The 56,116-nt window shown below is 71.0% G+C and carries 52 protein-coding genes and 2 pseudogenes (1 of these 54 cut by a window edge); 28 read left to right on the forward strand and 26 right to left on the reverse strand.

All coding sequences use genetic code 11. From position 1 onward, the window contains the following. Positions 1 to 335: 335 nt before the first annotated feature. From AC07FN_RS17325 to eccCa, 3 genes are all read right to left on the reverse strand, one after another. On the reverse strand, positions 336 to 1,496 hold the full coding sequence (locus AC07FN_RS17325; protein ID WP_478396516.1) for a hypothetical protein: 1,161 nt from the start codon (positions 1,494 to 1,496) through the stop codon (positions 336 to 338). 11 nt (positions 1,497 to 1,507) lie between these two features. Then, positions 1,508 to 1,921, reverse strand: coding sequence for a hypothetical protein (locus AC07FN_RS17330; protein ID WP_478396517.1), 414 nt, complete (start codon positions 1,919 to 1,921; stop codon positions 1,508 to 1,510). Between the two features lie 163 nt (positions 1,922 to 2,084). Then, positions 2,085 to 6,047 carry a type VII secretion protein EccCa gene (gene eccCa, locus AC07FN_RS17335; protein WP_478396518.1) on the reverse strand — a complete coding sequence of 1,321 codons (3,963 nt, stop codon included), beginning with the start codon at positions 6,045 to 6,047 and terminating at the stop codon, positions 2,085 to 2,087. Positions 6,048 to 6,175: 128 nt separating this feature from the next. Here eccCa and AC07FN_RS17340 point away from each other — a divergent pair, with 128 nt between their 5' ends. From AC07FN_RS17340 to AC07FN_RS17350, 3 genes are all read left to right on the forward strand, one after another. Further along, the gene (locus tag AC07FN_RS17340) at positions 6,176 to 6,511 is read left to right on the forward strand and encodes a hypothetical protein (RefSeq protein ID WP_478392294.1); all 336 of its coding nucleotides are present in this window, start codon (positions 6,176 to 6,178) and stop codon (positions 6,509 to 6,511) included. Between the two features lie 12 nt (positions 6,512 to 6,523). Continuing rightward, positions 6,524 to 6,820, forward strand: a complete 297-nt coding sequence (locus tag AC07FN_RS17345; protein WP_478396519.1) for a hypothetical protein — start codon at positions 6,524 to 6,526, stop codon at positions 6,818 to 6,820. 219 nt (positions 6,821 to 7,039) lie between these two features. Then, positions 7,040 to 7,681, forward strand: a complete 642-nt coding sequence (locus AC07FN_RS17350) for a DUF4360 domain-containing protein (RefSeq protein WP_478396520.1) — start codon at positions 7,040 to 7,042, stop codon at positions 7,679 to 7,681. 217 nt (positions 7,682 to 7,898) lie between these two features. Here the strand turns inward: AC07FN_RS17350 and mycP are convergent, their stop codons facing one another. The 7 genes from mycP to AC07FN_RS17385 all read right to left on the reverse strand — a co-directional run bounded on the left by mycP (position 7,899) and on the right by AC07FN_RS17385 (position 13,843). Next, a complete protein-coding gene (mycP, locus tag AC07FN_RS17355; RefSeq protein ID WP_478396521.1) occupies positions 7,899 to 9,179 on the reverse strand; it encodes a type VII secretion-associated serine protease mycosin in 1,281 nt (426 codons plus the stop codon). Positions 9,180 to 9,241: 62 nt separating this feature from the next. Next, positions 9,242 to 9,628, reverse strand: a complete 387-nt coding sequence (locus AC07FN_RS17360) for a YbaB/EbfC family nucleoid-associated protein (RefSeq protein ID WP_478396522.1) — start codon at positions 9,626 to 9,628, stop codon at positions 9,242 to 9,244. Continuing rightward, a complete protein-coding gene (locus AC07FN_RS17365; protein ID WP_478396523.1) occupies positions 9,609 to 10,133 on the reverse strand; it encodes a hypothetical protein in 525 nt (174 codons plus the stop codon). The genes AC07FN_RS17360 and AC07FN_RS17365 overlap by 20 nt, the downstream gene beginning before the upstream one ends. Further along, on the reverse strand, positions 10,130 to 11,188 hold the full coding sequence (locus AC07FN_RS17370; protein WP_478396524.1) for a WXG100-like domain-containing protein: 1,059 nt from the start codon (positions 11,186 to 11,188) through the stop codon (positions 10,130 to 10,132). The genes AC07FN_RS17365 and AC07FN_RS17370 overlap by 4 nt, the downstream gene beginning before the upstream one ends. 30 nt (positions 11,189 to 11,218) lie before the next feature. Then, on the reverse strand, positions 11,219 to 11,545 hold the full coding sequence (locus tag AC07FN_RS17375; RefSeq protein ID WP_478396525.1) for a hypothetical protein: 327 nt from the start codon (positions 11,543 to 11,545) through the stop codon (positions 11,219 to 11,221). A 385-nt stretch (positions 11,546 to 11,930) separates the two neighbouring features. Next, complete coding sequence (locus AC07FN_RS17380) at positions 11,931 to 13,181, reverse strand: sensor histidine kinase (protein WP_478396526.1); 1,251 nt, start codon at positions 13,179 to 13,181, stop codon at positions 11,931 to 11,933. Further along, complete coding sequence (locus AC07FN_RS17385) at positions 13,178 to 13,843, reverse strand: response regulator transcription factor (protein WP_478396527.1); 666 nt, start codon at positions 13,841 to 13,843, stop codon at positions 13,178 to 13,180. The genes AC07FN_RS17380 and AC07FN_RS17385 overlap by 4 nt, the downstream gene beginning before the upstream one ends. 287 nt (positions 13,844 to 14,130) lie before the next feature. Here AC07FN_RS17385 and AC07FN_RS17390 point away from each other — a divergent pair, with 287 nt between their 5' ends. Next, positions 14,131 to 14,808: a helix-turn-helix transcriptional regulator gene (locus AC07FN_RS17390; protein WP_478396528.1), complete on the forward strand. Its 678-nt coding sequence runs from the start codon at positions 14,131 to 14,133 to the stop codon at positions 14,806 to 14,808. Between the two features lie 59 nt (positions 14,809 to 14,867). Beyond that, positions 14,868 to 15,524 (forward strand): winged helix-turn-helix domain-containing protein, encoded by a 657-nt coding sequence (locus AC07FN_RS17395; RefSeq protein WP_478396529.1) that lies wholly within the window; start codon positions 14,868 to 14,870, stop codon positions 15,522 to 15,524. A gap of 111 nt (positions 15,525 to 15,635) precedes the next feature. Here the strand turns inward: AC07FN_RS17395 and AC07FN_RS17400 are convergent, their stop codons facing one another. Next, positions 15,636 to 16,535: a DMT family transporter gene (locus AC07FN_RS17400; RefSeq protein ID WP_478396530.1), complete on the reverse strand. Its 900-nt coding sequence runs from the start codon at positions 16,533 to 16,535 to the stop codon at positions 15,636 to 15,638. Between the two features lie 37 nt (positions 16,536 to 16,572). Here AC07FN_RS17400 and AC07FN_RS17405 point away from each other — a divergent pair, with 37 nt between their 5' ends. Then, positions 16,573 to 17,985 carry an aminotransferase-like domain-containing protein gene (locus AC07FN_RS17405; protein ID WP_478396531.1) on the forward strand — a complete coding sequence of 471 codons (1,413 nt, stop codon included), beginning with the start codon at positions 16,573 to 16,575 and terminating at the stop codon, positions 17,983 to 17,985. A gap of 46 nt (positions 17,986 to 18,031) precedes the next feature. Here the strand turns inward: AC07FN_RS17405 and AC07FN_RS17410 are convergent, their stop codons facing one another. After that, positions 18,032 to 19,180: an MFS transporter gene (locus AC07FN_RS17410; RefSeq protein WP_478396532.1), complete on the reverse strand. Its 1,149-nt coding sequence runs from the start codon at positions 19,178 to 19,180 to the stop codon at positions 18,032 to 18,034. 159 nt (positions 19,181 to 19,339) lie between these two features. On the opposite strand from AC07FN_RS17410, the gene AC07FN_RS17415 reads away from it, so the two are divergent. Next, on the forward strand, positions 19,340 to 19,987 hold the full coding sequence (locus tag AC07FN_RS17415; protein WP_478396533.1) for a helix-turn-helix domain-containing protein: 648 nt from the start codon (positions 19,340 to 19,342) through the stop codon (positions 19,985 to 19,987). Here the strand turns inward: AC07FN_RS17415 and AC07FN_RS17420 are convergent. From AC07FN_RS17420 to AC07FN_RS17430, 3 genes and pseudogenes are all read right to left on the reverse strand, one after another. After that, positions 19,935 to 20,093 carry a hypothetical protein gene (locus AC07FN_RS17420; RefSeq protein WP_478396534.1) on the reverse strand — a complete coding sequence of 53 codons (159 nt, stop codon included), beginning with the start codon at positions 20,091 to 20,093 and terminating at the stop codon, positions 19,935 to 19,937. The two genes, AC07FN_RS17415 and AC07FN_RS17420, sit on opposite strands and share 53 nt — an antisense overlap. A gap of 403 nt (positions 20,094 to 20,496) precedes the next feature. Continuing rightward, a pseudogene (locus tag AC07FN_RS17425) lies at positions 20,497 to 20,709 on the reverse strand (DUF4241 domain-containing protein); the annotation flags it as partial. A 90-nt stretch (positions 20,710 to 20,799) separates the two neighbouring features. Next, positions 20,800 to 21,663, reverse strand: a complete 864-nt coding sequence (locus AC07FN_RS17430; RefSeq protein ID WP_478396629.1) for an RNA polymerase sigma-70 factor — start codon at positions 21,661 to 21,663, stop codon at positions 20,800 to 20,802. A 260-nt stretch (positions 21,664 to 21,923) separates the two neighbouring features. On the opposite strand from AC07FN_RS17430, the gene AC07FN_RS17435 reads away from it, so the two are divergent. The 7 genes from AC07FN_RS17435 (at position 21,924) to AC07FN_RS17465 (ending at position 29,148) form a co-directional block, all read left to right on the forward strand. Then, on the forward strand, positions 21,924 to 22,409 hold the full coding sequence (locus AC07FN_RS17435; RefSeq protein ID WP_478396535.1) for a carboxymuconolactone decarboxylase family protein: 486 nt from the start codon (positions 21,924 to 21,926) through the stop codon (positions 22,407 to 22,409). Positions 22,410 to 22,609: 200 nt separating this feature from the next. Beyond that, positions 22,610 to 23,056, forward strand: a complete 447-nt coding sequence (locus AC07FN_RS17440) for an Rrf2 family transcriptional regulator (RefSeq protein WP_478396536.1) — start codon at positions 22,610 to 22,612, stop codon at positions 23,054 to 23,056. A 93-nt stretch (positions 23,057 to 23,149) separates the two neighbouring features. Then, the gene (locus AC07FN_RS17445; RefSeq protein WP_478396537.1) at positions 23,150 to 24,571 is read left to right on the forward strand and encodes an MFS transporter; all 1,422 of its coding nucleotides are present in this window, start codon (positions 23,150 to 23,152) and stop codon (positions 24,569 to 24,571) included. Between the two features lie 379 nt (positions 24,572 to 24,950). Further along, complete coding sequence (locus AC07FN_RS17450; protein ID WP_478396538.1) at positions 24,951 to 25,943, forward strand: LysR family transcriptional regulator; 993 nt, start codon at positions 24,951 to 24,953, stop codon at positions 25,941 to 25,943. A gap of 105 nt (positions 25,944 to 26,048) precedes the next feature. After that, on the forward strand, positions 26,049 to 27,308 hold the full coding sequence (locus AC07FN_RS17455; protein ID WP_478396539.1) for a hypothetical protein: 1,260 nt from the start codon (positions 26,049 to 26,051) through the stop codon (positions 27,306 to 27,308). Between the two features lie 260 nt (positions 27,309 to 27,568). Then, positions 27,569 to 28,966: an MFS transporter gene (locus tag AC07FN_RS17460; RefSeq protein WP_478396540.1), complete on the forward strand. Its 1,398-nt coding sequence runs from the start codon at positions 27,569 to 27,571 to the stop codon at positions 28,964 to 28,966. 23 nt (positions 28,967 to 28,989) lie between these two features. Beyond that, positions 28,990 to 29,148 (forward strand): hypothetical protein, encoded by a 159-nt coding sequence (locus AC07FN_RS17465; protein ID WP_358566475.1) that lies wholly within the window; start codon positions 28,990 to 28,992, stop codon positions 29,146 to 29,148. Between the two features lie 392 nt (positions 29,149 to 29,540). On the opposite strand, the gene AC07FN_RS17470 is transcribed toward AC07FN_RS17465, so the two are convergent. Continuing rightward, complete coding sequence (locus AC07FN_RS17470) at positions 29,541 to 29,900, reverse strand: hypothetical protein (protein ID WP_478396541.1); 360 nt, start codon at positions 29,898 to 29,900, stop codon at positions 29,541 to 29,543. 381 nt (positions 29,901 to 30,281) lie between these two features. On the opposite strand from AC07FN_RS17470, the gene AC07FN_RS17475 reads away from it, so the two are divergent. Genes AC07FN_RS17475 through AC07FN_RS17485 form a run of 3 tightly spaced genes read left to right on the forward strand, consistent with a single transcriptional unit; the run spans position 30,282 to position 31,546 of the window. Beyond that, positions 30,282 to 30,584, forward strand: coding sequence for a hypothetical protein (locus AC07FN_RS17475; RefSeq protein WP_478396630.1), 303 nt, complete (start codon positions 30,282 to 30,284; stop codon positions 30,582 to 30,584). Then, on the forward strand, positions 30,581 to 30,976 hold the full coding sequence (locus AC07FN_RS17480) for a hypothetical protein (protein WP_478396542.1): 396 nt from the start codon (positions 30,581 to 30,583) through the stop codon (positions 30,974 to 30,976). The genes AC07FN_RS17475 and AC07FN_RS17480 overlap by 4 nt, the downstream gene beginning before the upstream one ends. A 12-nt stretch (positions 30,977 to 30,988) precedes the next feature. Next, complete coding sequence (locus AC07FN_RS17485) at positions 30,989 to 31,546, forward strand: class IV adenylate cyclase (protein ID WP_478396543.1); 558 nt, start codon at positions 30,989 to 30,991, stop codon at positions 31,544 to 31,546. A 120-nt stretch (positions 31,547 to 31,666) separates the two neighbouring features. On the opposite strand, the gene AC07FN_RS17490 is transcribed toward AC07FN_RS17485, so the two are convergent. The 3 genes from AC07FN_RS17490 to AC07FN_RS17500 form a co-directional block, all read right to left on the reverse strand. Then, positions 31,667 to 32,479 (reverse strand): family 1 encapsulin nanocompartment shell protein, encoded by an 813-nt coding sequence (locus AC07FN_RS17490; protein ID WP_478396544.1) that lies wholly within the window; start codon positions 32,477 to 32,479, stop codon positions 31,667 to 31,669. Then, a complete protein-coding gene (locus AC07FN_RS17495; RefSeq protein WP_478396545.1) occupies positions 32,476 to 33,492 on the reverse strand; it encodes a Dyp-type peroxidase in 1,017 nt (338 codons plus the stop codon). Before AC07FN_RS17495 ends, AC07FN_RS17490 begins: the two co-directional genes overlap by 4 nt. A gap of 79 nt (positions 33,493 to 33,571) precedes the next feature. Next, positions 33,572 to 34,846, reverse strand: coding sequence for an ATP-binding protein (locus tag AC07FN_RS17500; protein WP_452617755.1), 1,275 nt, complete (start codon positions 34,844 to 34,846; stop codon positions 33,572 to 33,574). Between the two features lie 298 nt (positions 34,847 to 35,144). On the opposite strand from AC07FN_RS17500, the gene AC07FN_RS17505 reads away from it, so the two are divergent. Continuing rightward, positions 35,145 to 36,047, forward strand: a complete 903-nt coding sequence (locus AC07FN_RS17505; protein ID WP_478396546.1) for a LysR family transcriptional regulator — start codon at positions 35,145 to 35,147, stop codon at positions 36,045 to 36,047. 3 nt (positions 36,048 to 36,050) lie between these two features. Here the strand turns inward: AC07FN_RS17505 and fdhD are convergent, their stop codons facing one another. From fdhD to AC07FN_RS17525, 4 genes and pseudogenes are all read right to left on the reverse strand, one after another. After that, the gene (fdhD, locus tag AC07FN_RS17510) at positions 36,051 to 36,884 is read right to left on the reverse strand and encodes a formate dehydrogenase accessory sulfurtransferase FdhD (RefSeq protein WP_478396547.1); all 834 of its coding nucleotides are present in this window, start codon (positions 36,882 to 36,884) and stop codon (positions 36,051 to 36,053) included. Next, positions 36,872 to 37,114, reverse strand: coding sequence for a hypothetical protein (locus AC07FN_RS17515; protein ID WP_478396631.1), 243 nt, complete (start codon positions 37,112 to 37,114; stop codon positions 36,872 to 36,874). Before AC07FN_RS17515 ends, fdhD begins: the two co-directional genes overlap by 13 nt. A 73-nt stretch (positions 37,115 to 37,187) precedes the next feature. After that, positions 37,188 to 37,478: pseudogene (locus AC07FN_RS17520) on the reverse strand (MFS transporter); the annotation flags it as partial. A gap of 144 nt (positions 37,479 to 37,622) precedes the next feature. Further along, on the reverse strand, positions 37,623 to 39,908 hold the full coding sequence (locus AC07FN_RS17525; RefSeq protein WP_478396548.1) for an FdhF/YdeP family oxidoreductase: 2,286 nt from the start codon (positions 39,906 to 39,908) through the stop codon (positions 37,623 to 37,625). A gap of 281 nt (positions 39,909 to 40,189) precedes the next feature. Here AC07FN_RS17525 and AC07FN_RS17530 point away from each other — a divergent pair, with 281 nt between their 5' ends. From AC07FN_RS17530 to AC07FN_RS17540, 3 genes are all read left to right on the forward strand, one after another. Next, positions 40,190 to 41,407, forward strand: a complete 1,218-nt coding sequence (locus tag AC07FN_RS17530; RefSeq protein ID WP_478396549.1) for a molybdopterin molybdotransferase MoeA — start codon at positions 40,190 to 40,192, stop codon at positions 41,405 to 41,407. A 113-nt stretch (positions 41,408 to 41,520) separates the two neighbouring features. Beyond that, positions 41,521 to 42,540, forward strand: coding sequence for a phosphotransferase enzyme family protein (locus tag AC07FN_RS17535; RefSeq protein WP_478396550.1), 1,020 nt, complete (start codon positions 41,521 to 41,523; stop codon positions 42,538 to 42,540). 81 nt (positions 42,541 to 42,621) lie between these two features. Beyond that, positions 42,622 to 43,557: an alpha/beta hydrolase gene (locus tag AC07FN_RS17540; RefSeq protein WP_478396551.1), complete on the forward strand. Its 936-nt coding sequence runs from the start codon at positions 42,622 to 42,624 to the stop codon at positions 43,555 to 43,557. Between the two features lie 9 nt (positions 43,558 to 43,566). On the opposite strand, the gene AC07FN_RS17545 is transcribed toward AC07FN_RS17540, so the two are convergent. Beyond that, positions 43,567 to 44,295 carry a TioE family transcriptional regulator gene (locus tag AC07FN_RS17545; protein WP_478396552.1) on the reverse strand — a complete coding sequence of 243 codons (729 nt, stop codon included), beginning with the start codon at positions 44,293 to 44,295 and terminating at the stop codon, positions 43,567 to 43,569. A gap of 81 nt (positions 44,296 to 44,376) precedes the next feature. On the opposite strand from AC07FN_RS17545, the gene AC07FN_RS17550 reads away from it, so the two are divergent. Both AC07FN_RS17550 and AC07FN_RS17555 read left to right on the forward strand, forming a co-directional pair. Further along, positions 44,377 to 45,519, forward strand: coding sequence for an erythromycin esterase family protein (locus tag AC07FN_RS17550; protein WP_478396553.1), 1,143 nt, complete (start codon positions 44,377 to 44,379; stop codon positions 45,517 to 45,519). 137 nt (positions 45,520 to 45,656) lie between these two features. Next, on the forward strand, positions 45,657 to 46,940 hold the full coding sequence (locus AC07FN_RS17555; RefSeq protein WP_478396554.1) for an MFS transporter: 1,284 nt from the start codon (positions 45,657 to 45,659) through the stop codon (positions 46,938 to 46,940). Between the two features lie 94 nt (positions 46,941 to 47,034). On the opposite strand, the gene AC07FN_RS17560 is transcribed toward AC07FN_RS17555, so the two are convergent. Beyond that, positions 47,035 to 47,805, reverse strand: a complete 771-nt coding sequence (locus AC07FN_RS17560; RefSeq protein WP_478396555.1) for an MBL fold metallo-hydrolase — start codon at positions 47,803 to 47,805, stop codon at positions 47,035 to 47,037. 227 nt (positions 47,806 to 48,032) lie between these two features. Here AC07FN_RS17560 and AC07FN_RS17565 point away from each other — a divergent pair, with 227 nt between their 5' ends. From AC07FN_RS17565 to AC07FN_RS17580, 4 genes are all read left to right on the forward strand, one after another. Continuing rightward, positions 48,033 to 48,944 carry an aminoglycoside phosphotransferase family protein gene (locus tag AC07FN_RS17565; protein ID WP_478396556.1) on the forward strand — a complete coding sequence of 304 codons (912 nt, stop codon included), beginning with the start codon at positions 48,033 to 48,035 and terminating at the stop codon, positions 48,942 to 48,944. A 162-nt stretch (positions 48,945 to 49,106) separates the two neighbouring features. Further along, complete coding sequence (locus AC07FN_RS17570; RefSeq protein ID WP_478396557.1) at positions 49,107 to 49,532, forward strand: DUF4913 domain-containing protein; 426 nt, start codon at positions 49,107 to 49,109, stop codon at positions 49,530 to 49,532. After that, positions 49,529 to 51,427 (forward strand): tetratricopeptide repeat protein, encoded by a 1,899-nt coding sequence (locus AC07FN_RS17575; RefSeq protein WP_478396558.1) that lies wholly within the window; start codon positions 49,529 to 49,531, stop codon positions 51,425 to 51,427. Before AC07FN_RS17570 ends, AC07FN_RS17575 begins: the two co-directional genes overlap by 4 nt. 18 nt (positions 51,428 to 51,445) lie before the next feature. After that, positions 51,446 to 54,142 (forward strand): AfsR/SARP family transcriptional regulator, encoded by a 2,697-nt coding sequence (locus AC07FN_RS17580; RefSeq protein WP_478396559.1) that lies wholly within the window; start codon positions 51,446 to 51,448, stop codon positions 54,140 to 54,142. A 384-nt stretch (positions 54,143 to 54,526) separates the two neighbouring features. On the opposite strand, the gene AC07FN_RS17585 is transcribed toward AC07FN_RS17580, so the two are convergent. Continuing rightward, a complete protein-coding gene (locus AC07FN_RS17585; protein ID WP_478396560.1) occupies positions 54,527 to 55,462 on the reverse strand; it encodes an NAD-dependent epimerase/dehydratase family protein in 936 nt (311 codons plus the stop codon). 221 nt (positions 55,463 to 55,683) lie between these two features. On the opposite strand from AC07FN_RS17585, the gene AC07FN_RS17590 reads away from it, so the two are divergent. Then, positions 55,684 to 56,116 carry the start of a sigma-70 family RNA polymerase sigma factor gene (locus AC07FN_RS17590; protein ID WP_478396561.1) on the forward strand. Its footprint extends 851 nt past the window's final position, so 433 of the gene's 1,284 nt are visible here — the first part of the coding sequence; it begins with the start codon at positions 55,684 to 55,686; its stop codon lies off the right edge, out of view.

Genomic DNA, 56,116 nt, shown 5'->3' on the forward strand with positions numbered 1-56,116 from the left:
AAACTGGCACGCCCTCGACCGCGTCCGCTGCTGCCCACACCGCGTCGGCACCCTCGCCCGAGCCATCCTCACCCTCGAACACGAAGGATGAAAAACGCTCATTGAAATTGCGGTAGTTGTCCACAGGCGTCGGCGTGTCGTGGTGTGACACGCCGATGATCCGCAAGTTCCATTGAAATCGGACATCCGATTTCAATGGAACTTGCGGCAGGTGCCATGTTCAGTGTGGTGGGTGGGGGTGCGCGGGTGCCTGCGATCTGGCCGCAAGCGCCCGTGCGTCGGCGGGCGGTGCCAGTCCCGCACGACAGATGCCGGAATTCCTTGCTACGAACCGGTCATCGACGTGTTGGGGTTGGATTCGCCTGCCACAGCTCGTCGTCGGGCAGCCGGGTCGGGCCTGCTTCGCGGGTGCGTTGGCCGCTCGTCCGGTGGAAGGCGGCGTCGCCGCCGGAGCGGCCGCGCAGGCTCTCCGGCACACCGTCGGTTCCGGCCGGCCTGCGCTTGGTCTCGGTCCGGCCGGTGGACTGCTCGGCGCTGCCCGGGCGCAGCGTGCCCGTCGCGCCCTGGCCGGCGGACGGCGGGATCATCGGCGGCGGCATCGCGCCCGCGACCGGTTTCGTCCCGGCCGCGGCGGCTGTTCCCGGCTTCACCTCGGCGGCCAGGCTGGGCGCCCGCTTACCCGCTACCGGCTTCGCCAGCGGCATCATGCCCGCTCCCCCCGCCGCACCCGCCCAGCCCAGCCCACCCGACGGCACCGGCGGGCCGGACGCCGACGGCAGCCCGGCGCCGAGGTGCGCGTTCGGGACCGGGCCGGTCACGGGCGTCGCCCCGGCCAGCGACGGCCCGGTCGCGCCGGAGAGGTCCGGTGCGGTGGCGCCGTCGGTCATCGACGACGCCAGGTTCTGCAGTTCCGACAGGACGTCCATCCCGGCGTTCGCCGCCTTGAGGAACTCGCCCGGGGAGCCTTCGACAACGGGGAGGCCGCCCTCCGGCGCGGGCAGCACGTCGCCCGGCGACTGGAGCCCGGAGGCCGCGACCACCTTGAGCATCGACATGTCGAACTGCGCGCCCAGGGCCGACATCCGCGCGCCGGCCGCCTGCTGGAACGCCGGGGCCATCCCCATGGTGAGCGGGTTGGACATGGCGAGCATGTAGGACTCGTAGAGGCCGGTCACGGTCCCGAGCGCCTCCGGGATCGCGCCGGCCAGCGTGGTCAGCGTCTCGACCGGCTGGGCCGCGTCGATGCGGTCGGCCCACATGGTCAGCTCGGCCAGCGACCGCTGGACCTTCTCCTCGTGCGCCCGCCCGGCGTCGTCCTTCCACTGTGGAGCGAGCTCGCCCGCGCGGGTGTGCAGCTCCACCCTGGCCTCTTCGATCCAGGCGCGGACCTCGGTCCACATCCGCGCCGCGTCGGTGAGGACGGCGACGTTCGCCTGCTCGGCGGTGATCATCGCCATGTGCGCCTCGATGGGCAGCAGGTTGTAGGGGATTGCCATGGATGCCCTCCTCAGGCGGCGCTGGTCGGGGAGGCGGTTCCGGGCTCGTCACCCGGCTTCGCGGCGGGTTGCTGGCCGAGCGTCCCGCCCGCCTGCTTCAGCAGGCCGAGCCCCTTGTTCGCGAGCTTCAGGGCCGAGGCGGTCAGCGTGAGCGCGCTGGTCACGTCGGCGGCGCTGTAGGTCGCCGCGGCCGCCTTGACCTTCGCGGAGTCGGTCACCAGGTCCTCGGTCACCTTCGTCAGGTACGTGGCCATGGCCGCCGTGGCGGCCTTGTCCAGCACGGACATCGCGATCCCCTCGAACAGGCCGGACAGGTTCGGCGGCGTCCCCAGCCGCGTGAGCGACGGCGGCATCGGCGGAGCGGTGAGCCGGCTGGAGAACGCGCTCATCGCCTCGGTGTTGCCGTTGACCTCTGCTGCGGGCATACGCCCCTCCTCGATGTCCGGCGCGGTGTCGCGCGGTTGCGGTCCGGGTCGGCCCGGCAGTTCCGCTGGATTGCCACGGGTTTTCGCGCATCGCCTGCCCCCTGCTCAGCGAAGCACGGCGGCCGGTCGCGGTGGGGGCCGCGACAGCAACCGGCCATTTCGGCTACGAGCCCGGCGGGAGCCAGGCGATCTGCACCTGGTCCTTCTGCCCGCGGCGGTCGACCAGCCAGCCGCGGCCCGGCGGCAGCACCTGGGCGCGAATGCCGCCCAGCAGCGGGCCCTCGTCCCGGTCGCCGGACATCATCAGGCCGGGCGCGCCGACTTCCCGCAGCCGGGCCAGGAACGGCTCGAACAGCCCGCGCCCGGCCCCGCCGGTGCGGCGGGCCAGCACGACGTGCAGGCCGATGTCGGCGCCCTGCGCCGCCAGCGGCAGCAGCGACATCAGCGGGTGTTCCTGGTGCGTGGCCACCATGTCGTAGTCGTCGACGAGCACGAAGATCTCCGGTCCCTGCCACCAGTTCCGGGCCCGCAGCTGCTCCGGCGTGATGTCCTGCCCCGGCAGCCGCTTGGTCAGCTCGGTGGCCACCTCGGCCAGCAGGCCGCGGCTGTGCGCGTCGTTGGTGCCGGTGCCGAGCAGGTGCTCGTCGCCGATCTCGCCGAGCAGGCCGCGGCGGTGGTCGACGAGCACGATCCGCGCCTCGCTCGGCGAGTACGCCTGGCAGATCCGCCGGGCCAGCACCCGCAGGAACGTGGTCTTGCCGGATTCGGTGTCGGCCAGCAGGAAGAAGTGCGGGTCGGCGTTGAAGTCCAGCCGCATCGGGGAGAGGTCGCGCTCGTGGATGCCGACCGCGAGTCCCGCCTCGGCCCCGGTGAGCTCGTCGGTGGCGGGCAGCTCGGCGTAGGGCAGCACGCCCGGCAGCAGCCGCACCGGCGGCGCGGGCTCGCCCGGCCACGCCGCGCCGACCGCCTCGACCAGCGCGCCGATGCCGCCGGCCAGATCGCCTGCGCTGCTCACCCCATTGATCCTGGGCAGCGCCACCAGCATCTGGTGCCCGCTCATCGCGAGGCCCCGCCCGGGCGAGTCGGCGGGCACGCTCATCGCGGCGCGCCGGTCCACGATCGAGTCGATCGGGTCGCCGATCTTCAGCTCCAGCCTGCTGGCGAACAGGTCCCGGACGTTCATCCGCAGCTCGAAGGAGCGGGCGCAGGACGCCACCACGTGCACGCCGTAGGACAGGCCGCGGGCGGCGATGTCGCCGACGACCTCCTCCAGGTCGTTGAAGTCGTTGCGCAGCGTCTGCCAGCCGTCGATCACCAGGAAGACGTCGCCGTGCGGGTGGTCGGCGAACCGGCCCTCGGCGCGCAGCCGGCGGTAGGTGGCGATGCCGTCGATCTTGTGCTCGGCGAACATCCGCTCGCGCTGGGCGAGCAGCGTCGCCACCTCGGCGACGGTGCGCCGGACCGCGCCGGTGTCCAGGCGTCCCGACACGCCCGCGACGTGCGGCAGGCCGGCGAGCGAGCCGAGCGTGCCGCCGCCGAAGTCCAGGCAGTAGAACTGGGTTTCGCGCGGGGTGTGGGTGAGGGCGAGGCTGGCGATCAGAGTGCGCAGCGCGGTGCTCTTGCCGGTCTGCGGGGCACCGAGCACCAGCACGTGCCCGGCGGCGCCGGACAGGTCGAGCTCCAGCGGGTCGCGCCGCTGCTCCAGCGGCCGGTCCACGATGCCCAGCACCGGGCGGAGCGTGCCCGCCGGGGCGGCGGTCAACCCGCGCACCGGATCGGCGGTCAGCGGCGGCAGCACGGCGTCCAGCGACGGCGATTCGGACAGCGGCGGCAGCCAGACCTGGTGCGCCGGCGTGCCCCGGCCCTGCAGCCGGTCCACCATGACGTCCAGCAGCGTTTCGCCGACGGCGGCCTCCTCGTTGGCCTCCGGCTCCTCCGGCACGTCGCCGAGAGTGGGCTCCGGGGCGAGGTACGTGGTCGTGTACTCGTGCAGCGCCAGCCGTTCGCCGAAGGCCGCGGCCACGCCGGTTCCGGTGGCGCTCTGGTAGACGCCGGAGACGTAGGCGGAGCGGAACCGGTCCATCGGCTCGGTGCCGACCTTGAGGAATCCGTGCCCGGGAGCCCTCGGCAGCCGGAAGGCGTCGGGCACGCCGAGCACGGCCCGGCTCTCCATCTCGGAGAAGGTGCGCAGCCCGATCCGGTAGGACAGGTGAGTTTCCAGGCCGCGCAGCCGGCCCTCGTCCAGCCGCTGCGAGGCGAGCAGGAGGTGCACGCCGAGCGAGCGGCCGACCCGTCCTATTTGGACGAACAGGTCGATGAACTCCGGTTTGGCGGACAGCAGTTCGGAGAACTCGTCGCAGATGACCAGCAGCGTCGGCACCTCGGGCAGCGGGGCGCCGGCGGCGCGGGCCTTCTCGTAGTCGCGCAGGGAGGCGAAGTCGCCCGCGGCGCGCAGCAGCTCCTGGCGGCGGATCAGCTCGCCGTTGATGGCGTCGGTCATCCGGTCGACCAGGTGCAGTTCCTCGGCGAGGTTGGTGATCACCGCGCTGGTGTGCGGCAATGCGTCCAGCCGGGCGAAGGTGGCGCCGCCCTTGAAGTCCACCAGCGCGAAGTTCAGCGAGTTCGGCGGGTGGGTGACGGCCAGCGCCAGCACGAGGGTGCGCAGCAGCTCCGACTTGCCGGAACCGGTGGCGCCGACCAGCAGGCCGTGCGGGCCCATGCCGTCCTGGGCCGACTCCTTCAGGTCGATCTCGATCGGAACGCCGTCGGCCCGGATGCCGAACTTCACCCGCAGCCGGTCCCGGTTCGGCCGCGGCGCCCAGGTCTCGGCCGGGTCGAGCTCGTACGGGTCGCCCAGCTCCAGCAGGTCGGCGAGGCCCAGCTCGTTGGTCATCGGCGCATCGCCGCGCACGCCGGCGGTCAGCCGCAGCGGCGCCAGCTGCCGGGCCAGGCCCTCGGCGGCCGCCGCGCCGAGCGAGTCCGCCCGGCCGACCTGAGCGGCGCCGTCCATCGTCTCGCTGCCCAGTTCACCGTCGGCGGCCACGTCCAGCACGACCGCGCTCCGGTCCAGCGCCCGCGGCGGCGCGGTGGTCAGGTCCACCACGGTCACGCCTTCCACGCCGCCGCCGGTCATCAGATGATCGGAACCGGCGACCGAGCCGCCGTCGAGCACCACCACCAGGTGCGGGCCCGGGATGCCCGCCCCGGCCTCCGGGTCGAAGCGCGGCCGCTTGGCGAGCTCCTCCTCCAGCATCGATTCCAGAGCCGGAATATCCTGCGCCACCAGGCGAACCGGCCCGACCGCGTCGGTGCGCTCCGGGTGCAGCGCGTGCGGCAGCCACTTGACCCACTCCCAGTCCGGGCGGCGCTCCTCGCCCGCGCACACCGCGATCCGCAGGTCGTCCGGGGAGTGCGAGGTGGCCAGCTGCGCGAGCATCGCGCGCAGCATGCCCAGCGCCGCAGCGCGGTCGCCGCGCAGGTAGATCCGGCTGAACCCGTTGACCGCGATCGCGACCGGCAAGCGGTCCACTGTGGAATACGTGGTGATGAACCTGCGCAGCGCCAGCGCGGACAGCGGTTCGAGTTCCTCCAGCGGCTTTGTGTCGGGGGCGACCAGCGTGACCGTCGGGCGCTGCGCGCCGCGGCCGATCCGGGCGACACCGAAATCCGGGTCGTCCTTGCGCCGCTCCCACAACCGGTAGCTCGCCGCCACCGACCACAGCGAGGCGGGATCCGGGTGCAGGTACTCCATCGCCGCGCGCTGCCCGCGCACCGACCGCCGGAACCGCAGCCGGTGCTGGGCGAGGTGCCGCAGGTACTTGCGCCGGGCGTGGCCCATCTCGCGCTTGCTCGGGCCGCCGCTCTGCAGGAAGCCCATGACGACCATGCCGAGCATCGCCACGCCCATCAGCCCGTACATGACCAAGCGGATGGAACCGCCCAGCGAACCGGAGAACATCAGCATCATGCCTGCCGTCATCGCCACCATGGGCAGGACCATGAACACCTGCGTCCACTGCCGGGCGGGCGGCGGCGGGATCTCCGGCGGGGCCTGCAGCACCAGCTCGCCGGCGGGCATCTCCGGCGCCGGTCTGCGGGCCGGCCTCTTCACCACGACTGTCGCCATGACCGTGATGGTTCGCGATCGGCGGCGGTGGGCGCGGGCGATGGCAGGAACGTGCCGCGCCGGGGCCGGGACCGGTTCCGCGCTCTAGCTTCGGCATCGGAACCGCACGCCGAGCAGAGGAGGGGTGGATGGTTTCCAACCAGGCCCACATCGATTACGGGGCGATGCAGCACCTGGTCTCCCTGACGGAGAACAGCCAGCGCGACCAGAACGGCGCGAGCGTGGCCCACAGCCAGCGCAACAGCGAGACGGTCCAGGGTGGACTGCTGGGGTCGCCGCAGGCCGCGGCCTTCTCGGTCGGCCAGAACCGCGACGACCAGTGGCGGAAGGTCGCGGACCACAACCAGCTCCTGGTCGACAACAACAACCAGTTGCTGTCCGTGTACCAGGGCGGCCAGGACACCGCCCAGAGCGTGCTCGCCGCGCCGGACTACGGCACCTCGAGCGTCATCAACCCGACCTGAAGGGAGTAGCGAATGTCGACCGGCGGGGAATTCAAGATCGTCTTCGACATGATGGACACGGCGATGTCCGATGCCCAGAAGACAGCGGCCCAGATCGGAGACTACTTCGACGGGCAGGTCCAGCAAGCGATGAACATCAACCACTTCGACGAGGCCCACCAGCAGATGTCGCACTCCTACCAGCTGCGCCAGAAGGAAACCGGGTACTGGCAGGAAGGGCTGAACGCGGAGGGCAACGCCTACGGCAACGTCGGCGACATCGGCAACCAGACCCTGCGGCAAGGCATCAACATCGTCACCAACATCTAGACATTTCGTCATCACCGGATGCCCGGCGCCACACCGCGCCGGGCATCCGGTGTTTGCGAGCGAAAGCACCGCGTCACAATTTCCCCGCGCATTAACAGTTTTCGGGACTCGGCGGTTTTAGCCCGTTCAGAGGCGTGCCGCGATCGGTCCCGCCGCTACTCTCATCGCATTCACAGCAGTGAAGTTTTGTCTGTTCGCTTTCCATGAAGGGCGTTCGCCATGTTCGCTGCTCTTTCTGCTGCCGCTTTGACGGCTTTGACCATGTTCTCCCCGGCGGGCTACCACGACGACGTTCCGCCGCCCACCGGCGAGATCACCATCGATGTCGCGACGGTGAACGGATCGGGGTGCCCGGCGGGAACCGCCGCGGTCGCGGTGTCCCCGGACAACACCTCGTTCACCGTGAGCTACAGCGACTACCTGGCCAAGGTGGGCCCGGGCGTGGACCCGACCGCTTTCCGCAAGAACTGCCAGCTCAACCTGATCGTCAACATTCCGCAGGGATTCACCTACGGCATCGCCAGCGCCGACTACCGCGGTTTCGCCCACCTCGAACCGGGGGCGACCGGACTGGAGAAGGCGAGCTACTACTTCCAGGGAATGTCGGAGACGGGCCGTTTCCAGACGCCGTTCTCCGGACCGCTGAGTGACAACTGGCAGGTGACCGACTCCACCGAGATCGGCGCGATCGTCTACAAGCCGTGCGGCGAACAGCGCAACTTCAACATCAACACCGAATTGCGGGTGGACGCCGGCACCTCGGACCCGTCGAAGACGAGCTTCATGTCGATGGACTCCACCGACGGCAACATCGACACCACCTACCACTTCGAGTGGAAGGAATGCGCGAAGGAGTGGTAACAGAATGGCTTGCGTGGCGGTGCGGGTGGCGGAACCTCAGCGTCCGCCTGGACTGCGGGAGCCGTGACTTATGTATGACCAATACACGGCGTCACGACTGTCCTCGCCAGACGAACGCTGAGAACCCGCGGCGGTGCAAGCTGAGTCCCACACCGCATGCGGCTGACGCCGCATCCTGAAACAACCTCTAAGCCGTAGCGGGCTCGGGCGCCGATCCTCAGCGATCGGCGATGAGGAAGATCTGCTCCGGTGGTTCGACGGCGGCGGGTTCGGCGGGCAGCGAGCGCGCCCGGCCCGCCCGCCAGCGGCGCCGTCGCCCGCGCGGCAGGACCACCGCCATCGCCGCGGCCAGCACGACCACCCCGGCCGCGGCGATGGTCAGCCACTTCGCCGCGTTCGCCGTGTCCTGCTCCCATGCGATCCGGTCGAGCCGCGCCTGATCCGGGGGCTGCGGGACGTGCGCGGGCAGCGCCGCCGGGTCGTCGAGGTCGAGCCCGTCCGTCACGGCCCGGTACGGATCGACCAGGCCGGCCCCGTAGCCGTCGCCGGTCGCGCCGCCGCGCGCCGGGGTGGCGGTGGCCATCAGCCGCTGGGCGACCTCGGGCGCGGTGAGCCGGGGCCAGGCGGCGCGCACCAGCGCAGCGGTCCCGGCCACGAACGGCGTGGCGAAACTGGTCCCGTCGACGTAGTTGTGACCGTCCACCCTGGACGTGGCGAGCACCTTCTCGCCCGGCGCGACGAGGTCTACGTACCGGCCGATCTGCGAGCCGGGCATCCGGGCGCCGTCGATGTCCACGGCGCCGACGCCGAGCACGCCGTCGTAGGCGGCCGGGTAGGACGGCAGTTCGGCGCTCGCGTCCCGCTGCGCGTTGCCGGCCGCGGCCACCACCAGCACGTCCTTGGCCACCGCGTACGCGACCGCGCCCCGGATGGCGGGGTAGTCGTCCAGCCCCGCCAGGGACAGGTTGATCACCTTCGCGCCCTGGTCCGCGGCGTAGCGGATGCCGTTCGCCACCACCTGCGGATCGATCCGCAGCGACTCGCCGCGATCGCCGACGTCCCGGTCGCTGATCCGCACCGGCAGGATCGCCGCGTCCGGCGCGACCCCGTGGAAGCCGACGCCGGACACCTGGTCGGCGGCGATGACCCCGGCCACCCCGGTGCCGTGGGAGACGCAGTCGAACGCGCCCGGCAGCGCGCCCGTCAGGTAGAAGTCGCGGCCCGGCAACACCTTTCCCAGCCGGCGCAGCTGCGGGTGATCGGCGTCGACGCCGGAGTCGACGACCGCGACCAGCACCCCGGAGCCCCGGCTGTGCGGCCAGGCGCGCTCCGGGTCGAGGACCTGCTGGGCCCACGGCTGCTGCCGCACCTGCGGGCGCGCGGGCTCCGGGTCGTGGCAGGCGCCGGGCGGGGGAGCGGCGTCCGCGACGGCGCCGCCGGTGAGCTGAAGCGCCGTCGCGGCAAGCACCGCGGCGAGCAGCACTCGATGTCGTCTCATCTCCACCATGGTCTTCCCGGTGCGGGCCGCGTCGCTGCTCGTGGCCGCAACAGGCCATGAACTCAGCGAGTGCGGCCCAGCGCGCGGTCCAGCTGGTGCAGCGCGGGGTCGAAATCGACGTCGGTGCGGTCGATTTCGGCGTCCGGGGGCAGGAACGGCTTGGCGAGCTCGAACACGTCCTCGCGCGCGCAACCGGCCGCGAACCGGATGGTCCCCATGATCTGCTCGGCCAGCCGCCGCGAATCGGGGGCGCGGAAGACCCGCGGATCGATGTGCAGCTCGACGAGTTCGCCGCGGCCGCTCACCGTCGCCGAGACGAGGCCGTCGGCGGAGTCGGCGGTGACCCGCATGGCGGTCAGCTCGTCCCGGAACTTCCGGATCCCGTCGGCGAGGCGCTCGTAGGTCTCCCGCATCTCGCCGAGATCGTGGTCATCGGTCCCGTTCTGCACGCGTTCCCCGTCCCTTTTCGACACTGCCGGCGAGGCGGGTGGCCTCGGCGATGACCGCGGGCCAGCCGTCCTGCCCGGCACCCGCGACCGACACGACGACCAACCGGTTCCCGTCCGGCACTTGCACTTCCGCCCTGATCCGCGGCAGGAGCAGCGCCTCCCGCGCCCCGGCGACCTTCGGCGGCAGGCGGTACTCCCCGGCGTGCAGGGCCACCAGCGCCGGCCCGTTGGCCAGCATCGCGACGCCGACCTGGGCCGCCGGGTGCTGCCGCCGGTAGGGCGCGACGAGGCTGCTCGCGATCGCCACTGCGGGCAGCGGCATCGCGTGCAGCGGGGCGACGCCGACGGCCAGCGCCAGCGAGACCGGCGGATCGCCGGCGGTGAACCTGCCGAGGGTGCTCGCGCCCTGCTCGGCGGCGCCCGGTGGCAGCGGCATCGATTCGAAGCCCTCGGGCAATTCGATCCGGACGGAATCCGATGTCCGGGGTTGAACGGCCGGAGTCATCGCGCCCCCACCCGGTCCCGCGCCCTGGTTTCGTCGCGCGCGCCCTGGCTCTCGTTGTCCGCCGCGATCCCGTCCCCGGCCGCGTTGGCGAACGGGACGAGGATGCTCAGCGGTGTTCCGCTGAGCGCGCCCTGCAAAGGACTTTCCGGCACCCAGTACGACTGCAGGTCGTTGAAGTACGTCGGCGGGCCCTCGTCGGGAGTGGCCAACTCCGCCCCGATCTGCTCGCCGACGACGAAGGTGGTGCCGTTCGGCACGCCGGACGCGCCGAAGATGACCGCCTGCCGGTCCCAGTTCAGCGTCTCCTCGGCGACATCGGCGCCGGCCTTGTCCGCCAGCGTGTGGCCGCCCAGCGCCACGACTCCAGTGCCCAGCGACGCGTTCCCCAACGCCTCGCTGAGCCCCTCCGCGATGGGATGCGGGACGACCCCGGCCACGTCGGAGGCCAGGCCGAGCGTGGTGCTGATGTCACCCACCACATCGGACACCTTGTTGATGAGTTCGGCGTTGTCCGTCAGCAGGTCCTGGCCCCGCTCCAGCAGGGTGCGGCCCTCGCCGAGCTCCGCGACGATCGCGGCGTGGTCCACGTCCCGGCGGTTGGCGATCCCGTCCAGCAGGCCGTTGAGGTGGTTGTTGATCCACGACGCGACCTGCTTCACGATCCGCTCCTGGGCGTCGTCGCCGATGAACGGGACGGCCCCGGCGGCCTCGTACGGGACGGTGTTGAGCGCGATGATGTTCTGGATGTACTGCTTCGCGTTCTTGACGTCGGCGGCGAACGCGCCGGCCAGCCCGCCGAGCTGCACCATTTGACCGGCGGCACCGACGCCCAGGTTGATCTCCCAGGTCAGCACGCTGACGAACTGGCCGCCCGCCGGGTCCTGCCAGGCCTCCCAGACCGCCTCGAGACCCGCCTCGTTGAGCCCCGCGAACGCCGCGGCGGAATCCAGCAGCGCGAAGTAGATCGCGCCCACCATGTCCTCGTTGGTGTCCGGCCACTCGGTGAGCGGCTTGACCTTGGACCACAGTTCCCCGGAGGGTTCCGAAACAGGCACAGCACTTCCCAGTGTCGCGTGTGGACGGATTCAGCGGATGCCGGGAATCCCGCCCTCGATGGTCTGGCTCGCGGCGATCTCGGCCTCCCGGTACGCCTGAACGGCGACGCGGCCCGCGTGGGTGGTCATCTCCAGCTTGTCGAGCACGCCGTCGGCGAGGGTGCGGACCTGCTCGGCCGCCGGGACGTAGGTCGGCCGGAACGCCTGCGCCAGCCTGCCCTGCCCGATGCCTTCCTCGTTGTTGACGGTCACCGGCCGCAGCCGGCGCCAGGTGCTGCTGGTATCGCTCAGGAGCGACTGGATCTGCACCACCTCGGTGTCGGTCGCTTCGAGCCGCATGTTGAGTTCCCAGGTCACGCCCCACCTCGAAGTCTCGTTCCAGCCCGGATCCGGACCAACGGTAGGCGCGGAGGTGGGAAGCGAGGCCCGGATGACACCTTGCTGCCACCACCGTCGTGCGTGCACCGGGCCACACGACATCACGACCCGCATCCGCAGCGTCAGGTCCAGGTTCCGAATGCGCAGGGGTCGTGAGTGGTCATGGTCGCCATAGCAGCCACAGACACTCACGACAGGATGGAGAACGCACAACGAAACCTGCGTCCGCCGGCACCCGACACCCAGTTCCAATGGGCATACATAAGTCAGGGCACCCACAGACCAGGGAGCCTCTGAGGTTCCGCTACCCGCACCGCCACGCAGAACGAGGTTGGAAAAACCTCAATGGAAACTGGGCATCTGGTCAGGATGCGCTCAGCGGGAGGCGTAGCTCGAAGATCGCGCCACCTTCGTCGGCGTTGTAGACCGCCAGCGTTCCGTTGTGGGCTTGGGCCACCCAGCGCACGATCGACAGGCCCAGCCCGGACGATCCGCCGGTGCTGCTGAACCGGTCGAAGGCGTCCACCGCCGCCTCCGCGTCGATGCCGGGGCCGTGGTCGGCAACCGTGACGGTGCCGCCGGCCACCGTGATGTGCACGATCGCGTCCGCACCCGGCTGCCGCCCGTACCGCATCGCGTTGTCCAGCAGGTTTCCGATCGCCCGCTGCACCAGCACCGGGTCGGCGTCCACTTTGGTCGGTGCCGCGGTCACGGTGACCTGCGCCCCGTCGGTCCGGGTGTCCTCGACGACGCCGACCACCAGCTGGTCCAGCCAGACCGGCTGGATGGTCAGCTGCTCCACCCCGGCCGCGAGCCGCGCCCGCGCCAGCAGGTCGTCGATGATGCTGCCCATCCGCGCCGCCAGCTGGACGGTGCGCGGCAGCAGATCGGCGCGCTGGGCCGGGTTGTCGAGCGCGGTTTCGGCGAGCGCGCGCAGCGCCGCCACCGGCGTCCGCAGGTCGTGTGCCGTCTCGGCGAGCAGCACCTCCTGCTGCTGCAACGCCGCTGCCGCGGGCCGGATCGAGCGTCCGGACAACAGGTGGCTCGCGACCCCCAGCCCGCCGATCAGCACCGCGCAGCCGCCGATCACCACCAGCACCAGCTCGGTGTGCCGCTGCTGTTCCGGGCGGGCGTCGGCGACCGCGACCACCGCGCCGATGTAGGTGCCGTCGCGGCTGATCAGCGGCTCGGCCCGCACCCTGACCGGCTCGCCGCCGGTGCCCTCCTGGTAGCCGGAGACCAGGTTGCCGGCGCCGACGGCCGCGGCCGCCAGCCCGTTGAGCACCCCGACGTCCACCGGCACGCACTGCCGGTCCGACAGGTGCGGCTGGAAGGCGGGTGCGCCGCCGGGCAGGATCGCGAACTGCGGGCAGCCCTCGTTGAGCACGTCGGCGTTGACGAGGTTGAACTGGATGGCCTCGTCGAAGCCGACGAGCCTGCTGACCGACGAGGTGATCCGGTGCAGCTCGGCATCGGTCTGCTCGATGCCCCGCTTGCCGTCCTCGCTGATCACGAACCAGGCGAGCACCACGAGCCCGATGGCGTTCATCGCCGTGAACAGCGCGGTGAGCGTCCAGCGCAGCCTGCGCAGCCGGTCCGCTGCGGAGTGGTTCACGACGTGCCGAGCCGGTAGCCGACGCCGCGCACCGCGTGGATCAACTCGGGTTCGCGCAGCTTTCGGCGCAACCTCCGGACCGTCGCGTCGACCACGTTGGACATCGGATCGGTCTGCTCGTCCCAGCAGTGCTCGATCAGATCGGCCCGTCCCACCGTTCGCCCCGCCCTGGTGAGGAGGTATTCGAGCACGGCGAACTCCTTGTTCGTCAAGGTCAGCAGCGCGCCCGCCCGGCGCACCTCGCGACGCGCGCAGTCCATCACGAGGTCGGTGTGGCTCAGCACGGTGGGCCGGAAGATACCGGCCCGGCGGCAGAGGTTGGCCACCCGCTCGGCGAGCTCGGCCATGGCGAACGGTTTGACCAGGTAGTCGTCGCCCCCGTGCTCGAACCCTGCGACCCGGTCGGCGAGCGCGTCGCGCGCGGTGAGGAACAGCACCGGCGCGTGCCAGCCCTCCTGCCGCCTGGCGTGGACGTAGTCGATGGCGTCGCCGTCCGGCAGCATCCGGTCGAACACCACGCAGTCGTAGTGGTTTTCGCGCAGGGCCGGATCCGCGGTCTTGATGTCCCCGCAGGCGTCGACCTCGACGTCCGACGTGCGCAGTTTCGCGGCGACCGCGATGCGCAGGTTCTCGTCGTCCTCGACGACCATGATCCGTGTCATCAAAACCTCATGTGGTGCGGAGGAAAGTCGGTGTCATGCAGTTCCAGCCACCCGCTCCGCCCGGTGCGCACACCGCGCGGAACACCTTCCTCGAGCCGGGGGACGCGATGCGAGCCGCGCCCCTGAACGCTAACCCGAGGACGGGCGCAGGTCAGCCGATCGGCCCGATCTGGCATGAACCGGCCGCGGGCCGGAACTCGTTGCGGCGCGCCGGGAAGCCCTGCTCGGGGGAGCAGCGGGCCGCGGCCGCGCAATCCGATTCCCACCGCTCAACGGAGGTGCCCGTCATGAAGGACCAGCCAGCAGGCCGGCTCAGCCTGGTCGGGGGAAGCGGTCCGGCGACGGGCCGCGCCAGGATGGACGCGCTCCTGGCCTCGGCCACCAGCGAGGTGCTGGTCATGGCCGTCGGCGCGCAGTCCTGGCCGATCGGTGCGCTGCGCCGGTCGGGCGCGAACCTGCGCCACGGCGTGCGGTACCGGGTGCTGGCGCCCGACGCGGTGCGGCTTTCCGGCGCGCTGACGGGCCTGGCGCTCGCCGGGGCGGAGGTCCGGACCGATGCCGAGGTCCCGATGGAGGCGGTGGTGGTCGACGGGACGTCCGCGGTGCTGCCCGCGGACCGCTCGAACGCCGGGAGCGCCACGGGCGCGGCGTTCTTCCAGCTGCCCAGTGTGGTCACCGCGACCGTGGGCCTGTTCGAGCGGATCTGGCGGTCCGCGGTGCCGCTCACCCCGGCCGATCTGCCGGAATCCGGCGACGTTTCGGTGCTGACGAGCCGGGAGCGCGACCTGCTGACCCTGCTCTGCTCGGGCAGCACCGACGAGTCGGCGGCGGCCCGCCTGGGCATCTCGGTCCGCACCGTCCGGCGGATGGTGGCCGACATCATGAACCGGCTCGGCGCGCGCAGCAGGTTCCAGGCCGGGGTCAAGGCGGCGGACCGGGGCTGGCTGATGGACGAGGCGGGGTGATCCGGCCCGGTCTCGCCAATGCCGGTATGCGGGCGGTGCCAGCGCGCTAGCGTGCACCTGTGCGGGTGTTGGTGACCGAGGACGACGACAACTTGCGGGTGGCGCTCGACGGGGCCCTGCGCGGCGCCGGGTTCGCGGTGGACGTCGCGGCCGACCTGCCCGCCGCCGACGAGGCGCTGTTCGTGAACGCCTACGACTGCGCGGTGTTCGACCGGATGCTGCCCGCCGGGGACGCGCTGCACTACGTGCGCGGCAAGCGCGCGGAAGGCTGGCCGGTGCCGGTGCTCTTCCTGACCGCGCGGGACAGCCTGGCCGACCGGATCGACGGCCTGCGCCTCGGCGACGACTACCTGGTGAAGCCCTTCGCGATGGCGGAGCTGGTGGCCAGGGTGCGCGGCCTGTGCCGGCGCACCACGGCGGGCCGGCCGGCGGTGCTGCGCTGCGCGGACGTCGAGCTCGACGGCGGCAACCACCAGGTGCGCCGGGCCGGCGTGCTGCTCACCTTGACCCGCAAGGAGTTCCTGGTCCTGGAGCGGATGATGACCTCGCCCGGCAAGCCGCTGTCGCGTCCGGAGCTGATCGACTACGCGTGGGACGAGGCGGCGGACTCGGCGTCGAACGTGCTCGACGTGGTGATCGGCCGCCTGCGCCGCAAACTCGGCGCCCCACCGCTGATCCAAACCGTCCGCGGATCCGGCTACCTGATCACCGGATAATCCGCCGCCAGGAAACTCCGACTTCAGAAGACGTTTCAGGCCGTTGCGCGGCCACGCGTGGTGGGTCGGTCCCCAGTTTCAATTGAAACTGGGGACCCGCGGGGTGAGTGCTCAGCGCTTGGTCGCGGTCTGGCCGAGTCGGGACCGGACGGCGATTGCGGCGCAGGCGATCACCGCGATGCCGCCGAGGACCGTGGGCCAGGTGAGCTCTTCGTGCAGGAACAGCGCGGCCCAGCTGATGGTCATCACCGGCTGGGCGAGCTGGACCTGGCTGACCTGTGCCATCGGGCCGACCGCCAGCCCTCGGTACCAGGCGAAGAAGCCGAGGAACATGCTCACCACGGCGAGGTAGGCGAACGCGGCCCATTCGGTCGCGGTGCCGCTCGGGACCTGCCCGGCGATCGAGATGCCGGTGAGCGCGATCATCAGCGGCGCGGAGAGCACCAGCGCCCAGGACACGGTCTGCCAGGCGCCGAGTTCGCGGGCGAGGAGCCCGCCTTCCGCGTAGCCGATCGCGGCCGCGACGACGGCGCCGAACAGCAGCAGGTCGGACCAGTGCAGCGAGCTGAGCCCGCCGCCCTGCAGCGCGGCGAACACGACCGCGGCGATCGCGCCCACGGCCGCCATGATCCAGAACGCCATCGGGGGCCGCTCGTGGCCGCGGATCACGGCCATCACGGCGGTCGCGGCGGGCAGGACGGCGATGATGACGGCGCCGTGGCTTGCGGGCGCAGTGGTGAGAGCGACGGAGGTCAGCACGGGGAAGCCCACCACCACGCCGCCTGCGACGACCGCTACCCGGCCCCACTGGATGCCGCGGGGCAGGCGCTGCTTCGTGATCGCCAGCGCGGCGGCCGCGAGCAGCGCGGCGATGACCGCGCGGGCGGAGCCGATGAACAGCGGTGACATGCCGCCGCTTTCGACGGCGACGCGGGTGAAGGGGACGGTGAAGGAGAACGCCGCGACCCCGAGCAGGCCCCACCAGAGCCCGGTCCCCGACGGGGATAGCACTGGCGTTGCGGTAATAGTAGCGCTATCGTTGTTACTCATGTCTGACGATAGCAGTCCGGCGAGGATCGCTGCGGCCCTGAGGCAGTGGATCGCCGCGGCTCCGCCGGGGGCGAAGCTGCCGTCGACGCGTTCCCTGGTCGCCCAGCACGGAGCGAGTCCGGTCACCGTGCAGAAGGCGCTGAGCGGCCTGGTCGCGCAGGGCGTGGTGGAGAGCCGCCCGGGCGTCGGCACGTTCGTCCGCGCCGCCCGCGTTGCCCGCCCGAACGATTTCGGGTGGCAGACGGCGGCGCTCGGGGCGCCGAACCACCGGATCCCGGAGCTGCCAACGGCTTTGCAGTCCGCGCCGAACGACGTGATCGCGCTGCATTCGGGATATCCCGAGCGCGCGCTGCTGCCGGAGCGCCTGGTCCGCGCGGCGTTCACCCGCGTGGCCCGCACCGACGCGCTGGTCGACAGGCCGCCGACGGCGGGCCTGCCGGAACTGCAGTCGTGGTTCGCGGCCGAACTGGAGTCGGCGACCCCGGCCGGAACTACCCCGGTCGCGCCGAGCGACGTCGTGGTCATCCCGGGCAGCCAGGGCGGGCTGAGCACCGCTTTCCGCGCTCTCGTCGGGATCGGGCGGCCGCTGCTCATGGAGTCGCCGACCTACTGGGGCGCGATCCTGGCCGCCGCCCAGGTCGGCGTGCAGGTCATCCCGGTGCCCAGCGGTTTCGGCGGTCCCGATCCCGACGTGCTCTCGCGCGCTTTCGAGCAGTCCGGGGCCCGTGCCTTCTACGCCCAGCCCAGCTTCGCCAGCCCGACGGGGGCGCTGTGGTCGCCGGAGCTGGCAGGTCGGGTCCTGGACACGGTGCGGCAGCACGGCGCGTTCCTCATCGAGGACGACGCGGCGCACGACTTCGGCATGACGGCCGACCCGCGCCCGGTCGCGGCGCAGGACGACGGAGGGCACGTCGTCTACATCCGCTCGCTGAGCAAGAGCGTCTCGCCGGCGGTCCGCGTCGCCGGGCTGATCGCGCGCGGCCCGGCGCGCAAGCGGATCCTCGCGGATGCGCAGGCGGAATCCATCTACGTCAGCGGTGTTCTGCAGGCGGTCGCGCTCGACGTCGTCACGCAACCCGCCTGGCGGACCCACCTGCGCCGGCTCCGCCACGAGCTGAGAACCCGCCGGGACCTGCTCGTCGAAAGCCTCCGCGAGCACGCGCACGGCGTGCAGCTGGAAGCCGTGCCGCAGGGCGGGCTGAACCTGTGGGCGCGGCTGCCGGACGCCGTCGATCTCGGCCGGGTCATCCAGGAATGCAAGTCGGCGGGCGTCATCATCGGCGCGGGCAGCGAGTGGTTCCCGGCGGAACCGACGGGGCAGTACATCCGCCTCAACTACGCGCGGCCGAACCCCGGCGCCTTCCCCGACGGGGCGCGCACGATCGGCCAGGTGCTCGCCCGCGCGGCCTAGGTGCAGGCATGGCGGCTGGCGTCGTGCCGGCCGCCATGCGTTGCGTTCAGCGGTTTTTTCGCGCCCGGTCGACGAGGACGAGCGGGATGGCGGCCAAGGCGAGGGCCGCGCCGATCAAGCACACCGAGGTGAGAGCGGCCCCTTGCGCGAGCGAGGCGGCCGCCAGGACCGGCGTGATGCTGATGCCCAGCTGGAACGCCGACACGGTGGTGGCACCGGCGAGCGTCGGCGCATCGGCCGCGATCGCGAAGACGCGCCCGTAGAGGGCCGGGTTCAGCACGAACGCGGCGACGCCCAGCAGGAACACCGCCGGCACCACCGCCCAGACCTGCTGGATCGCGAAAACCATTGCGACGGACAGGATCACGATCGCCGAGGCGCCGGTGAGCAGCGCGACGTGGGGGCGCCGATCGGAGACGCGGCCGCCGACGGACAGCCCGGCGAAGGCGCCGATCCCGAACAGCGCGAGGACGGCCGGGATCCACGCCTCGGGGACGCCGGTGATCCCGGCGAGCATGGCGGCCAGGTAGTTGAACGTGATCATGTACGCCGCGGTGGTCAGAATCGTGATCGCGTAGATGCCCCAGAGCACCGGCTTCCGCATCGTGGCGAGCTCCCGCGACACGCTCGGCGCGGCGGTCCGCTCGGCGCCCGGGGAGCCGGGGAGCCCGAGCAGGCAGCCGACCATCCCGGCGGCGGTGAGGACCACCACGGCCCAGAAACCGCCGCGCCATTCGGTGAAGTGGCTCAGCAGCGTGCCCGCGGGGCCGCCGGCGACCATCGCCACGCTGAGACCGCTGACCACGACTCCGGAGGCGCGCGCGTTGCGGTCCGGTGTCACCAGGCCGATCGCGGTCACCGACGCGACGGCGAAGAAACCCGCGTAGGCGATGCCCGAGATCGCCCTGGTGACCAGCAAGATCTCGTAGTCGCCGAGCAACCCGGCCACGATGCCGGCCGCGAAGACGCCCTGGGTGACCACCAGCGCGGTGCGGCGCGGCCAGCGCAGGCTGAGCACGGCGAACGGCGGGCCGCCGATCACGACGCCCAGCGCGAACGCGGTGATCAGGAGCCCGGCGGAGGAGAGCGTGACCTCCAGATCGGCGGCGACCGCCGGTAGCACTCCGGCCAGCAGGAACTCCGCGCTTCCCATCGCGAACAGGCTGAAACCCAGCAGGTACACACCGGCGGGCAACCTTTCGGAGCTTCCGCTCCGCGACGGTTTCCTCATTGAATCCACAGTCGAATCAACAGTCGTGTCCACTCGGACCACCTCCACCGGGAGGATCGGTGGTCTTCGCGGTTTCAGCAAACAACGTTGCCGATTCCGGGACGGATCTGGTCGACTGCCCGCATGGACGACAACCCGAGCGTCGGCGCCGTGATCGAGCAGATCGCGCCGCGGCTGAGGCGCGTCCGCGAGAAGAAGGGCGTCAGCCTGTCCGTTCTCGCGCGAGCCACCGGCATCTCGACCAGCACCCTGTCGCGCCTGGAATCGGCGCAGCGCAAGCCGAGCCTAGAGCTCCTCCTGCCGATCACGGCGGCGCTCGGCGTCCCCCTCGACGAGATCGTCTCCGCGCCCCGGATGCTCGATCCGCGCGTGCCGCAGCAGCCCGCGAAGGCGGGCGGCCGGGTGCTGATCCCGTTGTCGCGGCACCAGGGGAAACCGCGCGCGTACAAGATGACGATCCCCGCGCACGACGAAGAGCCCCACCTGCGCACCCACCAGGGCTTCGAGTGGCTTTACGTGCTGCGCGGGCGACTGCGCGTGAAGCTGGGGGGCCACGATTTCGTCATGGGGGCCGGCGAAGCGGCCGAGTTCGACTGCCGGATCCCGCACTGGTTCGGCGCCGCCGGACGCGGCGAAGTCGAGGTGCTCAGCCTCTTCGGGAAGCAGGGCGAGCGCATCCACCTCCGCACCTCGCGGCGGGAAGCTCCCGCCCGCGGCATCACGGGTTCCAGACCATCGTCTGCTGGTGCAGCCGCTCGCCGTCCTGCCTGATGCCGGGGACCAGCGGAGTCGGGCCGTGCTTGGCGAAGCCCATGCGTTCGAAGAACCGGACCGCGCGGGTGTTCTCGCGCAGGGTCTGCAGGTGGATCGGCATCATCTGACCGCCCGCCGATCCTCGTGACGCCCCGTTCCCACCTGGATCGGGGCGTCCGCCTGTCGCTGGGATGTCGCGTTCGCGCCTCGGTTGCAGCGGCCTCGCGCTCGAAATCATAGGCACTCGGCAGCGAACCCGGATCGAAAGTGCTTCCCGCATAACGGCGAAATCGGAACCACCGTATCCATTGAGGACACTTTGGCTCTGCCCGGGTGCGGATGTCCTGGCCGCTTCTTCGGGCATCACCGGGGGATTCGGGATCGGGTGTGCCCGCGGGGGGAACTCCCGGGGGCGATCCGCGGGCGGGTGTCACCGCCGCGGAGTACCTTTCGCGCGTCAGTCGTTCCAGTGGAACAACCGCGATGACCATTCGGGAGTGTCGTTCACCGTGCCACACCAGCCGGGCGGCCGCCACCCTCTCGTCGACGTCGGCGGCGTCCGGCGAGTACCGGTACTCCACGACGGCGAGCACGACCGGATACGTCCCCGGCGGCACGGTCTGGGTGAAGCCGCAGTAGTCGTCGAGACCGAGATACCCGGGCTCGGCGGCCACGACGCGGCCGGTGGGCAGCGACAGCCGAGCGCTTTCCAGCCGCACGGTGCGGCTTCCACCACCCACGCCGGGGAAAACCGCGCCGGGCGCGAACAGCTGGTCGTAATCGCTGGGCTGCAAGAGTGCGACGAAGCCTGCTGACCGCTGCCGCCGGATTCAGCGGCGCAGAGCGGTTTCCCGCGCCATGTGCGACAGCTTCTCGGGATTGCGCACGGCGTAGAGCCCGGCGATGAGGCCGTCCTCGATGCGCACCGCCAGAACCGTGTCGAGTTCGCCCTCGTGCCGCAGGAGCAGCGCCGGGTGGCCGTTGACCTGTGCCGGGCGCAGCGACGCAGCGGCGATCTTGCCCAGCACCTGGGCCACGGATTTGGCCCCCACGAAGGGGGCCAGCGCGGCCTGCACGACCCCGCCGCCGTCGGTCAGCAGCACGACGTCCGGCGCGAGGATGTCGAGCAGGCGTTGCAGATCGCCGGTCTCGACCGCCCGCTGGAACGCCGTGAGCGCGTCCTGCGCCTGCGCCGGGGAAACGGCCCCGCGCGGGCGGCGCGCGGCGACGTGAGCCCGTGCTCGGTGCGCGATCTGGCGGACCGCGGCCGGGCTCTTGTCGACTGCCTCCGCGATCTCGTCGTAGGCCAGGTCGAACACCTCGCGCAGCACGAACACCGCCCGCTCGGTCGGCGAGAGCGTCTCCAGCACCAGCATCATCGCCATCGAGACGCTGTCGGCCAGTTCGACGTCCTCGGCCACGTCCGGCGCGGTGAGCAGCGGCTCGGGCAGCCAGGGGCCGACGTAGGACTCCTTGCGGCGGCCGAGCGAGCGCAGCCGGCTCAGCGCCTGGCGCGTGGCGATCCGGACCAGGAAGGCGCGCTGGTCCCGCACCACGTCGAGATCGACGTCCACCCACCGCAACCAGGTCTCCTGCAGGACGTCCTCCGCGTCGGCGGCCGAGCCGAGCAGCTCGTAGGCGACGGTGAACAGCAGGTTGCGGTGGGCAACGAACCCCTCGGTGGCGGCGCCCATGCGGTCGCCGCGCGCGAGCGGCTCGGCCGCGTCCGTGGTCGGCTCGCTGAGCTCGTTCATCGCCGGCTCCTGTCTGTTCGTCCTCGACCCTGTCACACGCACAAGGCGCCGGCCCCGGCCGCTTTGTGACACCCGTGAGCGGTGTCGTGCATCACACTGCCGCGTTGTCACGAGGAGCGGGCCGCCGGCATCTCCATGGTCGTCAAGACGCCGCGCGAACGATCCGCGCGGCACACCACTGCACGAGCGAGGACGAAGCCATGGAACCCCGCATCAACCTGATGACCAACGAGGTCGGCGCCAAGATCGGCAAGCGGATCTACAACGTCAGCCTGGCGATCCGGGAGTCGTCGCTGCCCAAGGCCCTCCAGGAGTTGGTGGAACTGCGCGCCAGCCAGATCAACGGCTGCGGCTGGTGCGTCGACGTCCACACCAAGGAGGCCGCGGCCGCCGGTGAGACCCCGGTCCGGCTCAACCTGGTCGCCGCCTGGCGCGAGTCCACCGTGTTCACCGAGGCCGAGCGGGCCGCGCTGGCGCTCGCAGAGGAGGGCACCCGGCTGGCCGACGCCCACCACGGGGTGTCCGACGAGACCTGGGCCCAGGTGTGCGAGCACTACGACGAGGACCAGGTCGCCGCGCTGGTCTCCTTGGTCGCCATGATCAACGCCTCGAACCGGCTCGGCGTGATCACGCGCACGCGGGGAGGTTCCTACGACCCCGGCATGTTCGCCGGCCTGTCGAGCTGACCGGCAGGTGAACCCCGGCCCGGATCATCCGATCCGGGCCGGGACCGGTCGTAATCCATTGTGGACGAATGTGGTCGGCCGGGAGTCGTTGTGCGCGGCGGCGTGAACCCGTGGCCGTGGCGACGTTGCGGGGGAATTGACAGGTGATCGAACTGCAACTAGCTTTGTTGCAGTTCTGCAGGCGTCGCGAAGGGGTTGTGGTGGGTCTCAGCAGCAGGAGCGCGGTCGCGATCCACGCGCTCACGATGTTGGCGCGCTGGGACGACCGATCGCTGACCTCGGCGGAAATCGCGGAAAGCCTGGCGAGCAACCCGGTTCTCGTGCGGCGCATCCTCGGCGGCCTCCGGGATGCCGACCTGGTGCTGTCCACCGAGGGGCGCGGCGGCGGGTGGTCCCTGGCTCGCGCCGCGCGCGAGATCACGCTCTACGACGCGTACATAGCCGTCGAGGCGGGGCCGGTCCTGTCGCGGCACCCCCATCCGCCCAGCGCGGAGTGCGAGGTGGGGCGCAACATGAAGGCCCTGCTGGAGGCGGAGTTCCGGGACGCGGAGCGGGCGATGGAGGAACGGCTCGGCCGGACCACCATCGCCGACCTGGTCCGGAAGGTGCTGGCCTGCGAGCGCGAAGTCGCATTGCGGAACAGCTGACCGGGAAACGGTGGAGGAGATTTCCTCCGCCGTTCTTTTCGCCCAAACTGCAACCATGATGGTTGCGGTAAATCTCGCGGAGGAGTGCGTCGAATGACATCCACGTCGACCGAGCCGGGACGAACCGGCACCGGACGGGCCCTGCTGGCAGTGCTCATGCCGGCGATCCTCGTCACGGTCACCGCAAGCGACATGGTCAACCTCGTGCTCCCGTCGATCGGCGCGGAGTTCGGCGCGTCCGAAGCGGAACTGGCCTGGGTCGTCACGGGATTCCTGCTGATGTTCTCGGTCGGCATCCCGCTCTACGGCCGCCTCTCCGACCGGCTGGGCCTGCGGGGCCTCTTCGCCTTCGCCCTGGTGACCTACGCGGTCGGGAGCCTGGTCTGCGCGCTCGCCCCGGAACTCCTCGTGCTCGTGCTCGGCCGAATGGTGATGGGCGTCGGGGCGGCCGCGATACCCGTGCTGGCGATCATCTCCGTCACCAGGCTGATGCCAGAGGACGAGCGGGGGATGGGGATCGGCGTCGTCTCCGCTGCCGCGGGTATCGGCACCGCCGCCGGGCCGGCGATCGGCGGCGGGTTCGGCCAGTTCCTCGGCTGGCCCGCGCTGTTCTGGCTCGTGCTCGTGGTCGCGCTGGTGCTGCTTCCCCCTGCGCTGCGCGTGCTCCCGGGCGAGCCTCCGGCGGGGGCGAGTCGCTTCGACCTCTTCGGTGGCGTCCTGCTGGGAATCGGCGCCGGGCTGGTCCTGTTCGGCATCACCCAGGCGCAGGTGGCCGGTTTCGGCGCGCCGTTTTCCTGGGGCAGTCTCCTGGTCGCGGTCGTGGCGATCGCGTTGTTCGGGTGGCGCACCGCTCGCGTCGCGCAGCCCTTCGTCCCGCCCGCGCTGTTCGCCAACCGGGTCTACCGGGCCGCGGTCGTCGTCGCGTTCCTGGCCATGGCGGTCAACCTCGGCGGCCTGGTCTTCGTCCCGCTGCTGGTGGTCGACGTCAACGGCCTCGCCCCGGGCGCGGGCGCCCTGGTCATGATCCCGGCCGGGGTCGCCGTCGCCGTCCTCTCGCCGCTGATCGGCCGCCTCGCCGACCGCATCGGCACCCGGTCCCTGGTGCTGGCCGGGCTCGCGACGATCGGGGTGTGCGCCCTGTTCCTCTCGACCGCCACGGGTGGCGCGTCGGTGATCCCCGCCGGGATCGGCATCCTCGGGCTCAGCGTCGGCTTCATCTTCGTGATCACGCCGATCATCAGCGCCGCGGCGAGCGCGCTGCCGGGCGATCAGGTGGGCGTCGGCCTCGGAATCCTCCAGGGCGCGCAGTTCCTCGGCGCCGGCGCCGGCCCGGCCCTGTTCGGCGTGCTGGTCGCCGCGAGGCTGCAGAGCGGCAGCAACGCCATCAACCCCTTCTACGGCGGCCAGGCCGGGGCTGCCTACTCCGATGCGTTCCTGGCGATGGCCGTGGTCGTCGTCCTCGCGTTGATCGTCGCCTTCCGGATGCCTCCCGCAGCAGCGTCGCGGGACAGCTGAAACATCCGCGCAACGCTGCACGGGCGGCGCCGGCGCAGTTCGGCGGGTGCGGCCCGGCGCCGGGCTCAAGCGTTTTCATCGAAATGATCGTATTTTCTACCTGAATGTCGTAACGGGTCGGAAGATCATCGGGGACCGGACGTTTTCCATTGCTCGGAAAGTGTGAATCCGCGCACTGTCCGGGAAAATCGGCTAACGGGCGGAACTGCGTTGATCGCCGGTTTCACGGCGGCCGTCCAGTCGTCCCGGATGCTCTATTCGGCGGATGTGGGACGGCCGCCGTCGCGCTTCGGCTGCAATATCCGGAGGATCGGACCGGTGCGGTAATCTTCTCCGCTGGGGTTCATTTCACGGCCAGCTCTGGGAAAGGTGCCGAAGCATGTCCGAGTTGTGGGATGAGACGCAGAGGTTAACCAACCCGCTGATTTCCCGGAACCTGGTCTACTTCATCGCGCTGGCCGACGAGCTGCATTTCGGCCGGGCCGCCGAGCGGCTGTTCGTCACGCAGTCGGCGCTCTCCCAGGGCATCCGCTCCATGGAGCGCCTCCTCGGCGCGGAGCTGTTCGTCCGGAGCAGGCGGGGGGTTCGCCTCACCGACTCCGGGAAGATCCTGCTGGGCGAGGCGACCTGCATCCTCCGGCGGTCCGAGCGGATAGCCCGGACGATCCGGGAGGTGGCGGGCGGGAGCTCCGGCCGGATTCGCGTGCTGTACAGCAGGGCCGGTGTCCACTTGGGACAGCGGCGGCTCGTCGAGGATTTCCGCGGCGAACACCCCGAGGTCGACGTGGTGACGATCGCGGGGTGGGCGTCGCACAACGTCGCCGAGCTCCGCTCGCGCAAGGCCGACGTGGCCTTCGTGCGCACCCCTCCCGGTCTCCCGGACATCGACTGCCGGGTCATCGGGGAGGAGGAGCTCGTGGCCGTCCTCCCCGCCGGTTCGCCGCTGGCCGCCCGCGACCGCGTCACGCGGGAGGAGTTCCGGGCGCAGCCGGTCGTGATGTGGCAGCGGGAGAGCGGCCCGGAGTTCTACGACCGCGTCGTCGAACAGGTCTGGGGGCACGATGTGCCCGAGATCACTTCCGTCGAACCCGATTACGCCAACGTGATCGACGCGGTCTGCTCGGGTTCGGGAGTCGCGGTGCTGGACCGCTCGCTGGCCGAGCGCGCCGCGTCCGGCGGCGCCGTCTGCAGGCCCTTCGCCGGCCAGCGCCCGACCGGCGAGATCTCCCTGGCCTGGTTGAACAGCGACACCAGCCCGCTGGTCCGCCGGTTCGTCGAATTCGTCGCCGCCGAGGCGGGCCGGCACGGGCTCGCGGAGCCGGTGGAGCTGTCCGCCGCCCTCGGACGGCAGGCGCGGAACAATCGGTTCTGATCAGACCATTAGAAAGTTTAATTAGAGGTCCGAACGGGCGCGATGTAATGTCGCCTGCGGTCAACGGTGACCGCCTACTCCAACCACCTGAAAGGGATCGGCTTCATGCTGTCGTTTCCGGAGGGACATCAGCCGCGTTACAACGACTTTTCAATTCGAGCGATCTCGGATGAAACGCTTCGCGAAGGAGGCGAGCGTGCTCCGTTCGGCGCCGACGATTCGCGCAAGCTGCGGTTGATCGAGGCGGTCACCGGCGCCGGTGTCACCGACATCGACGTCGGCTCGGGGATCACCGAGGCGGCGTTCGTGCGCAACGTGCTGGACGCGAAGTACTTGATGGGCAGGATTCCGGAGCGGACGGAATTCTCGTTCAACCTGACTTTGAAGACGTGGGAACCGCTGTGCGAACAGCTGGAGCGCAACATTCCGCGCGAGTACCTCAAGGAGATGTACGTCAGCATCGGCATGATCGAGATCGACAGCGAGAACAAGCTGTTCGAACGGGTCGCCGAGCGGCTGCGCTCCATCGGCGTGGGGCGGCTGCGGTCCAGCCTGCTCAACGCCTTCTCCGGCACCGTCGACGAGGACAAGTACGCCCACCTCAACGACCAGATCGAGCGCTGCCGCCAGCAGGGGATCTCGCTGGTCCGGATCAACGACTCCGTCGGCACCCTGCTCCCGGACGCGACCGCGATCCTGGCGGCCAACCTGGTGCACGACAACCCGGACTTCACCTTCTACCTGCACGGGCACAACGACCGCGGCATCGGCACGGCGAACTCGCTGGTGTCGGTCTTCCACGGCTTCCAGATGATCGAGGGCGGCGTCGCCGGCGTCGGCAACCGGGCCGGGCTCGCCGAGCTGGAGTCGATCGCCGCCGTCTTCGCCGAGCGCAACATCACCGTCGAGGCCGCGGCGCTGGACATCGAGAAGCTCTCCGCCGCCGCGCGGCTCTCCGAGGAGGTCTTCCTGGCCACCCCGGACCCGTACCGGGCGGTGAGCGGTTTCCTGGTGGAGAACGAGAACGCGGGCATCGTGAACGTGCCGGACTACCTCGGCGTGTCCCGGCCGGTGGACTACTTCCTCAACCGGATCGGCCTGTTCCCGGTCTACATCAAGCAGATCCTCGCCGAGGCCGGCGCGGACCCGGTCATGCTCAAGGACGACGAGCTGATCCAGCAGATCTACGTCCGCCTCGCCGAGCAGATGGACGAGCTGTACCAGCACAAGCGTGTCGAGTACGACCGGCTCGCGGCGCAGATCAAGGCGTTCTACGCGGACATGGTGCGGCTGAACGACGTTCAGACCACCGCGCTGGAGGTCATCCGCGAGCGTGCCGACCGCGCCACCGTGGTCGGCGTCTGACAGGTCCTTTCGGAATGCGTCGCCGGCCGCATGCGGTGCGGGACTCAGCTTGCACCGCCGCGGGTTCTCAGGCAGCGCCCACCCCGTCGGGGTTCTTGGCGAGGACAGCCCCAGCGCCGTGTATTGGTCATACATGAGTCGGGGATCCCGGAGTCCAGACGGCGGCCGTAACTCCCGCAGGGGGGCCGCTACTCGCACCGCCACGCAAGCCATCGGCGAAATCATCTTTGAAAACCGCCGGAACGGATTGAACTCTTCTGATGAACGAAAGCAGTTATGCGTCCCGGCTGACGGCCGCCGGTGTGGTGGCCGTCAGCATCGGGAACTTCCTCGTCGCCTTCGACGCGTCCTCGGTGAACGTGGCGTTGCCCAGCATCACCGCGTCACTGCAGGCGTCGCAGGCCGAACAGCAGTGGTTCCTCGACGCCTACACGATTCCGCTGTGCGTCTTCCTGCTGACGGCGGGCGTCGCCGGTGACCGCTTCGGCGTCGCCCGCGTGTACCGGGTGTCGACGGCCGTGTTCGCCGTCGCCTCCCTGCTGTGCGCGCTGCCGATGTCGGGCTGGCAGCTGATCGCCGCGCGCGTGCTCCAGGGCGCCAGCGCGAGCTTCATGCTCCCGATGACGCTGTCCATCCTCACCAAGGGCATCCCCGACCTGACCCGGCGCGCCCGCGCCATCGGCGGGTGGGGCGTGGTCGGCGGCGTGGCCATCGCGACCGCACCGCTGGCCGGCGGCCTGATCACCCAGTTCGTGGGCTGGCGGTGGCTGTTCCTGGTCAACATCCCGGTGTGCGCGTTCGCGCTGGTGCTGATCCGCGGTTTCCGCGACCCGGTGGCCGCTCCCGAGCGCCGCTTCACCGTGTTGCCGCAGCTGCTGTTCTGCCTCGCCCTGACGTTCCTCGCCGGATCGTTGATCGAGGGCGCGCACTCGTCGTTCGCCAACCCCGTGGTGGTGGCCGCGCTGGTCGGTTTCGCCGTGGCCCTGGGCGCGCTCGCGCTGACCCAGGCGAAGGCCACGACGCCGCTGGTGCCGCGCGCGCTGTTCACCCACCGCCCGTACCTGCTGGTCATCCTCTCCGGTGGCCTCTACCAGATCGGGTCCTACGGTTCTCTGCTGGTCCTGGCCCTCTTCCTGCAGCAGGAGCACGGGCTGAACGCCGAGCAGGCGGGCTACGCCGCGCTGCCGTGCTGCGTGGCGTGGTTGTGCGGGAACCTGCTGGCGAGCCGGGTCACGCCCGGGGTCCGGCGCCGGATCATCCTGACCGCCACGCTGATCGGTGGCGTGGGCGGTGCGTCGGTCGCCGGGCTGTCGGTGACCGGATCGCTGGGCGCGACGCTGGCGGCCACCGCGCTGATCGGTGTGCCGTCGGGACTGCTGGCGTCCTTGCTCAGCGCCGAGGCGATGCACCTGTGCCCGCCGGAGATCTCCGGTGCCGCGTCCGGCCTGCTGAACACCAGCAGGCAGGTGGGCATGACGATCGCCATCGCGGTGCTCGGCGGTCTCGGGTTCGCCTACCAGCTCCTCGTCCCGATGTTGGTCGTGGCGGGCGCGTTCCTGCTCGTCGGCGTCAGCTGCCTGTCGGCCTTCGCGCTGCGCGGGGACCACGGGCGGGCGGCTGCGCCGAAGCAGCCGGTCACGGCCGACGGATCCCGGTGAGATAGCCAGCGGAGGGAATGCCGGTGTTGACTTCTGTCGCGGGGGCGGTGGCCGCGGCATGGGTCCTGGCCGGCCTGGTCGTCGGCGCGGGCCGGTACCGGCACCGGCTCGCGCGGGCGTACCGCCGAGCGGAGTCGCGGTGCGGCCAGTGGTACGAGCTGCGGTCGAAAAGCTGGTTCTGAAGCGGGAATTCACACGTGGGCGGGATGTGTCCCGACCCGCACGACGGTGCTCCTCCTCGACGGCCGGGCGAGGAGGAGCACCGGTGCACCCCGCCCCGATCCCTTCGCCCGATCCCAGGTCGTGACGAGCATCGAGGACTGGTCCGCGACGCTCGCCTGACCGGGACCCGGCCACGGCTGTTGCTTCGGCGGATGGGGATTCCCGGTCGACCGGGCCTTCTGATCGACGCCTGTTGCCGTCTCGCGCTCGTAGCGAAGATCCGCTTGCTGAGCAAAACCGGGACTGTCTGCTCGGCGGTGTGTCACTGCCATGGCAGGGGATTCCCCTTGCTCGCGATCTCGATGCAGTCGAGGCACATCGGCCAGTCGGTCGGCGGCCGTTTGTTCGGCCCTCACCCGATCTTGCCGCAAAGCCCCATGGAGACGGTTCCGTTCCCGTACTCGTCGACAACGAAGTCTTCCGGGGACGTATGCGGAAGCTCCGGCCGCAGCGGACAGTGTTCGAGCTCGTTTCGAGCGACCAGGGGCGCGTCGCTGGCGAGTGCAGCGAGCATCAAGCACTGCGGGCACGGACTGCCCGTGAACGACTTGACTATCTCGGCGTCGCCCGGCGCGATCCTGTCGCCGCAGGGCGACACCCACACGGCCGGATCGTCAACGCGGTAAGCATGCACTTCCGGCGGCCGATCCGACGGTGCGAACTCCGGCCGCAGCCGCGCCAGGATCACCGACCCTGAGCGCCGGCCCTTCACGCTGCACGCCCCGGAGCACGACGGCGAAGCCGTTCGTCCCGACGCCTGGCCGCAGCTTTGAGTGCCTGCTTTTCTCGGTGCCCGGGCAGCCACCACATGACGAACAGCGGGACAAAGATCACCGACCAGGCCAGCAGCCCGAGCAACATCGCTAGCGTGTAATGCATGCCTTGAACATCGCCAGTTTCGCCCGGTTAGCCCATATCACTCCGGTTATCTCACTGTGAGATAAGTTTCCTGATGGCCACCTGGGAGACATTGATTATTCCCCCGTCCGTGTGGAACGGGGACGACATGCGGCAGGCGTGTCAGCGGCGCGACGTCGCCGCCATCCTTCGGGCAATCCGGCGCGGTACCGGAGCGAGTCAGACGCAGTTGGCAATGGCGACTGGCATCCTGCAAGGCCGGATCTCTGAGATCTTGCGGGGAACCCGCACAGTGACCGCATTCGAGGTGTTCGAGCGTATAGCAGACGGGCTCGCCATGCCCGACGAGACTCGAGTACTACTCGGGCTCGCCCCGGTGCATCCGTCCGGACTTGATCATCTTGGACCGATCGGACGTGCTGAGATGCTGGCTGCCTACCGGTCGCAGTCTGACGCCACACCGGAGATCAGGAGGCGGCCTCGGCAGCCAGGACGATCGACATCCTCGCTGTGCGGGGGCTCGGCATCATCGGCATGAACGACTCGCTGCTCCGCGCCACCGTTGCCCAGAATCGTCCCGTGTTCCGGGCTTTGCTCCTGGATCCGGAGAGCGCAGCCGCCCAGCGTCGCGCTACAGAGGTCGGCGAAGCGCACGAATCGTTCGCTTCTGGCGTCAGCTTGTGCGTCGCTCGACTCCGAGAATTGCGCGAGCAAACCGGCGCTCAGGTCGAGGTGTACTTCTACGACATGTTGCCGACGTGGCGGGTGCTGGCACTCGACGATGTGCAGTTCGTGTCCGCGTTCGGAGCAGAACACGAGGGGCACACCTCGCCGATGTACAAGATCGCAGCATCGGCGCATGGCGCGTTGCACCGTGGGTTCCGTAGGTTCACCGACGAGCTACGGGCGCAGTCCCGGCAGGTGATCTAAGGAGGTTCCGCCGTGGCGGTCGAGGCAGAACTCAAGGCTCGTGTTTGCGACACCAAAGCGGTCCGGGCACGGCTCCGCGAGCGTGCGGAGGAGCAGGTGCAGACCTACCGTGACCGGTATTTCGACTGGCCGTCCGGCAGTCTCGACGCACAGGGCTACGAGGTCCGTTTGCGCGTGGTGGAAACGTCCGCGACAACCACGATCGTGCTCACGTTCAAGGAGCCCCCGGTGCACGACAGCGGCTCGAAACCGGAGTACGAGACCACGCTCGCCGACGCCGAGCCGGTCACAGCTCTGTTGGCGACGCTCGGGTTGGTGGAGCGGATCGCGTTCGAGAAGTACTGCTGGAACTTCAGGTTCACCGAGTACGGCCGCGACGTGCTCGCAACACTGGTGCACGTGCCTGAATTGGACGAGACCTTCCTTGAGGTCGAGACCATCGTCGCAGACGAGACTGAGGTCGCCGCCGGTCTCGATGTGGTCCGGGCCGTGCTCCAGTCGCTCGGCATCACGAATGACGACCTCACGAAGGAGAAGTACACCGACGCCGTCGCCGCGCGGCGCAGCTAAGCCGCCCTTGGTCGTGGGGCAAACCGTGATCAACGTCAGTGGTTCAGGGCCGCTGGTGGCGTCCGTCCACAGTGGCCGACGATCGGCGATTTCACCTGGACGGGTGAGATCGCCGGGGTCTCAGCCGGCCGGGACGGTGGGCAGTCCGATCGCCGCCTCGGGCGTGTTGAGCAGGAACGCGAAGCTCTCCTCGAAGTACAGGTCGATCCCGTCGGCGTCGTGCGATAGGTACCCGATCGAAAGGTCCCGCCCGAGCAGCAGGTCGTGGTCGCCGCCCCGGGTCGACAGCAGGCAGCCGCCGCTGATCGAAGGCGCCCACACCACGTCTCCGCCGAGGATGCGCTGCAGGTGCTCGATCAGCGGATAGCCGGCCTCGGTGGCTCCGGCGGCCGCCGTGTACTCGGACGCGCCGAGCAGCAGCGCGAGCGGACCGTCGACGCCCGCCAGCCGCAGCGCGGACAGCCCCTCGGCCACCGCGCCCGGCAGCCCGCGCACGTCGGAGGGCAGCGGAATCGACCGGTGCGACGAACCGGCGCGGATGCCGGAGATGCCGGCGGCCTCGAACCCGTCGACGATCGCGCGGTCCTCGGCCTGCGCGATGCGCTTGGCCGCGTCCTTCACCGGTTGCCAGTCGGCGTCCCGGGAACCGCGTTCGACCTCGTCGACGGCATCCCGGGACACGCGGAACGGCGCGCGCAGCTCCAGCACCTGCCAGGACTCCCGCAACTCCGCCTGCACGCCCTCGTGGCCGGGTGCGTCGATGCGCGTGCTGCGGCCGGTCCCGATCGCTGCGAACGTGTCGCCCTTCGGCTCGGACACGTCCACGACCCGCCGGCCGGCCGCATGCCGCGCGAAGGTGCGGCGCGCTTCCTGTTCCAGGTCGGTCCACGCGGCCTGCGAGATGGGCGCCAGTTCGCGGTGCAAGTTGTTCATGACGGCGGGTTTCCCTTCAGGCTCCCGATGCCGAGCGACGCCCCGGCGGTCGGTGTTCCGGTCGGTTCCGGCGGTTGCTGCTCCAGGAACGTCAGCGTGGGCACGAAGAACAGCGATCCGGTCACGGCGGTGGAGAAGTCCAGGATCCGGTCGTGGTTGCCCGCCGGGACGCCGACGAACATGTTGGTCAGCATCTGCTCGATGACCCAGGGGTCGCCGGCGTAGCCGATGAAGTAGGTGCCGAACCGGCCGCCGGTGAACTCGCCGAAGGGCATGTTGTCCCGCACGATCTGCCGCTCGCTGCCGTCCGCTGCGGTGATGGTCGTGAGCGCGACGTGCGAGTTGGCCGGCTTCACGTCGTCGGCGAGTTCGATGTCGTCGAGCTTGGTGCGTCCCACCACCCGCTGCTGCTCCTCGACCGGCAACTCGTTCCACGCCACCAGGTCGTGCAGGTACTTCTGCACGACCACGTAGCTGGCGCCGGCGAAGTCCGGGTCCTCGTCCGCCGCGACCGCCACCGCTGCCCGGGCCGCCACCCCGGTCGGGTTCTCGGTGCCGTCCACGAACCCCAGCAGATCCCGCTCGTCCCAGTACTTGAAGCCGTGCACCTCGTCGAGGATCGTCACCGCGCCCCGCAGCCGCGCCATGACCTGAGCCGCCAGCTCGAAGCACAGGAACTCCTGCCTGGCCCGGATGTGCAGCAGGACGTCTCCCGGCGTGGACACCGACCGGTGCTTCGCCCCGACGAACTCCGGCAGGGGGTGCAGCCCCGCCGGGCGCGGCCCCGAGAACAGGCGATCCCACGCCTGCGACCCGATCCCGGCCACGCAGGTCAGCCCGCCCTCCGGGTAGCGGAAACCGACCGCGCGCTGCAGCGCCGCGAGATCGCCGAGGGCATCCCGCACCTGCGACTCGCCGCCGGCCGAAACCGACAGCACGAGGAAGATCGCCGAAGGCGTCAACGGCGCCAGCACCGGCTGCGGCACCGCATTGGTCGATTCGGGGCTCGGCATCGTGGTGGTCACCTCCCAAGTGGCCGACTCTAAGGGGAAATATCCGAATCGGCTTTGCGCAGCGGTGCGGGTAACGGCGCTACAGCCGGGTGTGCGCGTCGATGTCGCGCTCGAACTCGGTGATGGCCTCCGCGGTGAGCGTGGGGCGGGTGTCCGCGATCGCCTGCAGGTACTCGTCGGTCGTCGCGAGGTCTCCGCGCTCGTGCAGCACGTCGCGCTCGAACGCGGTCTGCGCGCCCTGGCGCGCCGCGAACTCGATGTCCGCCGGGGTGAACAGCTCCGTCCGCTCCACCAGCAGGTCCAGGTCGACGTTGTCGCGCGCCGGGCCGAGGTAGCGGGACCAGATCGCCCGGCGCGCGGGCGGATCCGGCGGCCCCACCGGGATCAGGTAGTCGAACCGGCCCGGCCGCAAGAAGGCCGGATCCAGCGAGCTCACCGAGTTGGTGGCGCACACCAGCAGGCGGTGGTCGTGCTCGCGGAAGCCCGGGATGAGCTTGAGCAGCTCGTTGGTCACGCCGTGCGCGGCGCCCACCGCCGGGCTGGAGCGGGTCCCGGCGATCTCCTCGACCTCGTCGATGAACAGCACCAGGTCGTCGAGCTCCTCCAGCTCCGCGAACACCTCCCGCAGGGAGGCCGCCAGCCCGTCCGGGGAGGACGCGGCGAGGCGGGACGGGAACAGCTCCACGAACGGCCAGTTCAGCCGGGAGGCGATCGCCTTGGCGAAGCTGGTCTTGCCGGTGCCCGGCGGCCCGAACAGGACGATCGCCTTGGGCGGCAGGACGCCGTGGCGCTCGGCCTGTTCGTGGTGCGAGATCGGCAGCACGACCCGGCGTTCGATGACGTCCTTCTCCCGCCGCATGCCCGCCAGCGCGTCCCACCCGCCGGGCGGCAGGAGCCGGCCGCCGAGGTGTTCGAGGACGTCGAAGTCGGCGGGGTCGAGCTCCTGGACCTTCTCGAAGTAGGTCAGATCGGTGCGGGGCCGGTAGCCGGAGTTCACCATCGCCCGGAAGCCCGCGGCCCCCTCCGACACCAGGCTGGCGATGCGGTGCACCCCCGCGCTGCGCAGCTTCTTCTCCAGCTCGGCCAGCAGCGCGCTGCCGATGCCGCGGTTGCGCCACCGGGCGTCGAGGGCGAACAGCGCCAGCCAGGCCCGGTCGCCCTCGACCTTCGCCGCCGCCATGCCGACGACGTCCTGCTGCACCACCGCGACCAGGGCCGGATGCCCGGCCCGCGCGAGCGACACCACCTCGGCGGCGGAGAACGCCGGCTCGCCGCCCTCCCTGCTCTGGTCCCAGATGTGGATCGCCTGGTCCAGGTCGTCGTCGTGGAAATCGCGCACCCGCCAAGTCGGCACGGCCCACCTCCCGGTCTTCCGTGCTGCGCGGCCGCGCCGGCCGCGAGCTTGTGTCGGGCAGTACGAGTCGGGATTTTCTGCGGTGCCGTGCCGCCTTCGCGCGGCGGCCGAATCGGCACTGGCAGAATTCTCCGCCGGGCATTCGGGGAAAGTCAAAGAGACATTTCTGATTTCGCAATAGGTTGCACCTATTTGCGCGCCGGGACTCCGCGTGCATGCGACGTCACGCGGTGTCGCAAGGCGGCTTTCGCATCTCGGGATAGGATGTTCCGCGGTCCTCTGGCGTTAGGTGAACAAAATGCTCTTCCGGCAGCTCGAGTACTTGGTGGCATTGTCGCGCGAACGGCATTTCGTGCGCGCCGCGCAAGCGTGCTCCGTTTCGCAGCCGGCGCTGTCCGAGGCGATTCGGAAGCTGGAGGAGGAACTCGACGTCCCGCTGATCCGCCGCGAGCGCCGTTTCCAGGGCCTGACGCCGGAAGGCGAACGCATCGTCCGCTGGGCCGAGAAGATCCTGGCGGACCGGGATTCGATGCGGCTGGAGGTGAGCGCCCTGCGCACCGGGCTGACCGGTCAGCTCTCGATCGGCGTGATCCCGACGGCCGCGCCCGCGGTGCCGCCGCTCACGGCGCGGTTCTGCGCGGAACACCCGCTCGCCCGCGTGCAGGTCATGGCCGATCTGCCCACCGACGAGATCTTCCGGCGGCTCCAGAACTTCGAGCTCGACGTCGCGATCGCCTACCTCGCCGACGCCGAGGCGGCCGGCATGGTCAGCGTCGCGCTGTACCGGGAGCGGTACGTGCTGCTGACGCCCGCCGAGGGGGAGTTCGCCGCCCGCGAGTCGGTGACCTGGGCGGAGGCCGGGCGGGTGCCGCTGTGCCTGCTGACGCCGTCGATGCGCGGCCGGCGCACGCTGGACGGGGTCTTCGCCGAAGTCGGGATTTCGCCCGTCCCGCAACTGGAAACCGACTCGATCGCGGGGTTGTGCGCGCACGTCGCGATGGGGCGGTGGTCCAGCATCGTGCCCGCCCCGTTCGCCCGGGCCATCAGCGACACGGCCGGGGTGAAGGCCGTTCCGCTGGTGGCCCCGGACCACGAGGCGCGGGTCGGTCTGATGACGACCGCGCGGGAGCCCGGGTCGGTGATGGGCCGGGCGTTCATCGAGGTCGCGCGGTCGGTGGACGTGGCCGGGGCGCTGGAGTGAGCCTCACACCGGGTCCGGCCGCAGCCGTTCGGCGCCGCTGTAGACGTTCATCGAGGTGCCGCGCAGGAAGCCGATGAGGGTCAGCCCGGCGTCCGCGGCCAGGTCCACGGCCAGCGAGGACGGTGCGGACACGGCGGCCAGCGCGGGGATCCCGGCCATCACCGCCTTCTGCACCAGCTCGAAGGACGCCCGGCCGCTGACCATCAGGACCGAGTCGCGAAGCGGCAGCCGACCCGCGCGCAGGGCGTCGCCGACGACCTTGTCCACGGCGTTGTGCCGCCCGACGTCTTCGCGCAGGCACGTGAGCCGGCCGTCGGCGGTGAACAACCCGGCGGCGTGCAGGCCGCCGGTGCTGTCGAACACCCGCTGGGCTTCCCGCAGCCGGTCGGGGAGGACGGCCAGCGTCGACGGCTCGATCCGCAGCGAGTCCTCGCCGAGGGGCCAGGTCGTCGTGGTGCGCACCGCTTCCAGGCTCGCCTTGCCGCACAACCCGCAGGACGACGTGGTGTAGAAGTTCCGCTCCAGCGACGCATCCGGCGGCGCGACGCCGGGAGCGAGGGCGACGTCGACGACGTTGTAGGTGTTGCCGCCGTCGGCGGTGGCGCCCGCGCAGTAGCGGATCGCGGCCACGTCGTCGGCCGAATCGACGACGCCCTCGCTGACCAGGAATCCGACGGCGAGGTCGAAGTCGTGCCCCGGGGTGCGCATGGTGACGGTGAGCGGGCGGCCGCCGACCCGGATCTCCATCGGCTCCTCGGCCGTCAGGGTGTCCGGTCGCTGCGATCGCACCCCGTCGCGGATGCGCAGCACCGGCCGTCGCACGGTCACTCGGCCCATCGTTGCGTCCTTTCCTGGATTTCACTGGGGATCCGGTGGGGTAGGTGGCTTCGGGAATGCCAGGCGGTGATCGAGAGGAACAGCAGGCCGGCGGCGGCCATGCCCGCCAGCAGGGCCGGGTACGGGGCCGCGCCCGCGGTGACGGCCAGGAACAGCGGCGTGAGGAAGCCGATGTAGGTGGTGCCGTGGTAGAGCGACACCGCGGACGGCAGCGCCGGCAGCGGGGCCATTCGCCGGAGCTCGCGCAGGCCGGAGGCCGAGGTGAGGCCGTGAGGCCGTATCCGGCGGCCACCCCGCGGAGAGGACGCCGCCGCCCGCGACGCCCGCGGCCAGCCGGCTCGCGTACACCGGGAGCTGCGACACCGGCGCCAGCGACAGCAGCGCGCTGGCGACGGCGGACAACGCGAGCGCAGGCCGGACGATGCGCCTGCCGCGCCGGTCCGAGGCGGGCCCGCCCAGCAGCAGGCCGGGGAGCAGGCCGAGCAGGTAGGTGGTGTACATCGCCGCGACCGGGATGTCGTGCCAGTGCCGCTCCGTGCGGTAGACGACGGCCAGCGGCGCGAACTGGTTCGCGCCCCACCCCGCGGTGAACACCGCGGGGTGGGGCCGGCATCCAGCTGGACGCGGTGCGGTAGGTCGTCATGCCGGGCCAGCCCTTCTGGTTCGCGTGCGGAGCGGTCCCGGCACGACGTGGTGTCCACATCGGATCGATCCGATGTGGACCTTCCGGTGGTGGCGTCAGGCGCGGGGCTCCAACCGGACCACGATTCCCTTCGAGGTGGGCGTGTTGCTGAAGTCGGCCACGCTGTCCAGCGGCACGAGGACGTTGGTCTCCGGGTAGTACGCGGCGGCGGAGCCGGGCGTCGTCGGGTACGCGACCACGCGGAAGTCGCGCGCCCGCCGCTCGACGCCGTCGTGCCACACGCTCACCAGGTCCACTGCGGCGCGGTCGGCGAGCCCGAGCGCGTCCAGGTCGGCGGGGTTGACGAGCACGACCCGGCGGGCGTTGTGGATGCCCCGGTAGCGGTCGTTCGGCGCGTACGGGATGGTGTTCCACTGGTCGTGCGAGCGCAGCGACTGCAGCACGAGGTGCCCTTCGGGTGCGCTCAGCATCTCGAACTCGTTGCGGGTGAAGACCGCCTTGCCGCTGGGCGTGCGGAAGACCCTGCTGTTCACCGGGTTCGGCAGCGCGAACCCGCCAGGCTTCGCCACCCGCGCGTTGAAGTCCTCGAACCCCGGCACCACCCGCGAGATCCGGTCCCGGATCGCGCCGTAGTCCGCCTCGAACTCCTCCCACGGGATGTCGGGATCCGAGCCCAGCGTCAGCCGCGCCAGCCGGCCCAGGATCGCCACCTCGCTGAGCAGCATCTCCGAGGCGGGCTCCAGGCGGCCGCGCGAGGCGTGCACCACGCTCATCGAATCCTCGACGGTGACGAACTGCTCGGCGCCGGCCTGGACGTCCCGGTCGCTGCGCCCCAGCGTCGGCAGGATCAGCGCGATCTCGCCGCACACCGCGTGGGAGCGGTTCAGCTTCGTCGAGATGTGCGCGGTCAGCCGGCACCGGCGCATCGCCCGCTCGGTGATGTCGCTGTCCGGCGTGGCCCGCACGAAGTTCCCGGCGACGCCGAGGAAGAACCTGGCCCGGCCGTCGAGCATGGCCCGGATGGAATCCACCGAGTCCCAGCCGTGCTCGGCGGGCGGGGTGAAGCCGAACTCCCGCTCCAGCGCGTCCAGGAAGGACTGCGGCATCTGCTCCCAGACGCCCATGGTGCGGTCGCCCTGCACGTTGCTGTGCCCGCGCACCGGGCAGACCCCGGCACCCGGTTTGCCGATGTTCCCGCGCAGCAGCAGGAAGTTGACGACCTCGCGGATGGTGGGGACGCCGTGCTTCTGCTGCGTCAGGCCCATAGCCCAGCAGACGATGACGCTCTTGCTGGCCAGCACCCGGTCGAGCACCTGCTCGATCTCCTCGCGGGTCAGCCCGGTGGCGGCGCGGATCTCGTCCCACGAGATCTGGCGGGCCTGCTCGCCGAACTCCTCGAAGCCGGTGGTGTGCGCGCGGATGAACTGGTGGTCGAGCACGGTGCCCGGGGCGGCGTCCTCGGCCTCCAGCAGCAGCCGGTTCAGCGCCTTGAACAGCGCGAGGTCGCCACCGGGGCGGATCTGCAGGAACTGGTCGGCGATGGCGGTGCCGCGGCCGACGATCCCGCTGGCCTTCTGCGGGTTCTTGAACCGGATCAGCCCGGCCTCGGGCAACGGGTTCACGGCGACGACCTGCCCGCCGTGCCGCTTGGTCTCCTCCAGTGCGGACAGCATCCGCGGGTGGTTGGTGCCGGGGTTCTGGCCGACGACGAAGATCAGGTCGGACTCGTGGATGTCGTCCAGGCTCACGCTGCCCTTGCCGATGCCCAGCGTCTGCTGCATCGCGAAACCGCTGGACTCGTGGCACATGTTGCTGCAGTCGGGCAGGTTGTTCGTGCCGAACGCCCGCGCGAACAGCTGCAGCAGGAACGCGGCCTCGTTGTTGAGCCGGCCCGAGGTGTAGAACAGCGCCTCGTCCGGGGAGTCCAGCGCGCGCAGCTCGTCGGCGAGCAGGCCGAGGGCGTCGTCCCAGGTGATCGGCTCGTAGTGGTCCGATCCGGGCCGCTTGACCATCGGCTCGGTGAGCCTGCCCTGCTGGTTGAGCCAGTAGTCGGACTTGCGGCCGAGCTCGGAGACCGGGTGCTGGCGGAAGAAGTCGGCGGTGACCCGGCGGGACGTCGCCTCGTCGTTGACGTGCTTGGCGCCGTTCTCGCAGTACTCGTTGAGGTGCCGTTGCTTCGGACCGGGTTCCGGCCACGCGCAGCCGGGGCAGTCGATTCCCTTGGCCTGGTTGAGGTTCAGCAGCGTCAGCATGGTCCGCCGGACCGAGGTCTGGCCCAGCGAGTACTCCATGGCGTGCGCCACCGCGGGCAGTCCCGCCGCCCAGGTCTTGGGCGGGGTGACCGAGAGGGCGTCCTCGCCGGGATCTTCGATCTTGCTCATGTCGTGGCCAACCCCTCGTCCATTTCCGAATTCCGCCGCGCTTTTCCAGCGTTCGGCACCGGCGGGAGAAAGTCAAAGAGGGAGCGGCGATGATCTGATAGGCGCCGTTTATCGACTCCGGTCCGGCGGGTGATAGGCATTGCTTATCGGCTGGTAGGGGACTCCGCTTTGACCATTAGGAGTCGATATCGGAAACTGGAGACCGACCGGGATTTCCGCATCGCCGAGAATTGCGAACAGCACGAGGCGTTCCGTCGGCGGTGCACCGGGCGGGGAATCAGATGAATCTCGTTGCACGAATCGGTGCCGAGGCGCCCGCGAAGAGCTGGGCGCAGGCGCGGGACGCCGCCAGGGACGCCGCCGGGGAGCCGCTGCCCGCGGTTGCGCGCGAGCTCGCCGACGCGCTCGGCCACGCCCTCGCCGAACCGCTCGTCGCGCTCACCGACCTGCCGCCGTTCGACACGTCCGCAATGGACGGTTGGGCCGTGGCGGGGCCGGGACCGTGGCGGCTCGGCGGCACCGGCGTGCTGGCCGGCGGGCGGCCGGAGCCGCTGGCGGAGGGCACCGCCGTGACCATCGCGACCGGCGCCGAGCTGCCACCCGGCCCGATCGCGGTGCTGCGCAGCGAGCACGGCGAGGTGGAGAGGTCGGCCCGGATCCTGTTCGACCGCGCGCCGAGCCCGCCCGCCCCGGGCCGCGATGTCCGGCCCCGGGGCCAGGAATGCCACTCGGGTGAGCCGCTGCTGCCGGCCGGTGCGACGGTCACGCCCGCCGTGCTGGGCCTGGCCGCGGCGGCCGGGTACGACAGGCTCGTCGTCCACCGGCGCCCGACGGTGGAGCTGCTGGTCCTCGGTGACGAACTGCTGAACTCCGGCCTGCCCCGCCGCGGCGCGGTCCGCGACGCGCTGAGCCCGTTACTGCCGCCGATGCTGCAAACCGGCGGCGACGTGATCGGCCGGCGCCGGATCGCCGACGACTTCGAGCTGCTGCACGACGCGATCCGGCACTCACCGTCCGACGTCGTGGTCACCACCGGCAGCACCGCCGCCGGTCCCGTCGACTTCCTGCACGCAGCGCTCGCCGAGACCGGCGCCCGGCTGCTGGTCGACTCCGTCGCCGTGCGGCCAGGTCATCCGATGCTGCTCGCCGAGCTTCCGCCAGCCGCGGACGGGCAGAGCCGCCGGCTCGTCGGGCTCCCCGGCAACCCGCTCGCGGCCGTCGCGGGAACGGTGACGCTGGCCTTGCCGCTGCTGCGCCGCTTGAGCGGCCGGCCGGACGCGAAGCCGCGCCGCGTCGACGTCCCGGTCGAGCTGCCCGGGCATCCGCGGAGCACCAGGCTGCTGCCGGTGCGGCTCGGCGAGAACGCGGCCGCGCCGCTTCCCTTCGACGGACCCGCGATGCTGCGCGGCCTCGCGCTCGCCGACGGCCTCGCGGTGGTCCCGCCCGGCGGCCTGCCCGTCGGCTCCACTGTGGACGTACTGGAGGTGCCGCGGCCGTGATCACCCGGCGAGCCGCGAGGGCAAACCGGCACCGGAGCGGTGCCGGGCGCGGGAGGTCTTCGCCGTCAGCTGGGGTCCGATCTCGGTGTTGTTCGCGGTGCTAATTTGGCGGAATGGCCCGCCCGTTCGAGTCGCTCGCCCGTTCGTCTCAACTCAAGCGGCTGCGCGAGCTCGCGTTTCCCGCCCTCGAACGCCACGGCATCGATACGTGCGGGCTGCGGCTCGTGCAGTACGAGGACAACGCCGTCTTCCTGGTCGACGCCGGGTTCGCGAAGTACCTCCTGCGCATGTCCGTGCGGCACGGCCGGAGCCCGCAGGAGCAGCGCTCGGAACTGGCTTGGCTGGCTGCGCTCGCGTCGGAAAAGGCTGTGCTGGTACCGAAATCCGCGGGGGAGGGGCGGGTGATCACGCAGTCGCTCGCCGGTTCGCCGGAGCCGGTGACGTCGGTCGTGTTCGAGTGGATCCCGGGGACGACGGCGCCGTCGTATTCGTCGCCGGGCGTCGCCGAGCAACTCGGCCGCCTCACCGCGGGCCTGCACGACCATGCGCACCGGTACCGCCCGCCCGCGGAGTTCGCGCGGCCGTCCTGGGCTTTCGACGACGTTTTCACCGGCGGCGCCGCGCTGGCGGACCCGAAGGCGCGCGCCCGCCTCGACCGGACGGAGCTGGACCTGCTGGACCGGGTGGCGGCGATGGTCGGCGACCGGATGCCCGATCGCGCCCCGGCGGACTGGGGGCTGAGCCACGCCGACCTCCACCGCGGCAACCTGGTCCGCACGCCGGGCGGCGACACGGCGGTCATCGACTTTGACGACTGCGGCTGGGGCTACTACGCCCTCGACATCGCCACCGTGCTCTCCTCCGTGCTGCGCGTCTGCGACGCGCCGTCCTACGACCGGTTCGCGGCGGGATACCTGCGTGGATATCGCGCGGTGCACGAGCTGCCGCCGGCGATGGCCCGGTTCGACGAGTTCCTCGTCATGCGCGACATGATCATCCTGAACTTCGTGCTGAGCTCGGCGAACGAGGCGGTGCTGAGCTGGGGGCCCGCCCGGGCGAAGGGGATCTTCGACCTGATGCGGAGGTACGCGGAAACCGGGGAATACGCCGGCCACCTGGATGTCACCGGCTAGGCTGCGGCTCGTGTGCGCGTGATCATCGACGCGAATCCGCAAGTGCGTGTGGATGAAACGCCGGAATCTGGGAGGAGAAGCATGGAGATCGGGCTGAAACGGCTGATCGACGAGGATCTGGCCGCGCACGTCGAGGAGAGCAGGCAGTTCAACGCCGCCTCGCGGGCAGCCGCCGCCGACCGGCCGATGCCCGATCCGGCCACGCCCGAGGGCCTGCGGCAGATCCGCGAGCGGCTGGCCTCCACCGCCCAGTCCGGCGGCAAGGCCGTCGACCGCCTCGCCGAGGCGGGCGGGCGCCAGGTCCCGGTGCGCATCACCGTCCCCGAGGGAGGAGAGATCCGCGGAGCCTTCCTCGACATCCACGGCGGGGGTTTCTACCTCGGATCGGCGGCCTGGGGCGACGACAGCAATGCTCGCCTGGCCGAGTCACTCGGGGTGGCCGTCGTGAGCGTCGACTACCGGTTGGCGCCCGAGCACCCGTGGCCCGCGGCTCCCGACGACTGCGAAACCGCCGCCCGATGGCTCGTGGAGCACGCCGAATCCCTGTTCGGCACGGGGAAACTGGCGATCGGCGGAGCGTCGGCGGGAGCCAATCTGACCGTGGCCACCCTGCTCCGCCTGCGAGCCCTGGGCCTGGCCGAGCGGTTCGCCGGTGCGGCCCTGCTGTACGGGGCCTACGACCTGAGCGGGCGATCTCCGGGTGGCCGGCTGATCGCCGATGAGTTCTTCATCCAGGCGTACGCGGGTCACGTCGCCGACCGGACCGACCCCGACGTCTCCCCGCTCTACGGTGATCTCGCCGGTCTGCCACCGGCCCTGCTTGTCGTGGGCGGACTGGACAAGGCCCTCGACGACAACCTGGCGATGGCGGCCCGGCTCTCCGCCGCGGGCGGCGACGTGGACGTCCGGGTGTACCCCGAGTCCGGGCCGGGCTTCATCTCCTTCCCGACGGCGATGGCCGCTGCCGCCGTTCGAGATGTCGAGTCGTGGCTCGGCGACCGGCTGGCCGAGGAGTAAGGCCGTACCTCAGGAAGAGGGCCGGGATTCGTCGAGCAAGCCCAGGTAGCGGCTGAGGTGGGTGGCCGCGTCGAGCATGGCGCGGCCCTGCGCCGTGAGCTTTCGCTGCCAGTCGGCCAGGGCGCGGGACAGCGCCTCGGTGCCGCCGGCGGTCCGGATCTGCTGGACCACGGTGGAGATGTGCTCCAGCGGGTAGCCACCGCGCCGGAGCAGGTGGGCGAGCTCGGCGTCGCGGATGTCGCCCGCGCGGTAGCGGCGGTACCCGGTGGCGGGGTCTCGCGCGGGGACGAGGATGCCGGCGTCCTCCCAGTTGCGCAGGGTCGCGGGCGTGACGCGGAGCCGGTGCGCGAGTTCGCCGATGTTCAGCGGCACGGTGGCTTCCGGCCGGTCTGGGGCGGCATCGGGCTCCGCCGTCAGGTGGTCCACCGCTTTCCGCACCGCATCGAGGGTTTCGCGGTCGCGGAGCAGCTGGCCGTGGCCGCGATCGATGATCAGCAGGGCGTTGTCGAGCGCGTCGTCGTGGAGCGCGTTCATGATCCGGCCGCCCGCCGCGTGGCCGTACGCCGAGACGAGGGCGAGGTAGGCGCGCAGGGCCGCCGCGTGCACCGCGGTGTAGACCCGGTAGCCGCTGTGCGTGCGCTCGGCAGGCGGGAGGCACCCGTCCCGCTCGTAGTTGCGCACCGCCTGGGTCGAGATGCCGTGCTCGCGCGCGAGGTCGGCCGGTCGCAAGTTTCTCACCGGTTTGAGACCTTACCGCACGAAGTCGTCACCGGTGCATTGGAAGTTTCAACAGAGCTTTCAAAGATACGATTTAGGCACATGAGTCAGGACAGCAACGACTTCGTGACCCCGCCGTGCGACCTGCTGGCCTTCGGCGAGCCGACGCACCTGGAACAGGGATTCGGACGGCTCCGCAACCGGCTGTTCGCCCAGCTGGCCGACCGGGGCTTCCGGTCGATCGCCCTCGAAACCGATCGCGTGGCCGCGCTCGTCGTGAACGACTACGTCCAGGGCGGAACGGGCACCCTCGACACGGTCATGAGCGAGGGTTTCTCCCACGGCTTCGGGGAATTGGACGCCAACCGGCGGCTGGTCGCCTGGATGCGCGAGTACAACGAGAGCCGCCCCGCGGATCAACGGCTCGTCTTCCACGGCTTCGACGCCGCCATGGAGATGATGAGCGCGCCCAGCCCGCGCGGCTACCTCGAATTCGCCCGCGACCACCTGGGAATCGACCTCGACGTCGCGGGTCTCGCCGGTGACGACGAGCGGTGGAGCCGCACGGAGGCGATCCTGGACCCGGCCATGTCGGTCGGCGCCACCGCCAGGGCGGAGAAGCTGCGATCGATCGCCGACGACATGCTCACCGCGTTCTACGTGCGCGCACCGGAACTGATCGCGGCGACATCGCGCGCCGAGTGGATCAGGGCCAAGACGCACCTCACCGCCGGTCTCGGACTGCTGCGCTACCACAAGCAGTCGGCGAAGCGCCTCGAACAGAGCGCGCGGGTCGCCGGCCTGTCCGCCACCCGGGATGCGCTCATGGCCCAGAACCTCCTGGAGATCCGGGACATCGAAGCCCGCCGCGGCGCGACGCTGGTCTTCGCGCACAACCTGCACCTGAAGCGGGGCCCGAGCTACATGCGCTTGGGAGACATGGACATCAACTGGTCCGGGGCCGGCGCCATCCTCGCTTCGCTGCTCGGCGAGCAGTACGCCTTCGTCGCGGGCAGCCTTGGCCGCAGCGCCGCCATCGGCCTCGGAGAGCCCGATCCGGACACCTACGAGGGCATCCTGCAGAGCCGCATCACCACCTGGGGGCTGACGAAGGCCGCCTCGGTCGCGGCGGCCCGCACGCGTACCGACATCACGCCGGAGCAGGGCTACTTCCCGCTCGACGAGGCGATCCTCGGCGCGGCTGACGCGATCTTGCACATCGCCGACGGCGCGATCCCGGAGTGACGTGACCGGAGCTGCGGGCGGCGGGCGGGGCCGCCACCCGCAGCCCAGTGCTGCCGTTCGCGGGATTGCCGTGCGATGATCCACGTCGTTACTATCCACCAAAACGGTTTTGATGGTTACGCCGAGGTGCGTTTGAGATGACCGACCGACTCGCCGGGCACGCGCCCGCGGAGCCCCGCGATCGCAGTGCGCGCAACACGCTGGTCCTGGTGGTGTTCACCGCGATCACCAACCTGGCCGACGGCGTGATCAAGATGGCGTTGCCGCTGATCGCGACGACGCTGACGGACTCGCCCGCCGCGGTGGCCGCGGTGTCGATGACGCTGACGCTCCCGTGGCTGCTGACGGCGCTGCACGTGGGCGTGCTGGTCGACCGGTTCGACCGCCGGAAACTGTTGTGGCTGGCCAACTCGCTGCGCCTGCTGACGCTCGCCGCGCTGCTGTTCGGCCAGTTCTCCGGCGCGATCGGCCTGCCGCTGCTGCTGGTCGGCGGGACGGTGCTGGGCATCGCGGAAGTGGTCGCGCTGACCTCGGCGATGGCATTGACGCCGACGGCGGTCGGCCCGCGCGGGCGGGAACGGGCCAACGCCTGGATCACCGGCGCGGAAACGGTCTGCAACGAGTTCTGCGGCCCGTTCGTCGGCGGCCTGCTGCTCGCCGCCGGAAGCGCCTTCGCGCTCGGCGCCACCGCTGCGGGGTACGTGCTGGGCACGGTCTTGCTGGTGTTCCTCGTCGGCCGGTTCCGCGTGCCGCGGACGGCCGGGCGGGAACCGGCGAGCGTGAGCCGCCAGATCGGCGGCGGCCTGCGGTACCTGTGGCGGCAGCGCCTCCTGCAGCTGATGGCCCTGGTCCTGACCGTGCTGTGCTCCTGCTGGGGAGCGTGGCTCGCGCTGATGCCGTTGATGGCGACCACGGTGCTGGGCCTGGACGCCCGCGAGTACGGGGTGCTGCTGAGCGCGCTCGGCATCGGCGGCCTGGTCGGCGCGCTGACGGTCACCGCGGTGAACCGGCTCATCGGCCGCCGGTGGGCCCTGTTCGCCGACCTCGTCGGCACCCTCGCGATGGTGGCGGCGCCGGTACTGACCACGGACCTGTGGATCTTGGCAGGGGGCGCGTTCCTGGGAGGCATGGGCGGCACGCTGTGGGCGGTCAACGCGCGCACCATCGCGCAATACCTGGTGGACCCGGAGATGATGGGTCGCTACAGCGCGGCGGCGCGGCTGTTCAGCTGGGGCGCGATGCCGGTCGGCGCCGGAGTGGGCGGGCTGCTCGCGGAGTTCGCCGGCATGCGCGCGGCCTTCGCCGTGTTCGCCTTGGCGGTCCTGATCACCATGCCCGTCTTCCTGCGGTCGGTGACCCCGCAGGTCCTGGCCGGCGTCGAAGAGGCCAAGCGGCGCCAGCTCGCGGAAGTCGTCGCCTGACGCCCGGAACGAGGCTTCCCGCCGCAATTTCCATTGAAATCGAACCTTCGATTTCAATGGAAATTGCGGACCGCTCTGTGCGGGGGAGGTTCGGTCAGATGGTGTAGGTGGTGCCCGCGTGGACGACCTCCACGGGGCCGTCGAAGGCGTCGCGGGCTTCCCGGGCCAGCGCGTCCTGGTCGGTCCACGGCGAGTAGTGGGTGAGCAGCAGCCGGCGGGCCCCGGCCGAGGCCGCCGCGGCGCCGGCCTGCTTGCCGGACAGGTGCATTCCGGTCGGCTGGTCGGGGAAGTCGAGCCAGGACGCCTCGGACAGCAGCACGTCGGCGCCCTCCGCGAGCTTGGTGATCCCGTCGCTGGGACCGGTGTCGCCGGTGAAGGCGAACACCCGGCCTTCCGCCTCGACGCGCAGGCCCCAGGTCGGGCACAGGTGGTCCACCGCGAACGCCCGGATCTCGAACGCCCCGATGCGGACCGGTTCGACCGGCGGCTCCAGGAACTCGAAGACGTCCGACAGGTCGGTCCCCGCGAGTTCCGCCGCGCTCGGCGCGTACAGGGCGGCCAGCCTGCTCGGTGCTTCCGGCGGCGCGTAGACGGGCATGCGGTGCTGCTTCGGGTCGTAGGGCTGGTTCGGCCGGTACCGCAGGTACACCGCCAGCGGGGCGAAGTCCGCGCAGTGGTCGGGATGCAGGTGCGTCAGGAACAGGGCGTTGATGTCGAACGGGTCGATCCACTTCTGCAGCGGCCCCAGCGTTCCGTTCCCCAGGTCGATCACGATCCGGCTGTCGCCGGAACTCAGCAGATATCCGGACGACTGCGATTCCGGCGACGGTGCGCTGCCGGAACAGCCGACGACGGTCAACTCCACGGGATCACCTCACGAGCGGTTCCGCGCCGGCGACCGGCGCATCGGTCGACTGGCCGCGGCACCCGGGCGAAGTGGCCGGTGCGGCCAGGAATTCACGGCGCCGAGTATCGGATTCGGCGCGGCCCGCCCCCCGCCGAGAACCCGAACGGTCGACGCTCGCGCGCACCCCGGTCGTGGCGACTGGGGCCCCGATCGGGTGCGGCGGCCGCCTGCGCGATGATCGGGAGGTGGATGCAAACGCCCCGGACGGCCGCGCCGGCATCGACGCCGCCCTGGTGGAACGCCTCATCGACGCGCAGTTCCCGCAGTGGAGCGGCTTGCCCGTGACGCCGGTGGAGGTCGATGGCTGGGACAACCGGACCTACCGGCTCGGCGCGGACATGACGGTGCGGCTGCCCACCGCCGCCGGCTACGTTCCCGCGATCGCCAAGGAAACCCGCTGGCTGCCGCGGCTCGCGCCGTCGCTGCCGGTCGCCGTGCCGCCGATCCTGGCGGAGGGGGCCCCTGGCGAGGGCTACCCGTTCCCGTGGTCGGTGCGCGGGTGGTTGCCCGGTGAAACAGCCGATCGGGGCCGCATCGACGACATGTCGCAGTTCGCCGCTTCGCTGGCGGAGTTCATCAAGGCCCTCCAGCGCTGCGACGCCACCGGAGGCCCGCTCGCCGGGGCCCACAGCTTCTACCGGGGCGCTCCGGTGCGCCACTACGACGAGGAAACCCGCCGCTGCCTGGCGATCCTCGGCGGGCGCGTCGACTCGGCCCGGGCCGCCGCCGTCTGGGACGCCGCCCTGGCGACCGAATGGCGCGACGAGCCGATCTGGTTCCACGGCGACCTCGCCCACGGGAACCTGCTGGTGGACAACGGGAATCTCGCGGCCGTGATCGACTTCGGGACCTCGGGCGTCGGCGACCCGGCCAGCGACCTGGTGATCGCGTGGACGTTCTTCTCCGGCGAGAGCCGCCGGACGTTCCGCGACGAGGTCGGCCACGACGAGGCGACCTGGGCGCGCGCCAGGGGCTGGGCCTTGTGGAAAGCCCTGCTGACGCTCACGGGGTGCATCGACGAGGACCTGGAAGGAGCCGCCGTCCAACGGCTCGTGATCGACGAAGTCCTCGCCGACCACGACCTCTTCGGCGGCTGACCGTCTCTTGTGGACTGAAGTGGGGAGCGCGCGAACAGCGGGCGTGATCTGCGGATCACCACCGCCGTGCCGTCCTAGCGGGTAGGTTGCGGTGTGCGGTGGGTGCGATCCAGGGGTTCGCCCGCCGCTGCACCCGGTGTTCGCCGAGCCGCGGAGGGAAAGGTGGCCGAAGACATGCGCCCGGCCGACGATGCCGTTCTCGCGGAAGAGGAACAGGACGTCGTCGACGTCGCGGCCGAGCACGACGAGAAGCCGCAGCCGGTCTTCCGCAACGTCGAGGAGTTCGTCGTCTACCGGTTCCTGCCGATGTACTGCCGACCACTGGGCGACTACCGGTGGTGCGCGCAGTGGTGGAGGCACTCCGAAGCCGTCTCGCGGTTCCACGCGTTGTGGCACGCCTGGGAGGTGCTGCGGTACGAACCGGGGACGGGCATGGCCGTGTGGTACCGCGATCACCTCGATCCGCACCTGGAGGTCCTGCTCTCCAGCAAGGGCCCGTTCAGCGCGTGCAGCCCGGAGCACCACCAGGATCCCGTGCCGCTGCCTTCCGTTCCGGCTCCCGAGGGCTGGTTCGAGGACGAGTGGTGAAGAACGAGTACCGCAACCAGGCGCGCGACGTGCACGGCAACGTCGTGCAGGTCGGCGTGCACTACGGCGACATCGTGATCAACGGTGGCAGCCGGCCGGTGTCCTCGCCCGCCGAGCTGCCGCTGACCGGGGAATGCGATCCGTTCCTCGCCGGGGTGCACCGCGCTCGCCCGGACCGGGACGGCGGCGTCCTGCCGCCCTACGTCGCCCGGGACGCCGACGAGGAGTTGCGGACGCGGGTCGGCGAGGCCGGCGAGAGCGGTGGGCTGGTGCTGGTCGTGGGCCCGTCCACGGTGGGGAAGACGCGGGCGGCGTTGGAGGCGGTCCAGGCGGTGCTGCCCCGGTACCGGATCCTCGCGCCGGACCCGGGATCCGACCTGCGACGACTTCCCGAGCTGGTGGACCGGAAAACGCCGCGGTGGGTGCTGTGGCTCGACGACCTCGAAGGACATCTGGGCGGCGCGGGGTTGAGCCCGGAGCTGCTCGACTGGCTCACCCGTTCCCGGATTCCCGTGGTCGCCACCATGCGGTCGCGCTTCTACCGCGAGCTCCGGTCCGGGCCGCGGCGGGGAGATCTGCGGCGCGGCGAGCACCTGCTGGGCATGCGGGTGCTGAACTCGGTGCAGCCCGTCCTGCTGGAGCGCGCCTGGTCCGATGGTGAGCTGGCCCGCGCGACCGCCACCGGCGACGACCGCCTGCGAGAGGCGCGCGCCCGGTTCGGCGACTTCGGCGTCACCGAGTACCTCGCGGCCGGCCCGGAGCTGCTGGCGGCGTGGCGCGAGGCGCGGATTCCCACCGCCGATGCGGGACATCCCCGCGGCCACGCCTTGGTCGCCGCGGCGGTCGACCTGGCCCGCACCGGGCTGACCTCGCCGGTTCCGCGGCAGCTGCTGGACGAGCTGCACGCCGGATACCTGCTCGGCGCCGCCCTGCTGCGCCCGGAAAGCCTGGCCGAGGCGTGGGAATGGGCGATCGAGCAGCGGCTCGGGGTCGCCGGCCTGCTCGTCCCGGGCGACGTCGAGCAGACGACGTGGCGGGCCTTCGACTACCTCGCCGATGCCGCGGACGCGGACGTCGCCGATGTGCCCGACGCCGTGTGGCGCGGTGCCCTCGACCACGCTTCCGACGACGAGCGGTGGATGATCGGGCGCGCGGCCTACGACGCGAATCGTTGGGACGTGGCCGAATTCGCGTGGTGGCCGCTGGCGGAGCGGGGCGAGAGCCGCGCGATGAACAACCTCGGCATCCTGCTCGAGAACCGCGGCGATCACGAGGCCGCGGCGAAGTGGATCGACCGGGCGGCCGACGCCGAGAGCGACGTGGCGATGTTCAAGGTGGCGATGCGGCTGCGGCGGGAGAGCCCGGGGCGGTTCAGCCTCGTCAGCGCCGAGTACTGGCTGCGCCGGGCGGCCGTGGCCGGGCACGTGCCCGCCATGTACGAGCTGGCGCGTGTCCTCGATTCCGGCGCCTCCACGTGGAAAGCCTTCGCCGTGCTCTCGCCGGGACGAGCGGAGGAGCGGCTGGCCGAGACCGAGATGTGGTTCCGGCGGGCGGCCGAGGCGGGCGATGCCCGGGCCGTCGCGGGCCTGGCGGAACTGCTGCTCGACGCGGGTCGGCTGGACGAGGCCGAGACGTGGTTCCAGCGGTTCGCGGGCGCGGGAAACCCGGGCGGCTTGTACCGGCTCGCGGTCGTGGCCATGCGCCGCGGCGATTCGCGCGCGGTGGAATCGGCGCTGCGCGACGCCGCCGGCGCGGGGCACGCGCGGGCCGGTTACGAACTCGCCGGGCTGCTCCGGCGACGCGGCGAGTTCGACGAAGCGGACCGCCTGACCACCCGGGCGATCCGTCACGAAACCCGCGCGGTGAGCGACTCGATCTCCGCGCACATCCGCTGAACCCGAGGAGTGGTGCTGGTGCGGTTCGAGGTGTTGGGGCCGGTGCGCCTGGCGCGTGGCGGCGGCGCTGCGGTCGCGGTGCCCGGCGAGTTGCGTCGTCGGCTGCTGGCGATGCTGTTGGCGCGAGCCAACGAGCCGGTCTCCGCGGACGCGCTGGTCCGGGCGTTGTGGCCGGACGGGGCCGCCGAGGACCGGCGCGCCCGGCTCCAGCTCCAGGTCCACCGGCTGCGGGGCCTGCTGGACGATCCGGGTCGGTTGGGGTTCGGCCCGGACGGTTACTGGCTGCGGGTGCTCCCCGGTGAGCTGGACGCCGACCGGTTCGGCGCGCTGCTGGGCGAAGCGGAGCGCTCCGACGACCCGCGGCGCGGCGCGGCGCTGATCCGCGAATCGTTGGCGCTGTGGCGCGGAGAGCCTTACCAGGGCGTGGACGTCGCGGATCTGCACGGCGAGGTGCAGCGGCTCGTCGAGCGCAGGCTGGCGGCGTTCGAGGAGCTGTACGCCGCCGAGATCCGTTGCGACCGGGATGCCGCGATCGTCGGTGAGCTCGCCGACCTCGCCGAACGGCATCCGCTGCGGGAACGGCTGCACGCGCTGCTGATGACAGCCCTGTACCGGGGAGGACGGCAGGCCGACGCCTTGGCGGTCTACCGGGACGCGCGAAAGATCCTGGTGTCGGAGCTCGGCATAGAGCCGGGGCCGCAGCTGCGATCGTTGGAAGCGACGATCCTGGCCGGACGGCCGCTGGAGCCGGACCCCGGGCCCGCCCGCGCCGACCCGGCGCCGGTGAGCGCGCACCGGCAACTTCCAGCTGATATCAGCGACTTCTGCGGTCGCCGGGAACAGCTGCGGGTTCTGCACGAGGAGTTGTCGTCGTCCGGAAGCCCGACGGCCGTGGTGATCCGGTCGATCGAGGGCATGGGCGGGGTGGGGAAGACGCGGCTGGCGCTGCACGCGGCGCACCGGTTGGTGGCCACCGGCCGGTACGCGGACATCCAGCTGTACGTAGACCTGCACGGGCATGCCGACCGGCTGCCCGCGTACCCGGCCGCGGTGCTGGCGTCGTTCCTGCGGCTGCTGGGCGTGCCGGGGGACCAGATCCCGGACGGGCTGGATGAGCGGGCGGCGCTGTACCGCGACCGGCTTTTCGGCAGGAAAGCGCTGGTGTTGCTGGACAACGCGGCGAGCGAGGACCAGGTGCTCCCGCTGCTGCCCGCGAGCCCGGAAAGCCTGGTGCTGATCACGAGCCGACGAGCGTTGGCGGTGGATGGATCCCGCGCGCTGGTGCTCGATGCGTTCACCCGCGCCGAAGCGGAAGAGCTGCTCGTGCGGATGGTCGGCGAAGACCGGGTGCTCGCCGAGCCGGCGGCGGTCGAACGGGTCGTCGAGCTGTGCGGTCGGCTGCCGCTGGCGATCGCGCTGGTCGCCCGCCGCATGCAGTCCCGGCCGCGGTGGTCGTTCGCGGAGCTGGCCGGCCGGCTGGCCGAGCCCGGCAACCGGCTGGCGGAGATCGCGGCCGGAACCCGAAGGCTCCGGCCGGTTTTCGAGCTGTCCTACCGCGCCCTCGCGGCCGACGAGCAGCGGGTTTTCCGGTTGCTGGGACTGCATCCGGGCGAGGACTTCACCGCCCACTCCGTCGCGGCGCTGGCGGATGTGACACCCGCGGCCGCCCGGCGGATGCTCGATGGCCTGGCGGACGAGCACCTGGTGATCGCCACTGGCGGCGACCGCTACCGCCTGCACGACCTGCTCGCCGACTACGCCCGCGCGGTCGTCGAGCAGGAGGACTCCGCCGATCAGCGGCGCGAGGCGACCGGGCGCCTCCTCGACTACTACCTCCACACCGCGGTCGCGGCGATCCAGACCATCCAGCCGCGAAAGGTGCGGTTCAGCCTCACCGGCAGCGAACCCGCGCACGGCCCCGTCCTGGAAACCCGCGAACAGGCCGAGACGTGGTTGCGAGCCGAACGTGCCTGCCTCATCGCCGCGGTCGCCTGCGCCGCGGACGAGGGCCGGTCGACGCATGCCTGGCAGCTCGCCAATGCGATGTGGAGCTTCTTCCTGCTCGACACCTATTACGAGGACTGGGCGGAGACCCATCGCATCGGGCTCGCGGCCGCCACCGCCGCCGGCGATCACGAAGGCCAGGCGGTGATGCTCACCTGGCTAGGCGGCGTGTACACGCTGCAGGGCGACTACGACGACGCCCGCGACCTGCTGGAGAAGTCGCTGGCGCTGCAGGAGGGCCACGACGACGATCTGAACATCATTGCCCACTTCTGGCTCGGCCTGCTCCACCACCGCACCGGCCGGTATCCCGAAGCCGTGCACCACACGCAGCGATCGATGCGAATCGCCGCCGCCCTGTTCCCGCACCGCGAGGCGCCGGCCGACCTCGGCGCCCAGTACGTGATCGACGCGAACCGCGACTTCGAACGGGCGGTGGCCGGTTACACGCAGGCCAGGCAGACCGGCGACCTTGCCGAGGAGGGGCGCTTCCTGGCCGATCTGTGCAACGCCTGCCGACGGCTCAACATGCTCACCGACGCGCTGGACTGGGGCGAGCGAGCCGTGGCGATAGCCGGGGAATGCGGATCGGCGACCCTCGAAGCCCACGCCAGGCGCATCCTCGGCGTCCTCTACGGGGAAATGGGACGCATCCGCGAGGCGCAGGCGGAACGAGCTCGCGCGCTCGCCCTGGAACAGCAGTCGACTTGATCACGGCCGCGCCGACCGTGATCTTGGGGATTCGGCCCAACTCGCCGCAGCCGCCGCGAAAGCGCGAGGAAAGCGCGGCTTGCGACGATCTTCGGATGCTGACGGCCGGCTCGGATGCAGGGGGAGTCCGAGACGGCCGAACCGAATCGACGAAGCGGGCAAGGCCGTCGCAGGGCGGGCGTTGGCCGTGACGTGATCGGTTTCAGCCACGTCGGCTCCGCCGGAGGCGCACCTGTTCGGAGAACGCTGGGGAACTAAGGGGGGTTCAGGTTCGAATCCGGCCGTGCCGACGCAATTGGAGGCCCGCCGATCAGCATGCGAATGCCGATCGGCGGGCCTTGCGCCGCTGTGCTCGTTCCGCCGGACCGCCGCAACGGCTCCGGTTCAGGTGGCGAGCCTCGCTTGCCACCACTCGACGGTCTTCGCGAGCGCTTCCCCGGCCGGGGTGGGCTCCTCCGCGAACGCTTCCGAGTAGGCGCGGGAGTCGATCACGAACGGTGAGTCGAACTGGTAGCGGATCTCGTGCAGCTCGCGGACCAGCGGGGACACCACGCCGACCGCTCGCAGCGCCCACCACGGCAGGGCGGACACGCGAGGCGTCGCGAGGCCGGCGATCCGGCACATCTCCTCGACGGCCTGACGCGCCGACATGGGCGGCGCGGTGGGCACGTGCCACGCGCGGCCCCATGCCCGCTCTTCCGCGGCCAGCCGCACCAGGGCGCGCGCGACGTCGGGCGCGTAGGTCCAGCTGTGCGCCGCGTCCGGATCGCCGAGGACCTGGACCGGCCGTCCCCGCAACAGCTTGGGCACGACGCGCTCGGCCAGGTGACCGCCCGCCGTCACGCCGGGGCCGATGAAGTCGGACGCGCGTGCTTCCGCCACGCGGACGCGCCCCTCCTGGTGGCGGGCCAGGGCGTCCCGCCAGACGCGGGCCCGCACCTCGCCCTTGCGGAATCGGGCGTTCAGCGGGAGGTCTTCGGTCATGGGAGCGTTCGTCGGGCCGTACGCGTAGAGGTTGCCGGTGAGGACCAGAACCGCGCCGGTGCGTTCGGCGGCATCGAGCAAGCCGGCCGACAACCGCGGCCAGTCCTGGACCCAGCGGTGGTAGGGCGGGGCGGAGCAGTTGTAGATGGCCACCGCTCCGGCACTGGCCGCGGCGAGCTGCTCAGCATCGCCGGCGTCCAGCGCGACGTGCTCGATCGAGCCTTCGGCGGGACCGCCGGACCGGCTGATCAGGCGAACTCGATGGCCCTGCTGCGCGAGCAGATTCGCCGTGGCGACGCCGATCGGCCCCTTGCCGACCACGATGTGGACGGACATCCGGTCACCTCCCCTTCGACGCCGACGACGCTACCGCCCGGCGACTCCCGGTGTTGCGCGGATCGGGGCTTTCGCCGTGCGTGGCGAAACTCCCGCCGCGCTGGTGCGAACGGGTGACTCGGCGTTGATCCGTTCTCGTGATCGAGTCTGCCTATTCGGCCGATGGCGTCCGGGATACGCTTTCGGCTCAGCGGGAGTGGTTCGGGGCGTTGGAGTGATGTGTGGTGGCCGTGCAGCGGGAAGATCTGGTCCAGGAGGCCAGTGACGCCGTCTTGATCGACGCCGTGCGCGGCGGGGACACCGATGCGTTCGGGGCGTTGTACGAGCGGCACGTCGGCGCGGCTTACACGATGGCGCGGCAGGTCACCAAGTCGCAGGCCGAGGCCGACGACGTGGTGTCCGAGGCGTTCGCGAAGGTGCTCGGGCTGCTGCGGGACGGGCGCGGGCCGACGGACGCCTTCCGGGCCTACCTGCTGACCGCCGTGCGGCACGGCGCATACGACCGGGCCAACAAGGCGAAGCGGACGCAGGCCGTCGACGACTTCGAGACGGTGCCGGACATCGACATCAGCCAGCCGTTCCGCGACCCGGCCGTGGAGAACGAGGAGCGCTCGCTGATCTCGCAGGCGTTCAACCGGTTGCCGGAGCGCTGGC

This window comes from Saccharopolyspora sp. NPDC045941 (assembly GCF_056431445.1).

Bases quoted from the DNA above. Each gene is read 5' to 3' on its own strand.
- AC07FN_RS17390 (WP_478396528.1), top strand. From the start codon at position 14,131: ATGAAGGACCAGCCAGCAGGCCGGCTCAGCCTGGTCGGGGGAAGCGGT.
- AC07FN_RS17445 (WP_478396537.1), top strand. From the start codon at position 23,150: ATGACATCCACGTCGACCGAGCCGGGACGAACCGGCACCGGACGGGCC.
- eccCa (WP_478396518.1), bottom strand. From the start codon at position 6,047: ATGGCGACAGTCGTGGTGAAGAGGCCGGCCCGCAGACCGGCGCCGGAG.
- AC07FN_RS17480 (WP_478396542.1), top strand. From the start codon at position 30,581: ATGAACGACTCGCTGCTCCGCGCCACCGTTGCCCAGAATCGTCCCGTG.
- AC07FN_RS17365 (WP_478396523.1), bottom strand. From the start codon at position 10,133: ATGACTCCGGCCGTTCAACCCCGGACATCGGATTCCGTCCGGATCGAA.
- AC07FN_RS17550 (WP_478396553.1), top strand. From the start codon at position 44,377: ATGAGTCAGGACAGCAACGACTTCGTGACCCCGCCGTGCGACCTGCTG.
- AC07FN_RS17450 (WP_478396538.1), top strand. From the start codon at position 24,951: ATGTCCGAGTTGTGGGATGAGACGCAGAGGTTAACCAACCCGCTGATT.
- AC07FN_RS17495 (WP_478396545.1), bottom strand. From the start codon at position 33,492: ATGCCGAGCCCCGAATCGACCAATGCGGTGCCGCAGCCGGTGCTGGCG.
- AC07FN_RS17460 (WP_478396540.1), top strand. From the start codon at position 27,569: ATGAACGAAAGCAGTTATGCGTCCCGGCTGACGGCCGCCGGTGTGGTG.
- AC07FN_RS17505 (WP_478396546.1), top strand. From the start codon at position 35,145: ATGCTCTTCCGGCAGCTCGAGTACTTGGTGGCATTGTCGCGCGAACGG.
- AC07FN_RS17535 (WP_478396550.1), top strand. From the start codon at position 41,521: ATGGCCCGCCCGTTCGAGTCGCTCGCCCGTTCGTCTCAACTCAAGCGG.
- AC07FN_RS17455 (WP_478396539.1), top strand. From the start codon at position 26,049: ATGCTGTCGTTTCCGGAGGGACATCAGCCGCGTTACAACGACTTTTCA.
- AC07FN_RS17405 (WP_478396531.1), top strand. From the start codon at position 16,573: ATGTCTGACGATAGCAGTCCGGCGAGGATCGCTGCGGCCCTGAGGCAG.
- AC07FN_RS17475 (WP_478396630.1), top strand. From the start codon at position 30,282: ATGGCGACTGGCATCCTGCAAGGCCGGATCTCTGAGATCTTGCGGGGA.
- AC07FN_RS17435 (WP_478396535.1), top strand. From the start codon at position 21,924: ATGGAACCCCGCATCAACCTGATGACCAACGAGGTCGGCGCCAAGATC.
- AC07FN_RS17525 (WP_478396548.1), bottom strand. From the start codon at position 39,908: ATGAGCAAGATCGAAGATCCCGGCGAGGACGCCCTCTCGGTCACCCCG.
- AC07FN_RS17555 (WP_478396554.1), top strand. From the start codon at position 45,657: ATGACCGACCGACTCGCCGGGCACGCGCCCGCGGAGCCCCGCGATCGC.
- mycP (WP_478396521.1), bottom strand. From the start codon at position 9,179: ATGAGACGACATCGAGTGCTGCTCGCCGCGGTGCTTGCCGCGACGGCG.
- AC07FN_RS17350 (WP_478396520.1), top strand. From the start codon at position 7,040: ATGTTCGCTGCTCTTTCTGCTGCCGCTTTGACGGCTTTGACCATGTTC.
- AC07FN_RS17585 (WP_478396560.1), bottom strand. From the start codon at position 55,462: ATGTCCGTCCACATCGTGGTCGGCAAGGGGCCGATCGGCGTCGCCACG.
- AC07FN_RS17330 (WP_478396517.1), bottom strand. From the start codon at position 1,921: ATGCCCGCAGCAGAGGTCAACGGCAACACCGAGGCGATGAGCGCGTTC.
- AC07FN_RS17430 (WP_478396629.1), bottom strand. From the start codon at position 21,663: ATGGGCGCCGCCACCGAGGGGTTCGTTGCCCACCGCAACCTGCTGTTC.
- AC07FN_RS17540 (WP_478396551.1), top strand. From the start codon at position 42,622: ATGGAGATCGGGCTGAAACGGCTGATCGACGAGGATCTGGCCGCGCAC.
- AC07FN_RS17345 (WP_478396519.1), top strand. From the start codon at position 6,524: ATGTCGACCGGCGGGGAATTCAAGATCGTCTTCGACATGATGGACACG.
- AC07FN_RS17530 (WP_478396549.1), top strand. From the start codon at position 40,190: ATGAATCTCGTTGCACGAATCGGTGCCGAGGCGCCCGCGAAGAGCTGG.
- fdhD (WP_478396547.1), bottom strand. From the start codon at position 36,884: ATGGGCCGAGTGACCGTGCGACGGCCGGTGCTGCGCATCCGCGACGGG.
- AC07FN_RS17415 (WP_478396533.1), top strand. From the start codon at position 19,340: ATGGACGACAACCCGAGCGTCGGCGCCGTGATCGAGCAGATCGCGCCG.
- AC07FN_RS17515 (WP_478396631.1), bottom strand. From the start codon at position 37,114: ATGGCCCCGCTGCCGGCGCTGCCGTCCGCGGTGTCGCTCTACCACGGC.
- AC07FN_RS17385 (WP_478396527.1), bottom strand. From the start codon at position 13,843: ATGACACGGATCATGGTCGTCGAGGACGACGAGAACCTGCGCATCGCG.
- AC07FN_RS17325 (WP_478396516.1), bottom strand. From the start codon at position 1,496: ATGGCAATCCCCTACAACCTGCTGCCCATCGAGGCGCACATGGCGATG.
- AC07FN_RS17420 (WP_478396534.1), bottom strand. From the start codon at position 20,093: ATGATGCCGATCCACCTGCAGACCCTGCGCGAGAACACCCGCGCGGTC.
- AC07FN_RS17340 (WP_478392294.1), top strand. From the start codon at position 6,176: ATGGTTTCCAACCAGGCCCACATCGATTACGGGGCGATGCAGCACCTG.
- AC07FN_RS17490 (WP_478396544.1), bottom strand. From the start codon at position 32,479: ATGAACAACTTGCACCGCGAACTGGCGCCCATCTCGCAGGCCGCGTGG.